Raw genomic sequence first — 57,671 nt, forward strand, 5'->3', positions numbered from 1 at the left:
GTGGCGCGGTGAGGTGGGCGTCGATGATCAGGTCCCGGGTGCCGGGCGCATAGAGCTCGTAGTGGTCCAGGGCGCGCTCGAAGTAGTCCTTTTTCTCGTCGTCCCAGCTTCGCCCGTTGGACAGCTCGATCGGAGTGTTGAAGCAGTAGAACTTCAGTGTCTCGCCCGCACTGGAGGCCGGCACCAGGCTGCGGTCGTAGACCGAGGAACTCAGCGTGGCCATCGGGATCTCGTCGGTGAAGGTGCCGGCCATGCCGTCGACGGTCGACCGCCGCATGTAGTCCAGCGTCGGGCACAACATCAAGGTCGACGTGTATTCGTCGTCGTCGAATCCCGGGAATTTCGGCCGGCCCGACAATGCCATTTCGGCGTCGAAATAAAGCACGTTGTACCGGCCTACCTGTAGCGACCGAAGCTGGTCGAAGGTCGAGTCGGGCACGTCGGACGGGTCGAGCAGCTTGGTCAGCAAGGTGTAGGGATCCACGGCGCACACCACGTCGGACGCCAGGATCTGCTCGCCGTTGTCCAACTCGACCCCGCGTGCGAATCCGTTGTGGGTGAGCACCCGTTTGGCCCTGGCGCTGGTGCGAATATCGCCGCCGTGGTGGCGTACCGCGTTGGCGATCGCCTGGGTAAAGGCGCCGCTGCCACCGACCGGCCGTTTCACGCCCCATTGATGGATTCCACACAGGAACGCCAGGTGGAATCCGGTGCCGGTCTCGGTGATCGGCCCGAACGTGCCCGCCGAGTAGGCGGCGATCGGGGCCTTGATCTCTTCTCGCTCAAACCACTCTTCGAGCACGGCGTCGATCGAGCCGAGCATGACGCGGGCGCCCTTGGCCAGCTTGGTGCGACTCTTGGCCGCCTGCTTGAGGACGTCGAACACCGTGTGGGGCTTTATCCGCCAGGGGTGGCCGTGAAAGTACGGCATCAGCGTCAACAGCGTTTCGGTGATGATGTCGACGAGTTCCTCGTACCGTTGTGCGTCCCGGCGGGAGTACTTCGCGATTTCGGTTTTGGTGCGGGCAATGTCCTGGTAGAACGCGACGCTGGCGCCGTCGGGACCCAGCCAGGTCGTCAGGGCGGTCGGGTGCACCCACCGCAGTCCGTGCTTGTGTAGCTCCAGCTGGTCCACGATGGAGGGCTTGACGCCGGGCAGCACGAACTCGACGCTGCACGGGCTCACCTTGAAGCCGGGCGCGTTGGGCATCTCCATCGTCCAGACCAGGCCGCCGACGGTGTCGCGGGCCTCCAGCACCAAAACCCGCTTGCCCGCCTTGGCCAGAAACGCCGCGCAGGTGAGACCGTTGTGGCCCCCGCCGACGACCACCACGTCATATGTCTTCGGTTGCGCGCTTGTTCCCACGTCGGCAACGTATCGACGGCAATGGGGTGCAGTCGCCACCCACCCGGGGGAGGTTTTCGCGGCCCTGTGATGGGTTTTCGGTTAGTGCCATACTGCGCGAATAATGTCGAGACCCGTTCATCCGCTCGAGCGCGACCGCGAATTGGATGCGTTGCGCTCCGTGATCGCGCACGCGCGCAACGGCCGGGGGCAGGCTTGTGTCGTCGAGGGGCCCAGCGGTATCGGCAAGTCGTACCTCCTGGACCAGGCGGCCGCGCTCGCGGCCGAGGCCGGTTTCACGGTGCTGCGGGCGCGGGGCAGCGAACTCAGCCGGGAGCTCGCCTTCGGGATGGCCGTCGAATTGGTGGAAGCACGGTTGGTCCGCGCCACCGCCGACGAACGCGGCGAATTATTCAGTGGCCCAGCAGTTCTCGCCGAACCGATGGTGAGTCGTCGGGTCCAGCCGGCCGAATACACCGACACGACGGACGAGTTCACCGTTATCCACGGCCTGTACTGGCTCATGGTCAACCTCTCCGGGCACGGACCCTTCGCGCTGCTCGTCGACGACGCGCAGTGGGCGGATCCCGGCTCGCTCCGGTTTTTCGCCTATCTGGGCGAGCGGCTGGACGATCTCCCGATCGCGCTGCTGACCGCGGTGCGCACCGACGATCCCGAGACCCATTCGGATCTGGTCTCGTTGCTGTGGGAGAGCAGCGCCGCACCACCGATTCGGCCGTCCGAACTCAGTCGGCGGGCGGTCGGCGAGCTGCTCGCAACTGGCCTGGAGTCAACAGTCGATGAGGCCCTGATCGATACGGTGCACCACGAGACAGGCGGGAATCCCTTCCTGGTCAGCGAGGTCATCGCCGAGCTGCGCGACGAACCAGACATCGCCGCGGCCGGCACCGCTTCGTTGCGCACACCGCATTCGGTGCGACGCCAGATCGCCCGTAGGCTGACGCGGCTGGGACCGGATGCCCGGGAGCTGGCCAAGGCTGCCGCCGTGTTGGGCGACGGGATGTCTCTGGCCGTGGTCACCCGACTCGCAGCGCTGCGACCCGCCCCGGCGGTCACCGCGGCCGAGCAGCTCGTTGCCGCGCGGATCTTCGACACCGCCGACCCGGCCTCGTTCGCCCATCCCATGATCCGATCGGCGACGTATGCCTCCCTGTCGCCGGGGGAGAAGCCCGAAGCGCACGCGCGCGCCGCAAAGCTGCTTGCGGCCATCGGAACCGACTCGGAGGTCGTCGCGGGCCATCTGCTGGAGGCCACGCCGAGTGAGGAGGCGTGGGTGGCTGGAATTTTGCATGCGGCCGCACGTGCGGCCGCTCGAAAAGGCTCTCCGGCGAATGCGATTCGTTATCTGCGCCGCGCATTGGACACGGCCCCGCCGGACTCGGTCTCGCCAGGCCTTCTGATTGACCTCGGTCTCACCGAAGCGGCCGCGGGACAGACGACGTCGTTGCAGCGCTTCGAGCAAGCGATGCTGCTGATCGACGAGCCCGCCGTGCGCGCCGATGCGCTCTATTCGCTGGGGCAAACGCTGTACCGCTACGGCAGGCACGAGGAAGCCGCTGCCGCGTTCCGACGCGGCGCTGAGCTATTCGAGGACGGCGATTTGCAGGTCTTTCGGCGATTCCAGGCATCGTCGATGTGCGCCGAATCCTATTTGGCCCCAATTCATCGCCGGGTCGATCTGCTCGATGCGGCCGAAGTATCACCGCCACAGGGCGCCGGTGACAGGGCAATGCTGGCCATCCGGGCGTTGAATCTCTCGTTGCAGGTGCCCCCGGCGTCGCGGGCAGCGGCGTTGGCGGGCATGGCCATTGCCGACGGCAGACTTTTGGTCGAACAGACATCGGAATCGCCGGTAGTCAATCTTGTTGTGTTGCCGTTGCTTTACGGCGGGGAACTGGATGCGGCGGAGCGTCATATCGATGCCGTGCTCGCCGACGCGCGCAGTCGCGGTGCGTCGCTGGCCTTCGCGGAGGCCGCGCTGATGCGGGCGTTGGTGTGCTATGCGGCGGGCCGCGTCAACGATGCGATGGTGGACGCGCAAACCGCGGTCGACGGGATGAAACGCGGCTGGCACGCGCTGGCTCCGACGGCGCTGGCGACGCTCGTGCATTGCATGATCGAGCGCGGCGAATTGGATCAAGCCGCTGACATGCTCAGCCGTGGCGAGCAAGAGCTGGCACCACCGGAAGCGTTGGGAATCAACGCCTGGTTCTACGTGGCCAGGGCGCGGCTTCGACTGTGGCGCAAGGAGCTTACGACAGCACAGGCCGACCTCGATGCGGCAGTGCAGGCGCTGCGCGACTACGGCATGATCAACCCGGCGGTGCTGCCATGGCGGCCGCTGGCGTGCATGGTTGCCGCGGCCGCGGGCGACACTGAGCGAGCCCGCGAACTCATCGAATCCGAGATCGAGCTGGCCCGGCGATTCGAAACGCCGATCGCGCTGGGCGCTGCGCTGCGCAGGTCCGCGCTCGTACACGACCCCTCGGAAGCGCTGGCTACCCTCACCGAGTCGGTGGCGGTCCTCGAGAAGACCGGCGCCCGGCTGGAACTCGCGCGGGCACTGACCGATCTCGGCGTCCATCTGCGTCGTGCCGGCTCGCGGGTGGCGGCGCGCGAGCCATTGACCAACGCCCTCGACCTGGCGCACCGTGGCGGCGCGACGGCGCTGGCCAACCGCGCCCATGAGGAGCTGATGGCGACCGGCGCACGCCCCCGTCGGCCGGCCCGGGTCGGCGCGGAATCGTTGACCCCGACCGAGCGTCGGCTCGCCCAGCTCGCCGCGTCGGGGCATGACAACCGCAGTATCGCGGAGCTGACGTTCGTCGCACGCAACACCGTTGCGTGGCATCTGCGCAATGTGTTCCGAAAGCTCGGGGTGGATTCCCGGGAGGCGCTCTCCGATGCCCTCGCGGACTACGCGCCGCCGCAGACGGACTGATAAACCTGCTGGTCGTAGGTTTATGGCGACTCTCACGTACCGCGTTGCTGCTTTTGAGCAGCGGATAGTCGATAATATGCCTATGCCTCGTCCCTCCAAGCCCCTAATCCGCCGCGACGCCGTGGTGGAGGCTTCGCTGCGCATCATCGATACGGAGGGTCTAGACGCGTTCAGCCTGCCCCGGCTGGCGCGCGAGCTCAACGTGCAGGCGCCGTCGCTGTATCACCACTTCACCGACAAGGCAGAGATTTTGAAGGCGGTGGCGCGGGCGATCGTGGTCGAGACACGTTTACCCGACCCCACTTCGGTGCCCAACTGGATGGAGTGGCTGGTGGCGCTGAGTCTGGCGTTCCGCGATTCGATGCTGCGCCACCACAATGCCGTGCCGCTGCTGCTGCAGTTCATGCCGCGCGATGTGCTCATCCGCAACTACAACGATTCCGCCATCTACCTCACCGAGATCGGTGTTCCGCTGGACCAGGTGGTGTTGATTCTGGACGGCCTGGACAAGTTGACTCTGGGCGCCGGCATTACCGAGGCGATGCACGGTGACGACGGGAGGGGGCGCCTGTTCGCGAACGCCGATCCGGCGACCGAACCCGTTCTGGTCGCGGCGGCAGCCGCCAATCAGCGATCCGCCACCGGGGCATTCGCCGAAGCGATCCGTAGTTTCCTGCGCGGCGCCGCACCGAATGTGCCGGACTCCGCGCCGCCACCGCAGCATTGGGGTGAGTTCGGCTCGGCCATAACGGAATTCAAGGAGCCGACGGCCTCTTAGTGCGGCGTCGGGCTCACCCCGCGGCTTGAGTGTCGTGGGTCAGCTCGGGGTGAGCGTCCCGGATGTGGCGCCGCGCAATCTTGCCGCTGGCATTCCGTGGCAGTGCCGTGTCTTGGACGATGACGTGACGCGGGACCTTGTAGCCGGCAAGATGCGCGCGGCAGTGCTCGATGACTGCCTCTGCGGTCAGGTTTTCTTCGGTGTAGATGATCGCTGCGGGCGCCTCACCGAATTTGGGATCGAACGCCGACACCACACATGCCTCGATCACGCCGGGCAGCCCGGCGACCACCGCCTCGATCTCGGAGGGAGCGACATTGAATCCGCCGGTGATGATGATGTCTTTGAGCCGGTCGATGACGCGGATCCCGTTGGCGTCCTTGATGCCAACGTCGCCGCTGTGAAACCAGCCGTTCCGCATAGCGGCGGCGTAGGCATGGTCGTTCCGCCAATACCCGGGGGAGATGCCGGGGCCGGACACGATGATTTCGCCGGGCTCGTCGGGGCCGCAGTCCGTTCCATCGGGCCGCACTACCCGCAGCCGCGTGAAAACCGTTCCCGTGCCGATCGACTCGGGGTGTGCGACGGCGTTCTCCTTCGGATTGATGGTGGAAAGCCCGCCCAGCTCCGTCATTCCGTACGCTTGCTGAACGGTCACGCCCTTGTCGAGCCACGCCCGCATCGTCGAAACGGGGGCCGCGGCACCCGCGATCGTCGCCAGTTCCAGCGCCGACAGATCGGCCGAGGCGAAATCCGGATGGGCCGCCATGCGCTCGTACAAAAGCGGTACCCCACTGTGGATTTGGATCCGCTCCGTGGCGAGTCGGTGCAGCGCGGCGCCGGCGTCGAAGCCGCGCTCGTAGAAGATCGTCATCCCTCTGGTCAACGGGTGCAGGATGTGCCAGAGCAATCCGGGGGCACCCGACATCGACAGCGTGTAGATGATCCGGGCGCCGGGCCGAAATGTCGGTTCGGTGATGGCGAGATCGGCGACAAGGTTGAATGTGCTGCGGTGGGTGAAGATGACACCCTTTGGGTGCGAAGTCGTTCCGCTGGTATAGACGATTTGGGTGACGTCGTCGGGGTGCGCGTCCGATCGGCGCGGAACCGTCCGATGTTGTTGGTGGCGCAACGCGGCGAAGTCTTCAAGACGCCACAGTGGAGTCGAGGTCCCTTGGATGGCCGCCGTGATCCGGTCATGGTGGGGGTCATCGGCGAGAATGAGGCTCGGCGTGGAGTCGTCGATCAGATAGCGCAACTCCTCGGCGGTGAAGCGGTTGTTGAACGGGACAACGACGAACCCAATCTTGAGGGCTCCGATCGCCGCAACGACCCACTCCAGGCTGTTGTCGCCGATGATGCCGATCCGGTCCCCGGGTTTGAGCGCCGCGGTTGCCAGATGCATTGCGGCACAGTCGGTCCAGCGGTCCAACGTCGGGTAGTCGATGGTGTCGGTGCCGTCGAAAACGATGGCCGCCCGTTCGGGGGACTGGCGCGCCCAGTAGCTCAAACCATCGGTTACCAGTTCGGTCATCGCGTGCGGTCTCCCTTGCCGATCAGGTCACGGCGCGGCGAGCAGCGGGCTGGAGCGCAAATGTGGCCACGCGAAGCAAACCTTATTTCAGTAGATAAGTGAGTGTCAACGATCACGGCAGCCCTCTGGACGGCCCGGTTTCGACCGGCTCGAAGACCGGTACCACGTCGCCTTCCTCTTCGCCGTCGCCGGACCGTAGGTAGCGCACTCGAACCGGGTCGCCCTCCCGCAACCGGGAGGCGTCGTCGACCAGCAGCCGCACCATCAGCCATGGGCCCTCGGCCAATTCGACGATGGCGCTGACATACGGCACACACGCGGCCAGCACGGGCAGCGGCGCGCGGTGCACGACCGTCCAGCTGATCAGAGTTCCCTCGCCGGACGCGACGCAGGTCTGCAAATCCGACGACCCGGTCGTCGGGTCGGTGCGCGCCTCGGGGGCCAGCACCGTCCCCGTGGGGCCGCGCTTGACCAGCAACTCCCCCCGGGCGGCGGCCTCGAAGAACGACGCGCTGGCGTCGTCACGCACGACCGCGGGAAGGACGCCGGTCATGCGGCCACCCCGCCGCGTCGATGCGGGCTGAGCACGAGCGTCGAGTGGTGCTCGAGAATTCCGCCGTTGCCGCTGACCAGCACGACGTCGTTGCGGGGCGCTTGGCGCGCACCGCCGTCCCCGCGGGCCTGGATGATCGCTTCCGACAACGGGGTCATGCCCCACATGTAGTAGGCCGACAGTTGCCCGCCGCCGGTGTTACACGCGAGCTTGCCGCCCGGTGCCAGTCGGCCGCCGGAGACGAATTCGCCGCCTTCGCCTTTGGCGCAAAACCCGTAGTCCTCGAGGGTGACCAGCACGGTATAGGTGTAGCAGTCGTACAGCTGCGCCACGTCCACATCGTCCACCCCGATGCCGGCCATCCGCATGGCTTGCGGCCCGGATCGCGCCGCCGGGGTGACCAGTCCCCACTGCGACCCGGCGTGCATGCGCCGCGCCGCGTGCGCCTGCCCGTAGCCCCGGACATAGACCGGTGGGTGGGCCAGATTCGTGGCTCGGTCCGCGGCGGTGACGATCACCGCGATGGCGCCATTGCTCACCAGGCAGCAATCCAGCAGATGTAGCGGCTCGGCGATCCACCGCGATTCCTGGTGTTCGGCGATGGTCAGTGGCTCACGCAGTTGCGCGACGGGATTGCCTGCGGCCCAAGCACGTTGGGCAACAGCGATTTCGCCGAGTTGTTCCGAGGTGGTCCCGTACGCCTGCATGTGCCGGCGCGCGCAGAGCGCATAGAGGATGTTGGGGTTGACCGCACCGGAGGCCACCGACCAACCGGCCAATCCCCGCGCCGCGCCCGCGCCGCCAGAACGATTGGGGGAGCGCCACGATGCGCCCGCGGATCGCTCGGGCTTCAACGGTGTGTCGGCGAAGACGCATGCCACCGTGGTGACGGCGCCGGCGGCGATGGCCTGCACGGCCTCGGCGACCATCACCCCGGCGGTGGCGCCGAACGCGTTGACCTGTGCCAGCAGATTCAACTCACCCAGGCCCAGGACGGCGGCCAAACCGACCCCGACGTCTTGCTTGATGCCGGCGCTGACCAGCAGCCCGTCCAGGTCGCTGAGCGCCAGGCCCGCGTCCGCGACGGCGCGTTGGACCGCTTCGGCGGCCAGCGCGGTCGACGAACGGCCATAGACCTTGCCGAGCTCTGTCATACCCAGCCCGGCCAGCGCTGCGGTCAACGGTCCGCCCTGACCGGTGGCCGGTACACCGACTTCAGCGCGAGGTAGGGCGCCAGGCCTTCCGGGCCCAGTTCGCGACCCAGGCCGCTGGCTTTGACACCGCCAAACGGCCCGACGACGTCGAGGGCGTAGTGGTTGATTCCCACCGATCCGGTGCGCATCCGTGAGGCCAGCGCCGCGCCCCGCTCGGGGTCGGCCGTCCAGACCGTGCCACCCAGGCCGTAGTCGGAGTCGTTGGCGATCGCGATGGCCTCGTCGTCGTCGGCGTAGGACAGCACGCACAGCACCGGCCCGAAGATCTCTTCCCGCGCGATCGTCATGGCGTTGTCGACGTCGGCGAACACGGTGGGTTCGATGAACCAGCCCAGCGAGTGATCCGCGGGCACGCCGCCGCCGGTGGTCAGCCGCGCGCCGCCGCTCTTGCCGGTTTCGATGTAGCCGAGCACGCGGGACCGCTGGGCGGCGCTGACCAGCGGACCGATCTGGGTGGTCTTCTCCAGCGGGTCGCCGACCTGCAGGCCACGGACCGTATCGGTGACCGCGTCGACGATCTCGGCATACCGCGAGGCCGGCGCCAGGATGCGGGTCGTCGCGTGGCAGGTCTGGCCGTTGTTGGGCAGGCAGATGTCGGGCAACGCGGCCACGAACGCGTCCAGGTCGGCGTCGTCGGTGACGATCGCCGCGGACTTGCCGCCTAGCTCGAGCGTGACGGGCCGCAGCAGGCGCCCGCATATCTCGCCGATCGCGCGTCCGGCCGCCGTGGAGCCGGTGAAGGCAACCTTGTCGACGCCAGGATGGGCGACCAATGCGGCACCCGCGTCGCGCCCGCCGGGGATCACATTGAGCACGCCGGCCGGCAACCCGGCCTGCAACGCGGCGTCGGCCCAGGCGTAGGCGTCCAGTGCGGTTTCCGGCGGTGGTTTGAGCACCACGCTGCAGCCGGCGGCCAGCGCCGGCGCGATCTTCATCGCCGCGAGGCCCATCGGATAGTTCCAGGGGACCACCGCGGCGACCACTCCGATGGGTTCGCGGCGGACGCTGACGTGTGACAGTGCGCCGGGCCGCAGGTCTTCGTCGTCGAGGTGTTCGGCCAAGCCGGCGTAGTAGTTCAGGGCGATCGACGGGAAGAAGCCGTTGGCGCCCAGGGAAAGTCGGCGAGGCATACCGTTTTCGCGGCTGACCAGTGCGGCGATTTCCTTGCCGCCGGCCTGCAACGACGTGGCCATCGCGCGCATCGCCCCGGCGCGTTCGGCCCCCGAGCTGGCTCCCCACGGCCCGCCCAGCGCCTCGCGTGCCGCGCTCACCGCGGCGTCGACTTCGGCGCTGCCGGCTAGTGCCGCGCTGCCCAGCACCTTGCCGGTTGCCGCTTCGAGCACCTCGGTGGTGTTCGACGCGGCGGACGCGGGCAACCAGGTGCCGCCGACGAAGAACGTGTCCCTGTCCCGGCTGATGTCCACGTGTTCGGTCCTTTCACTGTTGGCCCGCGATGGGCGCGTGCGTCGGTGCGGTGGCGGGATCCTCGGGCGGCGGCTGCAGTACCCCGGCGGTGACGAGGCCGTCGATCTCGTCGGGTTTCATGCGTAGCAGCGAGGCGCAGATCTCTCGGGTGTGCTGCCCGGGCGTGGGCGCGGGTCGCAGTGCGGGATCGGGAATGGTCGAGAAGGCAGCGATGCGCGCGGCGGTCGGGATCGGCCGGGACAGCAGGGGGTGCGCCAAGGTGTGGAACGAGTCGCGCGCGAGCAATTGCGGATGAGTGAGTTCTTCGGGCAGACGCACCATCGCCGCGGCCGGAACCCCGACGGCCTGCAGCGTCTCTTCGATGTGCGCGGCCTCGTGGCCGGCGGTCCAAGCGGCGAGCCGTTCCTCGATTTCTGCGCGGCGGGCGCTGCGCTCCGCGGCGTCGCGCAGCTCTGGGTCATCGGGCAACCCGGTGACTGCGGCCAGGGCCTGCCAATCGTCGTCGTCGCGCACGGAGATCACGCACCACTCGTCGTCACCGGCGCAGGGGAACACGCCGGCGGGCGCGACGCCGGTGCGTCGGTTGCCCTCGGCATCGATGCGTCCCGCGCCGGGGGCTCGGCTGGAGTGGGAGGCCAGGGTGGGACCAAGCGCATACACCGCCACGTCGGCCTGGGGGACTTCGATCGCGTGGCCGGCTCCGGTAGCGCCCCGGCCGATGACGGCGGCCAGCGCCGCGACCGCTGCGGCATGACCGGCGATGTGGTCGGGATAGACCGTCGAGCCGTCGCAGAACGCGCTGGGCTGGTGGGGATCGGCGTCGATGTCACGCCACAGCGACGACAGGCCGCACGATGCGCGGACCAGCGGGCCGTAGCCCATCCGGCTTCGCCACGGGCCGCGGCTGCCGAAGGCGCTGCTGTCCGTGACGACGATGCGGGGGTTGATGCGGGCAAGCTCGGCGTGGCTGAATCCCAGCGATTCGAGGGTGCCGGGCTTGAAGTTCGCGGACACGATGTCGCTGTCGGCGACCAGCTCGCGGAACAGGCGTGCTCCGTCGGCACTGCGTAAGTCGAGACCAAGGCCGCGCTTGTTGCGATGGCCCCACGCGAACGAGGCGTTCATTCCGCCGCCCTTACGGGTCTGACGCAGGCCGTCGGGGAACGCGGAGTTCTCGACCTTGATGACGTCGGCGCCGTAATCGGCGAACAGCCGGCCGAGTTCGGCGCCGAACACGATCACGCCAAGGTCAAGCATTCGCAGACCACTCAGCGGCGGCGCCCCGCTCGGCAACGCCGCCAGCCCGAGATCGTGATCGGGTCGAGTCGAGCGGGCGGTGGTCAGCAAGTGGTTGTGCTCGCCGGGCTCAGGCGCGCGCCGACGCAGTCCGGCCCGCACACCGTCGACGAACGTGTAACCGGACGGCACGGTTGCGCGCAGCTCCTCGGCGATCTCGGCCGCCACCAGGGTGCCCGTGCCGGTGAAGTGATCGCTGGCAAGCACCTCGTCGACACTGAGCACCCCGGCGATCGGGATTCCTCGCGCGGTGCCCTCGGCGATCAACTCGTCGCGGGCACGGTCGGCGAAGAGGGCGGCGATCAGCGGGTTCAGCCGGTCGGAAGCCGCAAAGCGGGCCGGGATCGCGTCATAGCGCGGATCGGCGAACTCGGGCGGCTCGCCCAGCCAGGAGAACATGGCGCGCCATTGCCGGGTGGCCAGCAGACAGACCCGGACGTGGCCGTCGGCGCAGGGATAGATCGGATAGAAATTGGCGGCGTCGGGCCGCCCGCGCGGAAAGTCTTCGGAACGTCCGGCGGCCGCCGAACCCTGCGACCCGAAGCCCGGATCGAACCCGTGGACCACGGCTTCCAGCGCCGAGACGTCGACATGTTCGCCCGCGCCGGTGCGTGTCCGCTTCACGTACGCCACGAGGGCGGCCCACGCGGCGTGCACACCGACGGTCAGCGACACCACCCCGCGGGGCGGCAGCAGCGGGGTGCCGCCGGGCAGCCCCGATCGCGACAGCACACCGCCGGCGGCAGCGAGAACATCCTCGGTGGCCACCCGGTCGCGGTGCGGACCGGTACGCCCGAAATCGGTGATCGACACGACCACCAGGGCGGGATTTGCCGACGAAAGCGCCGCCGGTGTCAACGCACGGGCCTGGGCCTGCGCGTGGGTGAAGGACTCCAGCAGGATGTCGGCATCGGCCGCGAGGTCCAGCAACGCCGACCGGCCGGCGGGATCATCGAGGTCGACGGCCACCCCGGCCTTGTTTGCGTTGCGCAACGCAAAGCCCACCTGGTCCCGGCGCCCGGGAGAGCCGCCGGGCGGCTCGATGCGGATGACTTCGGCCCCGAGGTCGGCCAGGATGCGGCCACACCATTCCGCGGCACCCTCGGTGAGGTCGAGGACGCGCAGCGCGCTCAACGGCAACCGCGACGTCGCGGACGTGGAGGTCAACACGGTGCCTTTCTGTTGTGTTGAGCCCCGGACTGCAGAACAGCTCCAGGGCTAAGCATGCGGCTGCGAGGACGCGCCGGCCCAAGAATTTGCCTAATGCTAATAGGTTTAGGTTCTTGAGGCAATTACGGTCCGTCTCGTCGAAAACCGGGTCAAAGGGCGTCGGCGCCGCCCGGTTACCAGCATCCCGCAATACCCGCGGCGGCAGTGCGCCGGCCACATCCGTCGGGTGTCGTCCCCGCAACCGGGAAGTTCAAAAGCGCTTTCTTCCAACGCTTCCCAATAGCGGGGAATTGCGCGGCCCGGTCAGTTGAAAAGGGCCGCGGTCGGTGCGTCGAGGTTGATCGTCTTCAACTCGTAATAGGCCTGCACGGCTTCGGGTCCGGTGTCCCGTCCGATGCCGGAGTTCTTTACTCCGCCAAAGGGCGCTTCGGCGTTGTACACGAACGCGTTGACGCTGAAGGTGCCGGTGTGCACCCGGCGTGCGGCCTCGACGGCCCGTTGTGGGTCCGTGGTGAACACCGCGCCATGCAGCCCGTAGTCGGAGTCGTTGGCGATCGCGATGGCTTCATCGAGAGTTTCGTAGCGCAGCACCGAGGCCACCGGTCCGAAGATTTCCTCACGGCAGATTCGCATCGAGTTCTGCGCTCCGGTGAACACGGTGGGTTGGACGTAGAACCCCTTGTCCAGGCCCGCGGGACTGCCACCGCCGGTAGCGATGACGGCACCCTCGTCCTTGCCGGTATCGATGTAGGACAGCACCCGATCGCGCTGACGCGCCGAAACCAGTGGGCCCATGGTGGTCGCGGGGTCGAACGGATCGCCCACCACGAACGATTCGGCGGTGGCCACCAGGGCGGCGGTGAATTCGTCGTAGCGACTAGCCGGTAGCAGTACGCGACTGTAGGCCGCACACACCTGACCGGTATTGAAAAAGCAGCCCATCGCCAGCCCCGCCATGGTGGTCGCGATGTCGGCGTCCTCGAGAACGATTGCCGCTGACTTGCCGCCCAGTTCGAGCTGCAGGCGCTTGAAGCTGCCGCCGCACTGGCGGCCGATTTCGCGGCCGGCGGCGGTGGACCCGGTGAAGCTGACCTTGTCGATCCCGGGGTGATCCACCAGTGCCGCACCGGTTTCCCGGTCGCCGGTGATCAGGTTGAACACCCCCGCGGGCAGGCCCGCCCCGGTGAGCGCCTCGGCGATAAAGAAGGCGTCGAGCGGGGTCTCCGGGGCCGGTTTGTAGACGACGCTGCAGCCGGTCACCAGTGCCGGGATGATCTTGGAGATCGCCATGTTGAAGGGGCCGTTCCACGGCGCGATCGACGCGACCACACCGACCGGTTCCTTGACCACCGCCGCGGCGCACATCTGTGTCTGTCTGACTTCGCTGACCGAATCATCCTGTGCGACACGGAGAAAGAAACGTCCGGTCTCCAGCGCGCTGGGGATCTGAATGCCGGCAATGCTGGTCGGCAGACCCATCTGTGCGGTCACCAGGGTGCCGATCTCGTCGATCCGTGACCCGAGCAGCTGCAGAGCGCGCTCGAGCACCTCGACCCGTTCGGACACGTTCATGGCCCGCCAGGCTCCCTGATCGAACGCGCTGCGGGCGGCACGCACCGCCACGTCGACGTCCTCGGCGCCGGCGTCGGGCACCTGTCCGATGGTCTCCTCGGTGGACGGGCAGACCACGCTGATCCGTGCCTTCGACGCGGGTTTGCGCCACTCGCCGCCTACGAGCAATTCCTCATGCACGTTCACGTCGTCGCCTTTCGCCGCTCTCTACGATTTTTCTTCAGGCCGAAGTCTTGCGACCCGCACGCGTAACCGGCTCGAATTCCCTGTAGCAGAAAGGAATTGGATCGAACGAGCCGATTACGCTGCAGGCCCCTCAGGGGTGAAGCGGATGTGCAACTCCAGTACGCCACGCACCTGCGCGGTGTTCGATACCGACGGCCGGTCGGGATCGGGCTCGATGTCGGGGAGCCGACGGAACAGCTCCTCGAAGGCGATGCGCAGCATCACGCGTGCCAGATGAGAGCCAAGGCATCGGTGTGGGCCCGCGCCAAACGACATGTGCCGGTTGGGCGAGCGGGTCACTTGCAAGTCGTCCGGATGGTCGAACTCCCGCTCGTCGCGGTTGGCGCCGGCGAGCACGACCAGCAGCTGATCGCCCGCCCGTAGGTGCACGCCGCCCAGTTCGGTGTCGTGGACCACGCTGCGTCCCGCGGACACCGCGGCCTCCATGCGTAGTACTTCCTCCACTGCCGCGGGGATCAGGCTGGGGTCACCGACTAGCGCATCCCGCTGCTCGCGGTGGGCCCCGAGGTGCATGAGGCCCCAGGCCAACGATCCTTGAGTGGTATGCAAACCGGCGATGAGTAGCAGCATGAAAATGTTGCACAACTCGTCGTCGGTGAGTGGCCGCGGCTGACCGTCAATCACGATGTCGCTGTTGATGATCGATGCCGTCACATCCGAGGCGTCCGCAGAGCCGTTGCGCCGATCGGCGACTATTGCCGCGAAGTAGGCCATCATCCTGCCCGCCGCTTCGGCCCGGGCGGCGATGGACTCTTCCTCGCTGGCGCCAGGGATGCCGTGCAGTGTGGTGTCGGTGGCTTCGGTGAACATCGGCGCGTCCGCCAGTGGCCAGCCCATCAATGCGAGGAACACGCGCGCAGGCAACTCATGGGCGAATTCGGAGATGAACTCCGCCGACCCGCGGGCGGCGAACCCGTCGATCAACTCGGTCACGATGGCGCGCACTTGCGGTTCCATCGCGTTCATCCGGTGCGGATTGAAAAGCGGTTGCAGCGCCCGCCGGTACACGGTGTGGGTGGGCGGGTCGTACTCGAGAGGAATGAACTTGCCAAACCCGTGCGGTATCAAGTTGTTCGGGTAGCTGGAGAATCGGGCGGGGTCGCGGAGCACCTCGGTGATCTCCTGGTACCGCGTGACGATCCAGTGCCCACCGTACAAAGGGGAGTAGACCAACGGGCCGACGCCGGCCACCTCCACAATTCGCTGGTTGAACACGTCTACGGGCGCGGCCAGGGCGGGGTCGTACACGTCGAAATCGACAACCAGATCCGCGGGGACTGCTTCGGTGGTGGTCATAAACCCAACTCGCTCCTGCCGTTCCGATTGTTGTGCTGACCATCGGGCTGTCCTGCTGAGCGGCACGATCGTTCACACTCTTCGAGCGCGGCCGAGCGCCGCCCGGAGGCGGGTCAATGCAATTAACTTATGGACCTAGGTAAACTGTGTCAAGCATCACGATTGGGGCCACGATGGGTTCATGCCACTTTGTGTTGGTCACCATCAGTGCGGCTCTGGCTTACACCGCGCGCGGTGCGCGATGGGCGCGGAGTTCCTTCCGTCGCCCTCGTGAATGGTGTAAACCTATTGATAGTAGGTATTGGATGGAATACGCGTTGACGCGACGGATCGCGAGGAGGACGCGGCAATGGCACGGGCTTTGACGGCGCAAGAAGGACGCATCGCAAAGGTGCTCGACCACCTGAAAAACGGCACCACCGATGAATACGACCAGGTGGTGACGGTGCAGCCCGGTGAGTTCACCGACCCGGCGATCGCCGCGCGGGAACGGGAGCTGATATTCGGCAGGGTGCCGTCCATTGTGTGCCACGGCGACGAGATAGCGCGCCCGGGCGACTTTCTTACCGTGCAGATGCCGCGCAACAAGGTCATCGTGGTGCGTCAGCGAGACGGCAGCGTGAAGTCGTTTGTGAACCACTGCCGGCACCGCGGTGCGCTACTGGAGGACCGGGAGCGCGGTAGTTGTCGGCTGTTCTCCTGCGGATATCATCGCTGGTCTTACAATCCGGACGGTTCGCTGCGCGCGGTGACGCGCGGTAACACGTTCGGCGACGTGGATCGGGCCGCACACGGGCTCATCGAGTTGCCCACCGAGGAGCGCCACGGATTCGTGTGGATGGTCGACGAGGCTACTGCTTCCATCGACGTCGCCGACTGGCTGGGCGAAGCGGTCGACGAGATGCTGGCCGGCTACCGGATCGATCGGCTGGTCACTTTCCGCAGCGCCGGTTACGACGAGCCGGTCAACTGGAAGATCATGCAGGACGCGTTCATCGACAACTACCACATCCAGTACGCGCACCCGAATTCTGCGGGAAAGCATGTGTACACCAACGTGCAGAGTGTCGAGGACTATGGCCGCCACGTCCGGATGACAACGCCGCGCAAATCGATCGACCGCGTGGTGGCCGACGAGCCGCCCTACGAGGGGTTGGCCAAGCACATCATCGAGGGACATTTCCTGTTGCCGAACAGCACCTTGCTGCGCCAAACCACGCACTTCGAGTTGTTGACGTTTCGGCCTCATCCCAGTGAGCCGGGCCGGTGCCGGATGGAGATGCGACTCCTGGTGCCCACCGTCGAGGACACCGGAATGGATGAGGCGAAGTGGCAACGGCTTTGGGAGAAGAACTGGGACATCCTGCAGGCAGTGCTCTACGACGAAGACTTTCCGCTGCTGCGCGGTTCGCAGGCAGCCATGGAAAGCGCAAACGCGGGTCCGATGCTGTTGGGGCGAAATGAGTTGGTGAACCATATATTCCGCCGAGAGTTGCACAAGCTGACCTCGTGACTGCCGATCAGCCGCGGGGCCGCAACGGTTCACCGGGCACCTACGATCTGACGGGCACGACTGTGGTAGTCACCGGTGGCAATACCGGGATCGGCGCCGCGCTGGCTCGCGGTGTCGGGCGAGCCGGTGCCGCGGTCGCGATCTGGGCGCGAAACGACGACCGCAATCAGGCCACCGTGGCAGCGTTGCGCGCCGAGGGGATCGAGGCATGGTCGGTGGTCTGCGATGTCGCTGTCGAACCCGATGTCGAACAGGCAATGGCCGCAACCCTGCAACGATTCGGTCGCGTCGACAGCCTGTTCGCCAATGCCGGCATCGCGGCCGCGACCCCGTACGTCGAAACGACGTTGGCCGATTGGCAGCGGGTCATGCAAACCAACCTGGACGGCAGCTTCCTCACCACCCGCGCCGCGGCCCGGCACATGATCGACCGGGGCAGCGGATCCATCGTGGTGGTGTCGTCGATGGTCTCGCGCTACGGTGCTGCTCGCCAGGCGGCGTATGCCGTCACCAAGAGCGGCTTGGTCGGTCTGGGCCGCACCCTCGCGGTGGAACTGGCCCGCCACGGCATCCGGGTGAACATCCTGGTCCCGGGATGGACGATCACCGCGATGAACGAATTCCTGCGTGCCGACCCAAAGTTCATGAAAGCCGCGACTGCGCGAATTCCGGTGCGCCGCTGGGCGACCGATGAGGATTACCTCGACATCGCGCCGTTTCTCGCCCACAGCGGACTGACCTACCACACCGGCAATGAAGTGGTAGTCGACGGCGGCTATAGCGTGTTCTGAGCGCTGGCGACCAGTGGAAGGTGGAATGTAGCGGTGTCGACGACCGACGGTGTGCTCGACCTGTTCAGCATCACGGGGCGGGTGGCAATCGTGACCGGGGCGGGCAGCGGTCTGGGTGCCGGCTTCGCCCGCGCACTGGCCGAGGCCGGTGCCGATGTGGTGATTGCCGGTCGCCGGCAGGGCCACTTGGAAGCCGCCGCGCACAGCGTTCGCGCCGTGGGGCGCGAATGCCTGGCGGTAACCACCGACGTCACACGTCCGCAGGATTGTGCGGCTCTGGTCGAGGCGGCAGTCAACCAGTTCGGCCGCGTCGACGTGCTGGTGAACAACGCCGGGATTTCCCACGTGACGCCCGCGTCGCGCGAACGACCCGAGGATTTCGCGTCGGTGGTCGAGGTGAACCTGTTCGGCGCCTATTGGGTGGCGCAGGCCTGTGCCGGTGTGATGGGCAGCGGCTCGAGCATCATCAATGTCTCCAGCATGCTCGGATTGGTCAAATCTCAACTGCCGCAAGCGGCTTATGCCGCGAGTAAGGCCGGACTGATCGGTCTGACCAGAGACTTGTCCAACCAGTGGGCCGCCCGCAAAGGCATTCGTGTCAATGCGATCGCGCCGGGATTCGTCGAGACCGACATGATCAGCGAGATGTCGGAGGAAACGCTGGGCCGTTTCCTGGCGGGATGTTCGCTGGGGCGGGTCGCCACTCAGCGCGAGATCGACGCTGTGGTGGTGTTTTTGGCCAGTCCGGCGTCCAGCTACATCACCGGCTCAACGATCGCCGTCGATGGAGGCACTTCGGGTCACTGACCACGCGGCCCAGTTCAGTGCGCGACCGGTTCCAAAGTCTGCGACGCAGCCGCGATCTCGCGGGAAAGCTTCTGATGGATGGTGATGGTCATCGACATGATCCAGGTGACGAATGCCACGAGAGGGATGTACAAGCCGACCACTCCGTTCCACGCGAACGGCCCGTGCTTGAAGAACAACACACACCCGGCCGGGATGATCAGCATCGCTACCCACAGGTTGAGGTATCCGAGCCATCGCGGTAGCACCGGCTCGCTACGGCGATCGATCAGGATCGCTACGGCTATCGCGAGTAATTGCACCCAGAGTGACCAGATGACGGTCACAAAAAGGATCCAGCCAAGGTCGTGCATCGCACGGGTCACGTCGGGCGCGCGGTCGTCGTACCGGAAGGCTACCGCCATCCAGACGCCGATCGGGGTGATGAACTCGAGAGACAGCAGCGCGCACGAAACCATCTGCACATCGGCCAGCGCCTTCGCACCTTCGATGCGTCTGATTTGGCCCGAGATCGCGATGGCCCACGGCACCAGCAGCGCCGAGCCTGCCATGGAAATAATCATCCCGAGCTTGATCGCGATCGAGTGATCCGCGTAGAGGCGCACGATATCGGCCGCGCTGGCGCTGGGACGCGAGGGCGGTATGAACCCCGCGATGAACAGGAACGCGCCCAGCCACAACGCGATCATGGCCGGGCCCGTCCAAATGAGGACCCGCTGAACTCTCGCTTCCATTGCTACCTCCTGGCAAAACTGTTGTCGGGCGCCGTGGCTACGTCAAGTGTTTAGGCGAAAATAAAAACCCCCAGGAGCAGCGCGCACACTACGACGCAGTACGTTTCGAACAATCCGCGCAGGACATTTGGTGCCTCCCGCAGCTCCATGAAGTACAGGCCGACCAAACGGACCTTGATGAAGGCGATCAGCAAGATGATCACGCTGGCCAGCTGGTGATTGGCCATGCCGTGCTGAGTTCCCAGCGCCCAGGACACACCGGTGGCGGCTATCAGTACCAGCCACACCGCTGTGGCGGGCGTGCGGATCAGGGCTGTCGTCATCGGTCTCACCTGACCAGGAAAATCAGCGGGAAAAGGACAAGCCACAGCAGATCGACCATGTGCCAGAAGCAGGCGCCGCCCTCGAAGAACGCCCACTGATGTTGGGATAGGTCGGGTTTGCGGGCCAAGAAGACCAGTGCGGTGAGCACCCCTAATCCGAGTATCAGGTGAAAAAGGTGCAAGCCGGTCAGCACGAAATACAGCAGGTAGAAATTGTTGGTCGTCGGGATCTGGTGTGCTGCAATCCGTTCGGAGTATTCGAAAACCTTGACGACGATGAACGCCACGCCGCACAGAAATGCGCCGGAGATCAGGCGTTGTGCCAGAAGCCGTTCCGTGGACCTCATAGCCCGGACCGCCAACACCACGAATAGAGAACTGATCAGTAGGAAAACGGTGTTGACCGCGCCGAAATTCTTGTTCAGGGTGGACTGCGACAGATCGAAGAGATCGGTGTGCTTGCTGCGCTGGACCAGATAGTAGGTAAAGAAGACGGCGAACACGCAGATGTCACCGAGGATGAAGATCCAGACGCCCGCTTCGCCGGGAATTCTCTTCGACGTCTTCGCCGCGAGCGGTTGAGAAGGCTCAGTGACTATGGGCTGCAAGCGATCTGCCCCCCATCCAAATGTTGTAGTCCCACGGCTCAGACGGTGGCCAGTTCCGGCCGATTCTCGACAGGTCGTGTCTTCTGCCTGTTGATGGCCTGCAGAGTCAACACCGACATGGCGATCATCCAGCCGAAGAAGATCGCGAAGGGGATCCAGAAGGCGCCGACCCCGTTGTAGGCGAACAGCCCGTCGTGGAAGAACACGATCAGCCCGGCGGGGAAGATCAGGATGGCGCACCAGAAGTTCAGGTAGGCGACCCAACGGGGATACAGCGTGGGCACATTGTGATCCTTGATGATCGCCAGGCCGATGACGGCCATCCACAACGCGAATGGTGGCCAGGTGAACAGGAAGTCGAACCACACCCAGTCGTTCATGATCTGCATCACCGAAGGGTCGAGCGACTCCGGACGGAACGCGATGACGCCCCATGTCATCGGGATCAGGATGAAGAAGACATAGCCGCCGCCCTGTAGCGCGATCGAGGAGTAGGTCAGTATCGGCCAACCACGCTCCATCTTGCGGATGAAGATGGTGATCGCCATGCACCACGTTGCCCAGAACGACCAGAAGATGCACTGGATCAAACAACCCAATCGGATCTCGTTACGTCGGTCGATGAACCTTTGGGCCAGTTCCTTTGCCGACAGGGCCGGGGATGGTGGCGGGATGAAATGCATCATGAACCCTTGAGCCACGATCATCGCCACGATCAGCGCGATGCCCGACCAGACGGCGGCCTTCGCCAGGCCCGAGTCCAGTTCGACCTTCTTCATGATGCGTCCTCACTCCCTAACGTCCTCTGATAAGTGACACTATCTTAGATCGTAAGTGTTACTTACGATAGGGGTAATAATTGGCATGGCTGCCAGACAACGATCCCGATCCGTGGTCGACTCGGGTTAAAGTCAGGGGCATTGTCGTTGAGCAGGGAGGACCGGGATGTCACGTTCGGTGTTGACGGCGGGATCTCACCGCTAGCCATGTCGGTGACCAGCCCTCGCAACGGACGCCGCGGCGCCGAGGAGATCAGACGCCTCGTCCTACAGGCCGCGCATCGCCTCTTTTCCGAACAGGGTTATCACGGCACCACGACCCGTCAGATCGCTGACGAGGCCGGCGTCGGGGAGTCGGTTTTGTTCCGCAACTTCGGCAGCAAGGCCCAGCTGTTCGAGACGACGGTCGTCGCGCCGTTCTCCGATTTCGTGAACCACTGGGCCACGACGTGGAACGTGCGCATGACGTCGGAGACCGACCCCGCGGAGATAGCGCGTTCGTTCGTCAAGGGCTTTTACGGCCTGGCCGATGAGCACAAGGAGCTATTTCGGACGCTCATGGCGGCGCGGGTAAAGGGCGGTGAGCCGGTACTCGCCGAGGTGGCCGCGCGGGTGAGCGCGAAGCTCGCGGACAATCTGCGCACGGTGCGGCTCGTGCTGACCGAACATGGTGCGGCGCGGCACTTCCGTGAGCTCGATGCCCCGGTGACCGTCGCGCTGTCGGTCGGGTCGGTGCTGTCGTTGGTGCTGCTCGACGACTGGCTTTTTCCGTCGGATCAACGACGTCCGGGCCGTAGCCGACAGATCGAAGAAGCGGTGCAGATGCTGCTCTACGGAGTGACCGGCCGCTGAAACGCGGGCAGTACAAACGTTTTCAGCAACAGGCGGGTACCCGGGTCGTCGGTTCCGATCACATCGTGGCGCCCGACGAGGACGAACTGCACCAATGCCAGCCACTGGCCGACGGCCAACAGATCGAGGTCCGAACGGATATCGCCGCGGTGGATCGCCAGCCTCAACACCGGCTCCCACATCTCGGCGGTGAGTTCGGCGAGCAGTACGGATCCGTTGAGGATCGGGGTGGTCACACCCAGATATTCGGGGCCGACCAGAATCCGCACGATCGGATCCCTTCGACCGTGGTCGATGAGGTACAGCAGGCCCTCGACGAGTTGGTCGTCGAACGACTCAAATCCGAAGATGTAATTGCGGGCCCGGTCGAACAACATCCGGGCGCGCCGTTCGATCAACGCCCCCAGCAGATTGTCGCGGTCCCCGAAATAGCGGTACACGGTAGGACGGGAGACTCCGGCCTGCCTTCCGATGTCATCCATCGTGGTCTTCGAGACGCCGTAGCGCGCAATGACATTCTCGGCCGCGGTGAGGATTTGTTCGCGTGCCTCGGTGGCGTTGCCGCTCAGAACGCTGCTGTTGGTGCGTCGTTTGGTCCTGCCATGGCCGGCGAGGCGCAGTGACGTTCCCGGCGCGAGCAGCATCCCCGCGTCGGGCCCGGCGTCATCGCGCGCGGGAAAATCGTCGGCCGATGTCATGATATTCCTCTCGGACGGCCTGTTTGGCGATCTTGCCGCTGGGCAACCGGGGCAGCGGTTCGGATCGCAGCACCACATACCGCGGCACCTTGTAGTCGGACAGCAGTTGCTCGCAGTGCCCGATTACCGCTGCCTCATCGAGGCCTTCGGCTCCGGGTGCCACCGTGATGATCGCGGCGGGTGTCTCACCGAAACGTGGGTCGGAGGCGGCGATGACGGCGACCTCGGCGACGCCGTCAAGACTCGCGATGGCCGCTTCCAGCTCCACCGGTGAGATGTTGATCCCGCCGGAAATGATCAAGTCTTTGATGCGATCGACGAAGGTGATACGCCCTTGTGCGTCAGCTTTTCCCAGATCGCCACTGTGCAGCCAGCCGTCACGGATCGCCACCGAGGTGGTTTGCGGATCGTCCCAATATCCCGGGGTGACGCCGGGACCGCGGACCACGATCTCGCCGTGCTGGCCGGGTTCGGCCGGCGAGCCGTCGTCGGCCATCACCGCCACCTCGGTGAAGATCGAGCCCATGCCGCACGAGTCGGGATGGTCCAGCGCGTCGGCCAACTGCGTCGCCGTCGCCACGCCGCCGGCCTCGGTCATCCCGTAGATCTGGCGCAGCAACACCCCTTTGTCCGCCCAGCGTTTCAACAGGTCGGTCGGCACCGCCGCGCCGCCGACGATCGCGGTTTGCAGGGAGCTCAGGTCGGCATTGTCGAATTCTTCTGCCCGAGAAAGAGACTCGAAGATCAGCGGAACGCCGAAGATGGCGCGTACCGAGTGTTGTTCGATCAGATTCACCGCGCGGGACGGATTGAGTTCCGGTTCGACCACCAGGGTTCCACCCAATACGGTGGTGATCAGCAGTCCGTACACCAGCCCCGGGGTGAAGGCCAACGGCAGCACCAGCAGTGTCACCGTGCCCGGCCGGAAACCCTCTTCGGTCAGCGTGTTCTCCAGCACGATGGATAGCAAGGTGTTGCTGGTCAGGATCACACCCTTGGACAGGCCCGTGGAGCCGCTGGTGAAAATCACCGCGATCGGCTCCCCGCCCGCTGGATCGACGCGGAAATCGTCGGGCGCACCGGTGCGTTCCGCGTCGACGCTGTCAAAAGCCAGTACTCCGAATTCGCGGCCTGCCTGGCGTGCCTCGTGGGCGACGGCAGTATGGGAGGTCGCGGTGATCAGCAGGCTGAGCCCGGCGTCGTCGGCGATCTTGCGGACCTCCGCGGGCTTGAGGCGCGCGTTGAACGGCACCAGCACCGCTCCGGCCTTCATGATTGCCAGCGCCGCCACCGGCCATTGCAGCGCGTTGGGGGCCAGCAATCCGACGCGGTCGCCGGGCTTGACACCGTCGTCGGCCAAGCGCCGCGCCAACCGCCCGGACCAGTCGTGCAGTTGTCGATAGCTGAGTTGCTCCTCGCCCAGGATGACCGCGGGCTGGTCGCCCTTGGTTCTTGCCCACCAGTGCAGTGCGGAGCCGACTGTCGCGGCCATGTTCCTCCTCGATTCCCCGACGGGTCAGATCGTGGCCGCCGACCCGAACACGGTCGAGCTGACCAGTGGCGCCATCGGGCCGCCGATGAGTAGTGAAACATCAGCATCGGCAACAGGGTTGGGTGAACCCCCGCGGATCTGCCGCACCGCCTCGGCCACCAGCCCGATCCCGTGCACGAAACCCTCGGCGATGTTTCCGCCGGCGGTGTTGATCGGCAGGCGGCCGCGCTGGACAGTCAGGTTGTCGACCGTGAGGAACTCGCCGGCCGCCGGCCCCGGCGGGCACAGCCCGTGGTCGATCATCGACGCTACCGCGGGACCGGTGAAGTTCTCATACACCTGTGCCACGTCGACATCGGCCGCGCTGATTTGCGCCCCTTCCCACAGTCGGTTCACCAGTGCGGGATGGAATCCTGCACTGGTGTAGGGGTTTTCGTTCTCAACCGATTCCGTCCAGCCGGCGGTGGCGCCCTGCACGCCGGACAGTATGTAGGCCGGCGTCCCCCGGTAGTCACCGACGCGTTCGGCATTGACCACTAAAACAGCTGTGGCACCGTCATTTTCACGAGAGCAGTCGAAAAGTCGGAGCGGCTCGGAAATGAGCCGGGAGCCCTGGTAGCGGTTGTGATCGAGCGGCTGACCGTAGGCGACCGCCTTCGGATTGTTTTGCGCATGGTGATAACCGGCGAGTGCGACCGCCTCCAGGGTCGACGGCGGCACCCCATCGACCTCGAGCATCCGCTGGGTGCGCATCGCGCATACCTGGGCGGGGGCGATCATGCCATGGGCGGCATAGAGGTGCCCCATGTGTCCCTTGTTGTAGGCGCCGCGCCCGTCGGTGGCCTCCGATAGGCCGCGGTAGACCGCCACGCAGTTGGCCTGCCCGCTGTGTACCGCAGCGGCGGCGCAGTTGACCGCGGCCGCCACCGCACCGCCACCACCGCCCCACACCTGCGTCGACCAGCGCACCTCATGGACGCCGAGCGCTGCGCCGATGGCCAGCCCCTCACTGGAATCCCCTGCGTAGGAGACGAACCCGTCGACGGTGCGCGGGTCGGCGCCCGCGTCGTCGCACGCCCGCAGTATCGCCTGCAGCACCAGCTGCGCTGACGACAGTGGGCTGGTGCCGCGTTTGTAGTAATCGGTGGCTCCGACTCCCACCACCGCGGTCGAGGCGCGAAACGCGCTCATCGTGCCTCCACGTCCGAATCGGGGTCCAGGTGCCAGCGCACCAGGGGCCAGTACCGGTCGTCGGACGGTTGGTCGATGACGCCACGCACCGTCGCGCCGATGCGAGGCGTGCGCCCGTCGGCGTGGGCGAGCACGCCCAGGACCCGGCGGCCGCCGGCCGCGGGAAGTTCCACGAGCACCACGACATAGGGCAGATGGCCGGTGGCATCCTCGGTGAACGGCTGCCAGGTTCGCGTCCACGAGTAGATGGTCCCGACCGGCTCGACCGCCTCGAAGGCGGTATCGAAGCTGTGACATGCCGGGCAGATGGGGCGCGGCGACCAGATCCACGTCGAACACTGGGAACACCGCTGCAGCAACAGTTTTCCGGCACGCAGCCCCTCCCAGTGGGCCGTGTCGAGGCCGTCGTCGGACGGGCCGGTCACACCGACCCACGGCGGCGTATCGGGGATGTTGCGCACGCTGGCCACCCGCCAGCTGCCGTCGGTGAAATGCACCCAGCGGCTGCGCAGTTCGAACCATTGGTCGTCGAGCTTGGTGTAGCGGATGATGACGTCGTAGCTTCCAGACCCGGCTTCGCTGATCGAGCGCACCTGCGCTCCCTTGAGCCGGGTGGGCACATCGGCCGAGCTGATCAGTTGCCCGATGCGGTCGGGCAGAAAATCCGCCAATACTGTCTTATTGTCGCCCGCGGCAACGGCTTTGCCATGGGCCTCGGCGGCGCTTTCCAGGTCGGCCGGGATCGTGGCGCTCATGGCCGGCCACCGATTTGATAGCGAACGTCGGTGCGGTCGTGTTGAAACCCGGCCAGGCGGCAGGCATTGACGATCGTGGTGTCATCGGAGTCGACGTAGATGATCACGCCGGCCAGGTCGGCCTCGTGGACTATGGCCGCCGCGCCGTCGAGCAACCGGCGGCGTTGGGCAGCATCGGCGGCCGGCGGAGCGAACGCCGACGCTATGGTGGCGCAACGCCCGAATTCCTCGGACACCACGGCGCGCATGTCCAGCGCTGCCACCCCGACGATGCGCCCCGACTCGCGCAGCGCGTAGGCGTGGTCGCCGCCCGGGTTCGACGACGCCCAGCTCAGGTCGGCGAGCGCCCGGTCGTCGATGGGTTCGAGAACCGGTGCAGCGGTGGCATCCTCGATCGCATCGGCCGAGCGGATGAGCTTCCACACCCGCCGGGTGCGGGGAATCAAGAATCGGTCCGAAAGCCGGCCGGCCGCGGGATGATTGCCCTGTGCCCACGCGGTTACCGTGTGAGCACCGGTATCCAGCCAGCCGCCGGGACGTGTCGTGTCCAATCCGACCCTTTCCACCAGTAGTGTCATGATTCCGATCGAACGCAGGCTCGGCTCGACCACCGCGCTGGCATGCGCCGATCCGTCCGGAAAGCACTTCAGGCGAAGCAGCCCGGCGATTCGTTCGGGTTGGTCGGGCTCACCCATCGCGGTCGCATGCGGCAGCATCCAGATCAGGAGATGGCGCTGCGACGAATCGGATTGCGACATCGCACGATCGACGTCGGCAAAATCGATCCGGTTGTATTCGGGTTCGGCGTCGTAGTCGGCGGCACGCCCGAGGAGGTCCGATAGTTCGGCCGACTCCTCTGGGCTGAGACTATTTCGCCACTCGTACTTGATCATCGCGAGGTCACTGTGGAGTGTCGCCTTGGGCCAGCAGCTTTTTGGTCTCGCGACGGAATACCTGGTTGGCGGTCTCGTTGCGGCCCAACAGCATATCGCCGGCATCCGCGCTGGCCATGCCGCGCTGCGAATTGCGCAGCAACGGGAAATCCTCGTTGTGCAACACGGCCAACAGAATCTCCCAGTTCTTGTCCCACAGCCGGTTCCAATGTGCCTCGTCCATGCCCGAGTCTTCCTGCCTCGGAACCATCAGCCGTTGCTCCATGCGGGACTTGGCCGGATCACTCCGGTGGGGCCGGAAGGTCAGCAGCTGGAAGTGATCTGGTTGGCGCAACAGTGTGCTGTTGGGCAGCAGGAAGTGCGTCTCGGTGACATAGCGGTCCAGTTCGCGGTCGCCCGGGTCTTCTTCCAGCCAGCGGTCGATCGACTTACGCGGCGCGATGAATCGGCAGTGCCGGCCGAAATCCTCGAATGCCATCACGTTGGTGTGGATGATCTTGCCCGCCGTGTTGGGGTGCGCGTACTGAATGTGGTAGCCGTCGAGGAACGCGTCCTGCATGATCTTCCAGTTGGTCGGTTCGTCAAACCCCGCCGACCGGACGCACTGCAGCTTGTCCAGGTGGTACCCGGCCAAGATCGCATCCATTTCGGGGCCCAGCCAGGCCTCGACATCGATCTCGGCGTGCGCGTTGTCGACCACCCAGATGAAGCCGTGCCGCTCCTCGCACGGAATTTCCACCAAACCCTGCTTCTTGCGGTCGATCTCACCGAACGTGGCGTCTCGCGTGACCATCCGCAGCGAGCCATCGGGGTCGTAGGACCATCGATGGTAGGGGCAGGAGAAAAATCGGCAGCGGCCCTTCTCACTGTCCTCCAGCAGGGCACCCCGATGCCGGCACAAATTCACAAACGTCTTGACGCTGCCATCTTTCTGCCGCACCACGATGACGTTGTTGCGCGGCATTTGGACGGTCATGAAGTCGAACGGGCGCGCGATCTCGGACCCGTGGGCAATGATCGACGGGACACGGCCGAAGATGAGATCGCGCTCCTGTTGCGCGAGTACCGGATCCGTGAACTCACCCGCTGCAAAGCCAACGACTTCGTCGAACTTGTCGGTCGTTTCGTTCCGCAACAGTTCGAGTGCCCGACGGATCCGGTCCTGGCGGGGAAGCGATGTGGTCATGATACTCAGTTCTCTGGTGTGAAGTTCTCTGGTGTGAACGTGATGGGCATGCGAAGGCAGCCACGCACCTGAGTCGAGTGGTAGACCGGTGGGTCCGATTCCACCAGTTGGTAATCCGGGATGCGACGGTGCAGTTCCTCCAGGGCGATGGTCAACTCGATGCGGCCGAGGTGTGAACCAAGGCAGCGGTGCACCCCCGCACCGAACGATAAGTGCCGATTGGGGGAGCGGGTGATGTCGAATTCACCCGGAGAGCTGAAGGTACCCGGGTCGCGGTTCGCCGAACACAGCATCAGCAGCAACTGGTCACCCTCGGCGATGTTGACCCCACCGAGTTCGACGTCGCGGATCGCGCGGCGGCCGGCGGCGACGGCCGCTTCGATGCGCAGAATCTCCTCGACCGCTTTGGGAATTGTGGTCGGGTCGGCGATGATCAGGTCGCGTTGCGCGGGGTTGTCGACCAGATGCGCGATTGCCCAGGCCAGCGATCCCTGCACGGTGTGTAGGCCACCCATCAACAGCAGGTAGAACATCAAGATCAGTTCTTGATCTTGGAGTTTGCGGGTGCCGTCGGGTAATTCGACCTCGGTATTGATCAGGACGGACGTCGCGTCGCCACGTGGGTTGTTCCGCCGATCCTCGATCACCTTCTGGAAGTAGCCGGCCACGCTCAGACCCGCTTCGATGCGGGCCTGGTCGGACTCCTCCTGGGTACCGCCCGGCTTGCCGAACAACACGACATCGGTGGCCTCGGTGAACAGCCCCGCGTCTTCCAGCGGCCAGTCCATCAACGCCAGAAAGATTCTGGCCGGCAGCTCGTGGGCGAACTCGGAGACGAATTCGGCGCTGCCACGCGGCGCGAAGCCGTCGATCAACTCGTTGACCACCGCACGGATGTCGTCCGAAAGCTTCTTCATGCGTTGGGGACTGAACAGCGGCTGCAGCACGTGGCGGTACGCGGTGTGCTCCGGCGGGTCGAGTTCGAGTGGGATGAACTTGCCGAAATCCATCGGGGTAACGAGGTTGTTCGGGTAGCTGGAAAACGATTCATGGTCAGTCAGGACCTGATGGACTTCCTTGTACCCGGTCACCACCCAGTGCCCGCCGTAAGCCGGCGAGTACACAACGGGACCCTTGGCGGCCAGATCGGCGACCCGCTGCTGGAACACGTCCACCGGGACGGCCAGGCTGGGTTCGTAAACGTCGAAGTCGGTCATGAGGTTCGGCGGCACGCGATCCATTGCTGTCGTCATTCGTCTACGCTCCAATCCTTCTTTGGTGCCAGCTCAATTCGCGTTGGGAACGGGTTCGGGGTTGAGGTCTTCGGGGAACCACATTCCGACGCGGGCCAGGGTGCCACCGTCGGTGGCGCCAAGGGTGGCCCCGGAGATGTAGGCCGAGTCGTCGGAAACCAGGAACAGTGCGACCTTGGCGTTGTCGAGCAGTGACGGGGGCCGGGGCACCTTGAGCGGTATGGGTGAAACGGTGGGATTCCACGGGCCCGCGACCTCTTCGTAGGATTGGCCGACCACCGGCGCACCCGGGGGCATCAGGAAGTTGGGCGACATGCCGTGGGTGGGCGCGATGGCGTTGACGCGGATGCCGTAGCGGCCCAGATCCAAGCTCAACGCGCGTACCAGGCCGTTGACGCCCGCCTTGGTCGCGCAGTACAGGGCGATCTTTGGATAGGCGACCAACGACGCCGCCGAGGACGTTGCCAAGATGGTGCCGCCGCCATTGGCTTTCAGATGGGGAACCGCGGCCTGTGCCGTGTAGACGACGCCACTGAGATTGACGCCCAACACGTGCTGCCAATCGGCCTCGGTCATGTCCTCGAACTCGATGGGTTCTTCGGTACCGAGAGCCGCGGCGCCCCCGCGCGACACAATTCCCGCATTCGCCCAGGCGATGTCGAGCTTGCCGTAGTGATCGACGGCGGTGGCGACCGCGTTGGCGATCTGGTCCTTCCGCGCGACATCGGCGGTGATCGCGATGGCGTCTCCGCCCTGTTGCTCGACCAGCTTTGACGCCTGCTCGGCCCGATCGGCGTCGATGTCGACGATCGCGACTCTGGCACCCTCGGCCGCGAACAGCTGTGCCGCTTGTCGGCCCAGGCCAGAGCCTGCTCCGGTGATCAAGGCGACCTTGCCTGCGAGTTTCATCGTCCTCCTTCGGTTGGCGCTGTGTCCCCGGTCCGAAAAGCCTTATGTCGAAGCCTTGATGCGGTTGACGAGCGAGATGTTGCACCCACGCTGCACGTGATGTGAGATCGGCTACAGCCTCACCGGCGTTAAACTTACGACACTAGGTATGAGACGTCAATCAAGAAATGTCAGCTGATGTGCGGCCGCCCAGTCGGCCCGCCTTGCCGGAGCCGGTGCGTTAACTGGAAAACATGTCTGTACAGAGGCTGAAGCGCCGAAAAGGACGCTCGTCGCACCCGGCCGCGCCCAAAAGGCGCGACCGCGACGCGCAACGCCCGGCCCTGCTACCCATTGGCGACCACGGGCCGTAATCTACGACAGCAAGGTTATTGGTTGCGGCGCGGAGGTGTGATGGACAGCGACCTGTTCGACGCGGACCACGAACGGTTCCGCGCGTCGGTACGCGGATTCGTGGACACGCATGTGGTTCCGAAGCTGCAGCAATGGGACACCGATCGCCTGATCGACCGCGAGACCTGGCGGATCGCGGGCAAGCTCGGCCTCCTCGGCCAGTCCGCGCCCAAAGAGTTCGGCGGCGCGGACGAGCAGGACTACCGCTATCGAGTGGTGATTCAGGAGGAGATCGCGCGGGTCGGCGCATCGGCCCTGCAGTCGGGCTTCTCCACCAATGACGACATCGTCTTGAACTATCTGCTTCGTCACGCCGGTGAAGGGCAGCGTCAACGGTGGCTGCCCGGATTCGTGACCGGCGAGACCATCGGGGCCATCGCGATGACCGAGCCCGCGGCGGGCAGCGACCTGCGCGCCATCGGGGCCACCGCCAAAAAAGACGCGCGCGGCTGGGTCCTGAACGGCTCCAAGACCTTCATCACCAGCGGCATCCTGTGTGATCTGGTGATCGTCTTTGCCAAGACGGATCCGGACGCGGGCTCGCGGGGCTTCAGCTTGTTCGTGGTCGAGGACGGCACGCCCGGCTTCTCCCGAGGCCGCAAGCTGGACAAGGTGGGGCTGCATGCGCAGGACACCGCCGAGCTGATGTTCGACGATGTGCTCCTCGGACAAGACAACCTGCTCGGCGACGAGGGGGCGGGATTCGCCTACCTGATGCAGAGCCTGCCGCTGGAACGCCTCGGGATTGCAATTGCCGCACAGGTTTCCGCTGAGGCAGTGTTCGATTGGACGATGACCTACGTCGGTCGGCAGCGCGCGTCCGGCGAACGAGTAGGCGATTTTCAGTCACCGGGATTCGTTCTGGCCGAGATGAAGACGGCAATCGAGGTGTCTCGGGCGTACCTGGATCGCTGCGTGCGCGCCTACAATCGGCGGGCATTGAGCGCCGTCGATGCGGCCAAGGCCAAGTATTGGGCGACCGAATTGCAGGGTCGCGTGATCGACGCCGGCCTGAAGCTACACGGCGACTACGGATACATCCCCGAATACCGGTTCGCCAAGGCTCTTATCGACGCGCGTATTCAGCGAATCTACGGCGGCACAAACGAAATCATGAGAGAGATCATCCGGCGGGATCTGATGGCTTCGGTCTAGACGCAAACCGCTTGTCAGTCGTCCTCGATGATCAGCGCGACCTCGGGGCAGGCGTTCACACCTAACCGGGTGGCTTGCTCGTCGCCGGGGGCGACGGCGTGGTCCTGCAGGATGGAGTAACCGTCGTCGTCGATGGGGAACAAGTCCGGCTCGACCGCGAAACACTGCGCGTGTCCAGCGCACTTACCGCGTTCAAGGTGAACCTTCATTACCTACGCCTCCAGACAAACAGTTCGGCGCCAAAGGGGCTGTTTGGTCGTCTCTTTCACGCAAAACTATAGGCTTTAGTTGTTTTCGAGTCCAGAATGGAGTGGCTCCGCAATGTCTTGTTGAATGGCTGCAGGCACTGGACCAAGCAAGAACGCCCCACCGAGACCAAGGCGGCTCGGATCACACCGTTTGCGTTGGGCCAGAACGCTATACGACGCTCGCGACCGGCTGGCCGTTCAGCTCACGCAGGGCGTCGAAGGTCTCGGCCAGCCGGCGGGCGCCGCTGACTGCCGAGCCCATGTCGCCCGAGGTGACCAGGGCGCCGTAGTCACCGATCATGACGTGCGTGCATCCGGCCTCGATGAATGGCTGAATCATCTTCGCCACCTCTGTGGGCGTTCCGGAGAAGCGCATGTTGCGAACCATCTCCGGCGAGACCTTGTCGATCACCTTCAGCGCATCCTCCCGACTGACTTCCATCGGCAACAGGTCGCGGACATAGGCGAAGTCTTCCCCGAGCGGGTTGACCTGCCCGTGCCGCGCCCATGCCTGCGGACCCGGCACCAGGGCGGCCGAATCCCAACGGATCACGGGGTTGTTGACCAGCTCCTCCACGTGGGCGTCGTCATCGCCGAGCACGACCCCGAACAACATCAGCTTCGTCAATGTCGACGGGTCGCGGTCGACCTCCTCGGCCAGGCGGTTGAATTCGGCGATCTGTTCCACGTACTCCTGTGCGCTCGACCCGGGGAAGTATGAGCACCAACCATCGGCGAGCTGCGCCGCGTACCTCATTGCTTTCCCTGGCCCGCCCGCTACGAGCAGGTCCGGGCCGCCGGGTGTATATGCCGGAGTCGAGATACCACCATTGGCGACCCGCCAGAACTTTCCGTCGAAGTTAACCGGCTCGTCGGCCGAGAACCACAGTTTCAGCAGCTTGAGGGTCTCCTCGAGCCGTCCGAATGGGCGGTCCCGAGTGATGCCGTAGGGCGTGTTCTGCTTGTTTTCTCCCGCGCCCAGCGCGAGGAAGAAGCGACCCTCGCTGTAGTGATCCAGCGTCAGCGCCAATTGCGCCAGTACGTCCGGGCTGCGGCGCGATACGTCGCTTGCCGAGAGCCCCATGCGGATGTTCTCCGTGACGATGGCGGTCTCGGTGAGTTGAGGCCAGGGCTCGAGCCACGCGTCGATGTGGAACAACTCTGCCGCGGGCGCCAAATCCGGGGTCCAGATCGAGCGGGGGATCGTCAGGCAGTGCTGATCCCAATAGGTCAGGAAGTCGAGCCCGGCCTCGTCGTACGCCTGGACGGCCTGTCGGTGCCCCGCGACCGGGGGGAATTGGACCGGGGCCACACCGTATTTCACATCCCGCATGACTCTCCTCGCGAGGCGATGAGCTGATGGGCGAAACGTATGACAGATTTCAATTCTTGTCAATCGTCTAGATGATAATGTGGCGAGGTGCTCGACTTCGGCGAAAGCCGCACCAGCAACGAAGAGGCGCTCAACAAGGTTGTCTCCGCCGCCCGGGAAGTGTTCGCCCGCTACGGTATTCACCGCACCCGGATGGAGGACATCGCCGCCGCTGCCGGCATCCCGCGTCAATACCTCTACCGGTACGTTGCGAGCAAGGAGCAGCTGATCGAGTTAGCTCTCCTCGAGCGATGCCGAGAATTCTCCGACGAGATTCTCGAGCGAACCCGCGTCGGCACCAAGAGCCCCGAACGGGCGCTCGCGACCGCAATCGTCGCCTGTGTCGTCGCCGGTCGCGGTGACACTGAATTTGCTTACCTCGCCGAAGCTTTGTCGCGCACCCGGCTGAACCTCATCCTGTCGGGCTCGGGGTCGCCGATGCATACCTATGTCAAGCGCTGCCTGAGCCCGATCCTCGAGCGTGCGCGGTCTGCTGGACGTCTGCGCACCGACGCGACCGAGGATGCAATCATCGACTGGCTGCAAGGACAGATGACGTGGCTGACTCCACGCGACGACCTCGACGAACCCGCAATGATGAAGCTGCTGCTGACTTTCGTTGTGCCGGCGTTGTTTCAGCCCTGATCAGAAACTGGGCCCGGGCCAACGACTTCCCGGGTGTACGCGCCGAAATCAGCTGGAATGGCGAATTCAGTTCTGCCCGAACAGAAATGCCTCACGTGAGGTCTTCCTGCGGGTCCTTGGACCGCGCACCTTGCTCGAGGCGACCGGGATCGCGGAACGAAGGGTCCAGCCTGCGAACGGTGGAAATGAACGCGATGGCGATAAACAGCGCGATGATGCCGTACACCGCTGCCGGGATGGCCATTTCGGGGTTGTTGAGTAGCTGTGGACTCAGGGCTATGCCCATGGCCAACACGCCGTTGTGCATGCCGATCTCGAGGCTCATCGCGATCGCCTGCCGTGCGGCAAGACGCATCATGCGCGGTGCCAGATAGCCGATGGTCAGACTGGTGATGCAGAAGACCGCAACGGCGCCACTCAGTACGCCGAAGTAGCGCGCGAGCGTTCCCCAGGATTTGATGAGGGTCGCCGCGATGATGAGCACCAACAGCAGTGCCGCGGCGATTCGGATTGGTGTGTGAAGCCGCCGCGCAAGCCCGGGAAGACGGTGGCGGATCGCAACACCGATCGCCGTGGGCACCAGCACAAGCCCGAACACCCCGAGGAACTTGTCCCATTGCAGCGGGAGAAAGCGGCCATTCCCGAGGAACCACGTCATCGAAAACGCCAGTATCACCGGCACCGCGACGATCGACAGCACCGCGTTGATCGCGGTCAACGTGAGGTTCAGGGCAAGGTCGCCATTGAACAGGTGACTCAGGATGTTTGCGGTCGTCCCGCCCGGGGTGGCTGCCATCAGCATCAGACCGACCGCCAGGTTCGGTGGAAGGTCAAACGCTTCGGCGACCAGCCAGCATAGCGCCGGGAGTAGCAGGGCCTGGCAGATCAAGGCCACCGCCAGCGGTCGCCTCAGTGTCGCGGCGCGCCGGAAGTCGTCGATCGTGAGTGTCAGCCCCAGGGCCAGCATGACGACCCCGACGACCAACGGAAAATACCGGTTGTCCATGAAACCCCGCGTTGCCGGTGCGTTGAAGCCGTCAGTAGCGACCGGCCCGCAATCGAATGCGACTGCTAGTCCTCAGTTCCCGTTCCTAGCATCATCCGAGCGGTCTTGCAGCATAACGATCGTTCGCGGTTGTCGTAGCGCGATCAGCGTCGAGTCACAGCCTCCTGCAACGGCGCCCGCTCCCCGGTTGTCACCGGCTCCAGCCGCACCGGGATTCCATCCAGCAGAGTCATCCCGGCGATCTTTTCGACGTCGGCGATCTCGCTCGACGCGAGGACATTGATGTTCGGGCCGCCGGCTTCGTTGGCCAATCGCCATCCGGCCGCACGGTGTCCCCAGCCGTGCGGCACGGCGATGGTGCCCTCGATGATCTCGTCGGTCACCATCACCTCGGTCTCGATCTCTCCCGACGCCGACACGATGCGTACCCGATCACCGGTCATCACCCCGGCGTGTGCGGCATCCTTCGGGTGCACCCGGGCGGTGTGCTTGCGGCGTGCGGTCATCAGCGAGGGCAGGTTGTGCATCCACGAATTGTGGGAATGCAGCTCGCGCAACGTGATCAGCGACAACGGCAGGTCAGGGTCCGTGTCGTGCCGTTCACCGAGCCGGCGCGATTCGGCAAGTACCTGGGCGGCGTCCAGATGTACCAGACCGTCTTTGTGGCGGATCCTCTTGTGTTGTTCGCCGGTGGGTTGGTGCTCGCCCAGCACCATCCCGTTGTCCGCGGCCGCCAGCTTCTTCAGGCTCAACCCGCCGCGGCGCAGGCCGAAGAAGTCGCCGTAGGGTCCCAGCCGCACGGCCAAATCGACCAGGGTGCGCGGCGTTGGCCTGATCCCGACCCTGGCCGCCGCACGTAGCATCGGCACGCTGTATGGGGCGATGCCGATGCGTCGGCCGATTTCGTCGATGATCTGCCACTCGTCCTTGCATTCACCCCGCGGCGGGATGACCGCCTCGGTGGACTCCGCAAAGGGCAGCGTGTGGTTCTGCAGAAACTGCAGTGGTACATCGTGCTTTTCGAGGAACGTGGTGCCCGGCAAGATGTAGTCGGCCAGCAGTCCCGTCTCCGAGACGTACAGGTCGATCGAGACCATCAGGTCGAGGCGCTTGATGCCCCGGGTGAGTTCGTCGGGATTGGGGTTGGCCAGCACCGGGTTTCCACCGACGGTGAAGAAGGCCCGCAACTGTCCGTCGCCTTCGGTGAGCATTTCCTTGGCCATCATCACCGAGGGCAGCATGCCGAACGCGTCGGGGAAGCCGCCGACGCGGCCGAAGTGTTTGCCGAAGGTATCGGCGGCCTTGTTGAAGGTCGGCGGCGTCAAGGACTTGCCGAGCAAGGAGCCGCCCGGTCGGTCGAAATTGCCGGTGACGACGTTGAGCGCATCGAGCAGGAAGACGGTCAGGGTGCCGTGCCGGCCGCGGCAGGTGCCGATTCGCCCGTACACCGCCGCCGTGCGCGCGGTCGCGAGATCACGTGCGAGCTGGCGGATCTCGTCGGGGCCAAGTCCGGTGCGCCGCGCCGCCTCCTCGCAGGTATAGCTGTCACTGGCGACCATCTGGCGCAGCATCTCGATTCCGCGCGAGGTCTTCGCGATGGCCGTACGGTCCTCGAGCCCCTCGTCGAAGATCACCCGCAACATGGCACCGAGCAGCCACGCGTCCGAGTCGGGACGTACCTGCAGATGCTCGAAGACCCGCGCGGTCTCGGTCCGTCGCGGATCGACGACGACAACCCGGCCGCCGCGCTTGGGGATCGCGCGCAGTGTCTCTTTGATATGTGGCGCGGTCAGCAGGCTGCCATGCGACACAAAGGGATTGGCGCCCAGCATCAGCAGGAAATCGGTACGTTCCAGATCCGGAATCGGGAAGATCAGCGCAGAACCGTAGAGGAACGCGCTGGCCGCCGAGCGACTCGCCGTGTCTTGAGACCCGGGAGTGTAAAAGTGCGGCGAGTGCAGGGCATCGAGAAATCCCTTGACCCACATCGGCGGTGAATACGAAAAGTAGACCGGGTTGCCCAGGTAAGCGCCCACGGCGCCGCCGCCGTGCGTGCCGATCACGGCCCTGAGTTTCGACGCGATCTCGTCGAAGGCCTGCGCCCAGCTGATGCGCTCGAATTGCTCAAGGCCGCCATGCCCCCGCGGTACCCCGGCCTTGCGCCGCAACGGGTGCAGCACCCGGTCCGGGTCGTTGACCAATTCGGTCATTGCGACGCCCTTCGGGCAGCCGAACCCCCGCGAGATCGGATGATCCTTGTCGGGTCGCATTTGGATCAACACGCCGTCTTCCACGGTGGCGACGTACCCACAGAGCGCTTCGCAGATGCGGCAGTAGGTATGCGCATGGGTCACGGTCATGGCGCGCCTCCGAATCGTGAATTAATCAGCAAACTTGGTGTTGCTGGCTGCCGCTTGCGCCGTCGCCGGCGCGTGCGGCCAGGAAATTGAGCGCCAAATCGTTGAAGCGGTCGGGGAATTCGACCATCGGGCAATGTCCCGAGTCAGAGAAAACAGCGAGTTCGCAGTCGGGTAGCTTGTCGTGCATTTGGTAGGCAGACTTGGGAGACACAACGACGTCGTGCTCGCCCCAGACGAGTAGGACCGGGCAGGTGATCGATTCGGGCACCGTCGCGTGCACGGAGCGCGCGGCGGCGGGGATCGCGTCGACCGAACCCGGGCCCCCAAATGTCGGCATGGTCATGGCTGCCAGCTGCGCCGACATCACCCGGGGATCGCGAAGGGCCGCGCGCAGTGCTATCCGCCGAACCCACATCCTGGTCGCGAGTGCGTGCCGGACGAAGCGTCGTCGCAAGATAGCCGAGCACAGCCGCAGCACCACAAGAATGACTGCCAGACGCCGCTCCGACATCGGCACACCGCCGGAGTCGACCAGAATGAGGCGCGATGTGCGTCGCGGGTCGGCTTTGAACATTTCTATCGCGACTAGACCACCCATGGAATGTCCTGTGACCGTTGCTGATTCGATGCCGAGCTCAGTGAGCAGGTCGAGCACGGTGCGCGCGTGGGTGGCCATTTCGGCCGGCGCGGGCAACGGATCGGATTGGCCGAAGCCGGGCAGGTCGACTGCGATGACGCGGTGCTGCTGTGCCAGTGCAGGAATATTCTCAAGCCACCATTGCCAACTCGAGGCCATGCCGTGCAACAGAACTACAGCCGGTCCCATGCCGTAGTCGAGGTACTGCACCCGCAGGCCGTTGATCACGCGATAGGCGATCGACGGAGCCCAGTCGATGTCAGTCCAGTGCGGGACAGCCGTCGCGCCACCGGGGGGTGACGACGTCACCACCGCTGCCTTCGTCGGAGGCGCGCGCTAAACCTCATGACGGTAGGTTAAAGCATGGGGGCGCTTCCAGGCCAGATTCAGTGTCAATCGGTGGCGGGATGGCGGCGACGAACGACCTGGATGCCCACCATCGTCATCACCAGGTCGCCGTTTTGATCGACCATCTCGTACTGGCAGTGCACGTCGGCATTTCGGGGACCCATTTTGACGTCGAGCACCTCCAGCGATCCGGTCAGCACCGAGCCGGGGCGGACCGGATGGGGCAACCGCATCCGGTCGAATCCCTTGCCCGCGACCAACGCGAGCCGGGCCATGAATTTGGGCGACGAGATGCTCGCGAACAGCGAGAGGGTGTGCATGCCGCTGGCGATCACATCCCCGAACGGTGATTCGGTTCCGTCGAGGTGGATCGGAAGCGGGTCGAATTGACTGGCAAATTGGATGATTTCGTCGCGACTCACTTCGACGTGGCCGAGGTCCATCCAGTCTCCGACCGCGAGATCCTCCGCGTACAGCGTCTGGTGGGACGTCACGGACGCAAGATCGCGGCCCTCGTGGCGCGGCAGGCTCATCCGGACAGGCTAGAGGGCCGTTGATTGCACTGTTCGGGCGGCCGGGGCGCTGTGGCTCGGCCGGTGGATCGGAGGTGCTCCCCAAACCGCCTCCTTTTTGGTACCAAACATTGTTAGGATATCGCCACCGCAGTCCACCGAAAGGACCGTCGATGACGACGCAGACCGATTTGGGTGTGAGCGACTCGTTACGCGAGCCCGGATTCATCGAAGTCCGCTGCCCAGCCGATGGGCGGGTGGTCGGCAGCGTGCCGGACATGACGTCGGGGCGGGTGCACGAAATCGCGCAGCAGCTGCGGGCGGCGCAACCGGCGTGGGAGGATTTAGGACCTCAGGGCCGGGCCAAACATGTTCTGCGGCTTCTGGACTGGGTGCTTGACAACGAGAAGCGGTTGCTCGGCCTGATGCAGGAGGAGACGGGCAAGTCGTGGGGTGACGCCCAGGTCGAGACCGCCGTCGTGGTCGACGCGGTCAACTACTTCACCAAGCATGCGGTGGAATTCCTCGCAGACCGCACCGTCGAGCGTTCGGGCGCGATGGCGTTGACCAAGAACCTGCGCGTCTTCCATCGCCCACACCAGCTGGTGGGGGTGATCACCCCGTGGAACGGCCCGCTGGCTACCCCAACGATCGATGGCATCCCGGCGCTGATGGCCGGGGCGGCCGTCCTTTTCAAGCCGTCCGAGGTGACGCCGCTGACCTGGGCCGAGGTGACCCGCGGCTGGCTGGAAGAGGTCAAGGGACCGCCGGTGCTGGCGTGCGTGACGGGCGGTGGCGCCACCGGGGCCGCGGTGGTCGACGAGGTGGACATGATCCAGTTCACCGGATCAACGGCCACCGGCCGAAAGATCGCCGCTCGAGCGGGGGAGAGGCTGATCCCGTGCGGTTTAGAGCTCGGCGGTAAGGACGCGATGATCGTGCTCGACGACGCCGACATCGACCGGGCGACAAGCGGCGCCGTGTGGGGCGGTCTGTGGAACTCCGGTCAGATCTGCGTGTCGGTCGAACGAATCTATGTGCAGGACAAGGTCTACGACGAATTCGTGAACAAACTGACCGACAAGGTCACCGCGCTGCGTCAGGGCATGGACCGCGACGGCAGCTTCGAGACCGACATCGGGGCAATGGCGACCGAGAACCAGGTACGCATCGTCGAGCGTCATGTCGCCGATGCGCTGCAGGCCGGCGCGCGCGCCGTGACCGGCGGTAAGCGGGGCAACGGCGGGACGTTCTTCCAGCCCACGGTGCTGACGGGCGTCGACCATTCGATGGCGTGCATGCGCGAGGAAACGTTCGGGCCGACGCTGCCGGTGATGCGAGTCCGGGACGAGGACGAGGCGATCCGGTTGGCCAACGACTCGCCTTACGGCTTGGCCGCGAGCGTGTTCAGCGGGAACAAGGAACGGGCCGACCGAGTCGCCCGCCGGCTGGAAACCGGCGCGGTCAACATCAACAGCGTGCTGACCGCCACGATGCTGCTCACCCTGCCGATGGGCGGGTGGAAGTCGTCCGGGGTGGGCGGTCGCAACGGCGGTGCGGCGGGACTCCTCAAATTCTGCCGGCAGCAAGCTGTGGTGACCGAGCGTTTCAATCTGAGATCCGAACCGCACTGGTACCCGTATCTGCCCCGGATGAGCCGACTTCAGGCGCGGTTGGTCCGGATTACCGGGGCGCACGACTGGCGGCGCCGGCTGGGCCGCAAGGGCAAGAACCGCAAGGGGTGAGTGACGTTGTCTCGGGTGACCATCGACCCGGCGAAATGCCAGGGCCACGGCCGGTGCGTGCTCATCGCGCCGACCTACTTCGACATGGACGACGCCGGTTTCGGGACGGTAGTGCGTGACGACGTCGAGGAGGCCGACAAGGCCGACATCGACGAGGCGGTGTTGAGCTGCCCGGAGCACGCCATCACCTTCGAGTGAAGCGGTGTCTAACCGGAGGCCGCGACGGTCCCATCGGCGATCAAAGAACTGACCTCCTCGTCGCTGAAACCCGACTCCCGCAGCACATCTCGGGTATCCGCACCGGTTGCCCGCGGCGCCGGACCGGGGCGTCCCGGGGTGCGGGATAGTCGCGGCGCGGGCCCGGCGGTCACCGAACCGTCCGGTGCGGTGGTGATCGTGGCGCGTGCTCGCAAGTGCGGATCGTCCGCGAGTTCGTCGAGTTCGAGAACCGGTGCCCCGCAACCGTCGACATCGGCGAACACTGCGCTCCAGTGGGCGCGTGGCTTGGTCGCGAAAACCGCTGCGATTCGTTCGCGCAATTCGGGCCAGCGCGCCTGGTCGAGCTGAGCGGACATATCGACGTTGTCAATCCCAAGGGCGCCAAGGAAATTGGCGTAGAACTTCGGTTCGATTGCGCCAACCGCGAAGAACCGACCATCGGCGCAGGCGTAGGGGCCGTAGAACGGCGCGGAGCCGGACAGGATATGGCGGCCGCGGCCGGCCCAGATGCCCGCGTTGAACTCGGCAAGGTTGGTCAGGTTCAGTAGTGCCGAACCATCGGCGATCGAGGCGTCGATCACTTGGCCCCGGCCGGTGACGGTGCGCTCGTAGATCGCCATCACGATTCCCAGCGCGGCGAACAGCGAGCCACCGGCCAGGTCGCCCAGCATGGCCAACGGTGGTACCGGTCGTTCGTCGCCGATCACCCCGAGCGTGCCCGCGATCGCCGCGTAGTTGATGTCGTGTCCGGCTCGGTCGCGGTAGGGACCGTCTTGGCCCCACCCGGTCAACCGCGTGTAGATGAGTCTCGGATTGCGTTCGCACAGTATGTCCGGGCCCAGCCCACGGCGTTCCATCGTGCCGGGACGGTTGCTCTCCAGCAGGACATCGGCGGCGTCGGCAAGGCGCGCAATGACCTCGGCTCCGCCCGGCGCGCGCAGATCCACCACGACCGACCGTTTACCTCGCGACAGCGACTTGGCCGGATCGAAGGGGTGCGGCGTGGCCGGCCGTTCCACCGCAACCACGTCGGCCCCGAAGTCGGCCAGCAGCATCGAACAGAAGGGCCCGGGACCCAACGCGCTGAGGTCCAGCACCCGCACGCCGGTCAACGGTGGCACACCGGTTTTCGTGACGCTCGACGGTGGAGGCTGGACCACCCGGTCAAGATACCAAACTTAGTTTGTTTGTGGTGTGGTTTCCCGGGTGCGAACGCGTTCAAGGGCTGGCCGCGGTAGGCCGATAAGTGGTTCCAAGCGCGTTTTTGCCCACGTCCTCATCGCTCATGGCCATAACCAAATGATGATCGTCAAATGCTAGATGATGTCCTATGCTGAGGCCATGACCATGCGCACCTTGATCCAGCTCAGCAAGGGCAAGACGAGCAGGCAGGCCCACCGAAATCTGCCCGGCGCGGGCACCAACGGCGAATTGCTGAAAGACGATGAACTCACCAGGCGGGGCTTCGACGGCCGTGAGGCCGTGCTGTACCGCTCCAATGACCCGACGGTTTTTCGCACCGAGGGCCGGTTCAAGTCGACCAGCGCCATGCTTGGCGACATCAAGCCGGAGGACCTCACCGATCCGCGGGGTAACCCGCAACGGCTCTACTACAACGCCGATGCCACCATCTGGCTGTCACGGCGTGCCGAGCCGATGCCGTTCTACCGGCGCAACGTGGACGGCGACGAATGCTGGTTCGTTCATCGGGGATCGGGAACGGTCGAAACGGAATTCGGCCCAATCAGTTACGGCCAAGGCGATTACGTCGTCATTCCCAAGGCAATCACGCACCGATTCGTGGTCGACGCCGGCGAGACCATGTTGTTCGGCATCGAGACGGTGGGTGAACTGCGGGCCCCCACCTATGTGGGGCTTGGCAGGCACGCCCCGTTCGACCCTGACGTGATCCGGGTGCCCGAACCCGCCGCCATCGTCTCGGATCGGGACGAATACGAGATCAGGGTCAAATACGACCACGAGTACTCGTCGATCTTCGTCGACCATCACCCCTGCGACGTGCAGGGCTGGAAGGGTGACTACTTCCCGTTCGCGTTCAATATCGCCGACTGGAACGTGATCATGTCCGACAGCCTGCACCTGCCGCCGTCGATGCATTGCTTTCTGGTCGCCGACGGCATCAACATCATCAATTTGCTGCCGCGCCCGTTCGAGACCGTTGCCGGAGTCGAGCGCATCCCGTGGTTCCACCGCAATGCCGACTACGACGAGATCGCCTTGATCCATGGCGGCAAATCGCTCGGACGTCCACTCAAATCCGGTCTGGTGAGCCACGATCCGCAGGGAATCCACCACGGCTTCCCCGATCGCGCCCGCATCAAGTCTCGCCGCGAATGGGACGAACACTCGAGGATCGAGTGGGAGATCATCATGGTCGAGGCCGCGCGTCCGCTGAAGTTGGACCCCGCCGTACAGGGCTGAGGTCGGCGTCGCGCGCCGGCGCTGTGCAGGTCACATCGGGTGTTGGACGTGATCCACTTCATATGGCATGCTGGCCAATTAAATACCAAACACTGTTTGAGAACTTGTTGACCGAGATTCTGGAGCCGTCTCGATGACCTCTTCCGCCGTTGATCGCAACCTCGCCGCTTTGCTCCCCACTTTCGACCTGTTCGACCCCGAACACGAGAACTGGAAGTACGACGCTTTCGCGTACGCCCGCGAACACTGCCCGGTTGTGCGCACCGAGACCGAACTGACCGGTCCGATGTGGATGGTTACCCGTTACGCCGATGTTCGCCACGTCCTCGAGGACCCGGAAACGTTCTCCTCGCAGGGAGGTTCACCCGCGCCCACCCCGATCGGCCTGGGCCCGCTGGACTCGGATCCGCCGCTGCACACCGGGTTTCGCAAGCTGCTCAACCCCTACTTGTCCCGCAAGTACGCGCTGACGTTCGAGGCCGAGATGCGCTCCATCGCCCGCGAGCTCATCGACGGGTTCGTCGACAAGGGAGAGGTGGAACTCCTCGGTGAGTTCGCCGGACCGTTCGTGTCCCGGGTGCTGGCGTCGGTGGTGTTCAAGGAAACCGACATGGCGAAAATGGAGCGGGCCAAAGAGGTCGTGTTCGCCGTGACCGAGGACGGCACCGAACAAGACTTCATGAATCTCGGCATGCTGGCCGCCGAGTATCTGAGCGCGGCTACCGAGAATCCACCCGAGGAAGAGGGCATCCTGCGGTCGCTGGTCACCGGCACGGTTGACGGCAAGCCGTTGGAGTCGCACGAGGCGCTCGGCGCCATCTGCGTGCTGTTCCTGGGCGGGCTCGACACAACGCGCTCGGCGATCGGCACCATCGCCATGCATATCGCTCTGCAGCCGGAACTCGAAGCCCGCGTGCGGGATCCGCGCTGGGTGCGCAACGACATGGACGAATTCATCCGCCATGCCTCGCCGGTGGCCACCTTTGGTCGCACGGTCACCCGCGACACCGAGGTCGGTGGCTGCCCGATGCGCAAGGGCGACCGGGTGCTGGTGCGATTCGACTCGGCCAACCGCGATGAAGAGAAGTTTCCCGCGGCCGACAAGCTGCAGTTCGACCCGCCGCGCGGTGGCAACGCCGGCTTTGGTCTGGGCATCCACCGATGTGTGGGCATGCACCTGGCCCGCGTCGAGATCGCGATCGCGTTCGAAGAGCTGCTGGCGCGGATCACCAACCTGAAGTTCGACGCAGATCCGGCCGACCTCAAGTGGGCTCCCGGCATCGCCAACTGCCCTGACCGCGTCCCGCTGACCTTCGAAAAAGTCTGAGCAGAAGCTAATTTCGTCCACTCTCGATTGGAGAAATAGATGACCGGACGGGTAGCCGGCAAGGTCGCGCTGATCACCGGAGCGGCGCGCGGGCAGGGGCGCAGCCACGCGCTGCGGCTTGCCGCGGAGGGTGCCGACATCATCGCGCTCGATATCTGCCGTCAGATCGAGTCGGTGCCTTATTCGCTGGCGACGCCCGAGGATCTTGAGGAGACCGGCCGCCAGGTCAAGGAACTCGGCCAGAACGTGGTGACCCGCGAGGTCGACGTCCGAGACGGTGAGGCGCTGATCGCGGCGGTGAACGACGGTGTGAGCCAACTCGGGCGACTCGACATCGTGGTGGCCAACGCCGGCATCATGTCAATCGGTCCGTCGTTCGAACTGTCCGAGCAGACCTGGTCGCAGGTGGTCGACATCAATCTGTCCGGAGTGTGGCGAACGACGAAAGCCGCGGTGCCGCACCTGATTGCCGGAGGCAATGGTGGCTCGATCGTGCTGACCAGCAGCATCGCCGGGCTCATCGGTCAGCCCGGACTCGCGCATTACGTCGCGGCCAAGCACGGGGTGGTCGGGTTGATGAAGACGCTGGCACTCGAGCTGGCCCCGTTGAGCATCCGGGTCAACACCGTCAATCCGACGTGTGTCGATACCGACATGATCATGAACGAAGCGACTTACCGGATCTTCCTACCCGACGATCCGCATCCGACGCGTGACAAGTTCGCCGTTCCGGCCGGGGAGATGAACGCGTTGCCGGTGCCGTGGATCGAAAGCGGCGACGTGAGCAACGCGGTGTTGTTCCTGGCCAGCGACGAAGCCCGCTACATCACCGGCATCTCGCTGCCCGTCGATGCGGGCGCCGTGGCCAAGTGATACTCGATGGCACTCGATGCGACCGCAAAGAGGTTGAGGGACAGCGTGTCTGAAAGCGTTGACGAAGTCTTTGACGTATTGGTGATCGGTGCGGGCGCTGGCGGAATGGCGGCCGCGGCGCGCCTGAACCGCCTTGGATATCGAACCCTGCTGGCGGAGAGCAGGGATCGAGTCGGGGGCCGCGCGTCGACGGTCGAGATCGACGGATTCCGGGTCAACACCGGTGCGTTGATCATCGAGACCGGTGGCGAGAACGGGAAGTTGTTCGAAGACCTGGGGCTATCGATGGGGACCAGGTTGCCGACTCAGCCGCTGGTGTTGCGGTTGGGCAAACGCGACGTCCCGGTGATGAACGGAATGCCCGGCGCGGTATTGCACGGGTCGATATCGCTGTTGGGCATCGCCGCCCGCCGATTTCCTCGGCTGCGACCTGCGCCGGGGCGCACCCTCGCGGACGTGACGGCCCGTCGCGGCCCGTTCTTGCGTGGCCTGCTGCGCAATCTGACCAGCGCCCTGTTCGCGGCCGAGCCCGCCGACGTGGAAGCCGCATTGCTGTTCGACTACCTCACCAAACCGAAGGCCTTGGACACCTACGCGATGCACCCCGAAGGCAGCATCGGCCCGTGGCGCGTGTTGGCCGACGACTTCGAGCGCACCGGCGGGGTGCTGTGGCTGAATAGCGAGGTCAGAAAGCTGACATTCGACGACGCCGGTCGTGTCGACGGCGCGGTCGTGCATCGCGACAAGGCCGACGTGTCCGTCGCGGTGCGCGCCGTGGTCAGCAATGCCGGCCCGGTGGCGACCGTGCGCATGTGCGGCGAGGACAATCTGCCCCCCGGCTATGGGGAACGGATCCGGACGCAGTCGGCCCCGAGCACCCTGATCACGGTGAACTTCGCCAGCAGGCGACCACTCACCACGGTGCCGGGAGTGGTGTTCTTCGGTCCGACCCGGCGCCTGGCCTACGCGGCGAATCTGACCGAGACGTGTCCCGAGATGGCGCCACCGGGATGGCATCTGTACGCCGGCGCCAGCACGCCGCATCCGGCTACCGGCCCCTTCGACGAAGCCGCCGAGGTCGAGATGTTGAAAGCCGATCTCGCCGAACACTTTCCGGGCTTCGAAACGGCGAAGATCTTGTCGATACAAATCTGTGCGGGGGAGGACTGGCCGGCCCAGCGGGCCATCGCCGGTCGTGACCTTCCGCAGACGACCCCGATTTCCAACCTGTTCAACGTCGGCGACGGGGTGCGGGAATGGGCAACGGCGGGCCAGAGTGGTTGCGTGCACTCGGCTCGGTTGGTCGTCGAACGTGTTGCGTCGCAGGTTCCGGTGCTGGCTAAGCGGGTCGACGGTGTGGTTTGATGACAAGAACCAATTACCGTTTGGTTAATCGACCGCGAGTGGTGAGGCGATGAAGACGCTTGTCATCGGTGGCAGCGGATCCACGGGTGTGCCGGTGCTGGAGGGTCTGCTGCGTCGGGGACACGACGTGACGATGCTGCATCGCGGCGTGCACGAACCCGTCGGGTTGCCCGATGTCCCGCACATCCACGCGGACCCGCACTTCCCCGAATCCCTGACCGAGGCAATCGGTGACGCGCGCTACGACCTGGTGCTGGCGATGTACGGTCGGGTCGCGACCATCGCCGAGGTGTTCGCCAGCCGGTGCGGCCACCTGATCAGCATCGGTGGCGTGCCGGCCTATCGTGGCTGCTTGCAGGCTGCGCAGGTGCACCCCTACGGCATGGTGCTCAACGCCCGCGAGGACGGGCCGCTGTCCGACAGCACTGAGCCGGTGCCGAAGTTCGCCAAGCTGATTCGAGCCGCCGAACGCGCCGTGCTCGACCGGGCCGAAGCCGGGGCGTACCGGGGCACGGTGATCCGCTACCCGGCGATCTATGGTCCCCGCAACCTGGTGCCCTGGGAGTGGTCGGTGATGCGCCGGGTGCGTGACGGCAGGCGCCGGATGATCTTGCCGGACAACGGATTATGGATCATCTCGCGGTGCGCGGGCCGCAATGCGGCCGAAGTGGTGCTCAGCGCGGTGGACCATCCCGACACGGCGAACGGGCAGGCCTACAACGCCGCCGATGACGACCAGTTCACCGTGCGGCAGTGGGCCGAGACCGTCGCCGACATAATGGGTGCCGACATCGAATTCGTCGGGGTCCCGCGCGAGATGGCGCCGTCGGCGCTCATTGAGCTGTTGCCGCCGAGTGGCGATCCGCACATTCTGCTGGACAACAACAAGGCCAAGCGGGAGCTCGGCTATACCCAGGTGGTACCCGCCCGGGTGGCCATGGTGGAGGCGGTCGAGTGGCTGAGCGCCAACCCGGTGACGCCGGCGGATTATCCGTTGTATCCGGCGCGCTTCGACTACGACGCCGAAGACCGGCTCATCGATGCCTATCTGCAGGCGGTGCAGTGGGTGCGGGACCAGGCTCCCGACGACGCGCCCGATGTGCGCCACCCGATGCCGCATCCCAAGACCGTGTCCGTCGGCCGCGACGAAGGCGGCCGGTGAAGCTATGACCAGGAGGCCGTGGTGAGCCGTATGTGGCGCCGATTCCAAGATCTCGTCGGTGTCGAGTATCCGGTGATGCAGGACGGCATGGGCCCCTCGCCCACGACGTACCTGGCGGCCGCCGTTTCGGCGGCCGGCGGGCTGGGCACGGTGAGCTGCCCGAGTATCGTCAACACCTCGGAAGAATTCCTGCGCAAGGGGTTTCGCGGTGCCATCGAGCACGTCGCCGCACACACCGATCGGCCGTTTGCGGTCAACGTGCCAGTAGGCCGCACTCCTGACGGAGAGCTGTTGCTGGTCAGCCGGACCTGTATAGACGAGGCGATATCGGCCAAGCGGGACGGCGGTCGGGTGGGCGCACAGTTGCGCGCGATCGTGACATCGGCGGGTTTCGCCGGCGAGTTCGGATCCGCCATCCGCGAATCCGGCCTGGTGCACATGGCCAAGGTGGGTTCGGTGCGACATGCGCTGAAGGCCGCCGAGTACGGCGCGAACGTCATCATCGCTTCCGGCTACGAAATGGGTGGGCATACCCACGCCAAGGGTGTGCACACAATGGTGTTGGCGCCGCAGGTGATTGGTGCCCTTGATGTCCCGGTCGTGGTCTCCGGCGGCATCTGCGACGGGCGCGGGCTGGCCGCGGTGCTGGCGATGGGCGGAGCCGCGGCGGCGATGGGGACCCGCTTCATCGCCACCCAGGAGCACCAATGGCATCAGGCCTACAAGCAGCGCATCGTCGACTCCCAAGAGTGGGACGACGTTGTCTACGGCGGCATCTACGCGCCGATCCGCGGGTTGCGCAACGACGCGATCGCCGCGCTAGACAAAGCGCGAGAGACCTTGGCGCCAGAGGCGTTTCAGGCTTGGGAAGAAGAACAGATACGGGTGGCCCAGCGCGACGGCGACGTCGAGCGCGGCCTGCTGGTTGCCGGGCAGGTATCCGCGGCGATCCACGACATTCCTACCGTCGCGGAGCTGGTCACGCGCATCGTCGCCCAAGCACGTGAGCTGCTGGCCGCCTCGGCGTCGGTGCTGAAAGAGCCGGCGTGTCCATAACCGAGACGGTTGATGCCGACGGGGTCGCCGAGCTGGTGGTGCACCACCCGCCCGCCAATGCCTACACCATCGGCGATCTGGCCCGGCTCACCGAATTACTGCGCAGCTATGAGCACCGCGAAGAGGTGCGGGTTGCCGTGTTGCGCGCCGACGGCAACGGGTTCTGCGCTGGCGGTGACCTCAAGGAGGTCCAGTCCCTGCCAGGGTTTGACGGAATCCTCGGACAGGCCAGGGGCTCACAGGATTCCAGCTTGGCCATCGCCGAGTGCCCGGTACCGGTGATCGGTTGCATCCACGGTTACTGCGTCGGGGTGGGGGTGCTGCTGGCCGGCACCTGCGACGTGCTCATAGGCTGTGCCGCAACAAAGTTCGTGCTCGCCGAGGTCGACAACGGAGCCACCACCGGTGGCGTGCAGGCGCTCGGCCTGCTCCCCGAGAAGCGGATTCGCGCCGCGATGTTCACCTGTGAACCGATCGACATCTCCGAGCTGTACGCCTACGGCAGCGTCTACCACGTGGAACCGACCGTGGCGGCCACGGTGGACAGGGCCAGGGAGATCGCCGCGACCATTGCGAAAAAGACGCCCCGGGTGGTGCGCGCGCTGAAACAGTCGCTGAACAACACCGCCGCTCGCGACCTACGCACGCTGTATCGACAGGAGCTCAGCTACACCTTCGAGCTCAACATGCTTGGCGACGCCTCGGCTGCCCGGCAGACCTTCCTGGATCGCACCCGCGCGGGCTATCTGGACGGCGCCTGATCGGCTCAGGCCGTCGTCGCCGGTTCCAGCCGCACCGGTAGCGCGGCGGCGAAACCGGTGAGCACGCGTGGACCCGGAGTGAACGTGGCGGGCATCGCAAGATAGCCGTTGACCAGAGGGATTGTCGGGTACTGACGTACCTGCTCGTGGTCGACAACGTAGTCGGGCATCCGATGAAGGACCTCGCCGAGCAGCACGGTCAGCTCCATCGGCGCCAAGAACGATCCGAGGCAGCGGTGCACGCCGAACCCGAACGACAAGTGCTTGCCGCTGTTCTCGCGGTCCAGAAGCACCTCGTCGGGGTGCACAAAGATGTCTGGATCGAGGTTGGCCCCACCGATCGCGCAGTACACGCGATCGCCCGGAATGAATCGGTGGCCTTGGATCTCAACGGGTTTGGCGACGGTGCGAGCTACCCCGGTACCCGGAGGAAAGTAGCGCAGCATCTCGTCGATGGCCGACGGAATCCGGTCCGGGTCGGCGATCAACGTCTCGCGGTCGCCGGGATGCGCGCCCAGATAGCCGAACATGTGCGCGATCAGCGCGGTCGAGGTGTCAATGCCGCCGTTGAGCAACATGAACAACAACTCGGTGACCATCTCGTCGTCGAGCGGTTCGCCATTGACCTCACCGGTCAGCAACGCGTCGACCAGATCGCCGCGTTCGCCGGCGGTCGCTCGCCGCTCGACGACGGTAGCTCGCACGTCCTCGACGAGCGCCACGAGATCGCGCGCCGAACCCTTTTCCCGGTACACGGCCTTGTGCAACGTCGTGGCGTACTGCTCCCACTTGTCCAGTGAGAGGCCAAAGTAGTCGAGGGACACCATCGCGGGCAGCGGATTCGCGATCTGATCCACGAAATCGACACTGCCGGAGTCGATGACGCGGTCGATCGTCCAGGACACGATCTCTTGCATCCTTGGCCGGTAAGCGTCGATCGCCTTGCGCGACAACAGCGGTGCCAGCAACTTGCGGTAGGCCTGGGATACCGGCGGGTCCATCTCCATCATGCCCATGCGAACGGGGTTGGTAGGCACCGTCGCACCGCCCCGCACGACGTCGTCACCGAACGACAGATCACGGCCGCTGACGAATGTCTCGGGGTCGGCCAGCACCTTTTTGATGTCGTCGTAGCGGGTCAGTACCGAGAAACCGTCGTGTCGATCGCTATGAGCCACAGGACAGCGCTGCCGCATGTCGGCATACAGGCCGCGCCAATGCTGGGCGAAGTCTTGCGAGTGATGGTCGAACTGATCCACTGGGCCTCTCCCGGGCTCTCCCGATCCGGATGGCAACGTTGGCCACGGTACCAAACGGCGTTTGGTATAGCAAGGTTGCCTGCCAGCCGTTGGCGACCTTCGCATGCCGTTCTTGTTCCGCTGTACCGATATTGCGCGGCATGTTCAACCAAACGTCATATGGTTATGATGAGCGCACCCCGCTGTGCCGCATGAAACGTTGAAGGGGATGGGCGATGGGCATCGAGCACCATGCGACCGATGTTGTGCATTATCACGCGCGTCGCCGGCCGGATCGGCCCGCGATCGAGGATGTCCGTTCCGGGGCGGTGCACACGTGGCGGGAACTCGAGGACCGGGTCGCCGGTTTGGCCGGGGCGCTCGCCGACGACCTGGGCGTCGGTCGCGGCGACCGGGTCGCGGTGCTGGCCGCCAATCACCCCTGGGTATTGATCTTGCAGTTCGCGTGCATGCGGATCGGGGCGATGTTGGTTCCGCTGAATTTTCGCCTGGCGCAGCCCGAGCTCGAATTCTGCTGCGCGGACTCCGAACCCGCCGTGCTCGTCCACGACGCGGCCTGGGCGGACACGGCCGCGCGAGTAGGCGCCGCCGCGCGGGTTCCCCGGCTGGCATCGTTCGGTGTCGAGGACGCTGGGTACGACATCGTCGCGGGCGCGGAACACTCGGCGCCCCGCCGCGCGGCGCCGGTCGTGGCGGTCACCGATCCGGTCCAGTTGATCTACACCTCGGGAACCACGGGACGCCCGAAGGCGGCGATCTGTACGCACCGGATGCTGCACTACCAGATGCTGAATTCGCTCGACCCATATGAATTGACTTCCGACAGCCGCTATCTGGCAGTCCTTCCGTTCTTCCACGCTGCGGGCCTGAACAGCATGACGAACCCCATCTTGGCCCTGGGTGGCACGGTGTCGGTGCTGCCGGCCTTCGACCCGGCCGAGGTAGTGGGCTTGCTCAGTGACGCGGCGAAGGGATTCACACACTTCTCCGGAGCGCCCGTGATGTATCAGGTCATGGCGGGGGTTCCCGGGTTCGCCGAGGCGGACTTCGGTCACATGCGACACGGTCAGGTCGGCGGCGGGTTCTTGAATTACGACGTCACCAAGGCTTTTTACGAGCGCGGTTGGCCGCTGAGTCCCGGATACGGTGCGACGGAAATGGGGCCCATCGTCAGTGTGATACGGCCTTCGGACACGCTCCGGAAATTCGGTTCGTGCGGTGATCCAGTGCAGTACACCAACATTCGCATTGTCGGGAGCGACGGCCGGGACGTCGCAGTGGGCGAGGCTGGGGAGCTGTGGGCCAACGGACCGGCAGTGACGGCGGGCTATTGGCGCCGGGACTCCGATGATGACGCGGCCTTTCACGGTGATTGGTTTCGGACAGGTGATGCGGTCAAGCGCGACGAAGATGGTTTCTTGACGATGGTCGACCGCTTCAAGGACATGTACAAGTCGGGCGGGGAAAACGTCTATCCGGCGGAGGTGGAGCGCGTGCTCCAGGAGCACGCCGACATCGCCGACGCCGCCGTTATCCCGATCGCAGACGAGCGCTGGGGTGAGGTCGGACGGGCGTTGATCGTGCTGAATCCCGGCGCTGACCTGGACCGCGACGCGTTCGCCGAGTACTGCCGCAGTCGGTTGGCGCGGTACAAGGTGCCGGCGGAGTTCGTGGCGGTGGAGCCTTTTGAGCGCAATGTGACCGGCAAGCTGCCCAAGGCCGATTTGAAGAAGCGGTACGGGTCGCCCGCGTCGAGTGTCCCGGCGCAATGAGTGTCGGCGACCCGGGCGTGCGGTGTTTGGTTAATCTGAAACCACACATTCCCGGAAGGCGAACGGCATGGTAAGGCCCAAGGTCGCGTTGATTTCGCGGCGCAAGGTTCTCGAGGCGGCGCTGACCATCATCGACGAGGACGGTCTGGCGGGCCTGAGTATCCGCCGGCTGGCCGATGTGCTCGGCGTCAACGGCGCGTCGCTCTACCATCACTTCGAGAACAAAGACGAAATTCTGGTTGGTGCAACGGAATTAGCGCTCAGCAAGGTTCGCACGCCCGAGAAGTCGGACGACAACTGGCGGCACTGGCTGTCTCAGAACGCGCGCAATCTCCGAAATGCGTTGCTCGAACACCCCGGACTGGTGCCCCTGGTCGTGTCCAAACGGTCGCTCGGGATGGGCTTTCGGATGCTGGACACATCGGCCGAGCGGTTGATGGCCGAGGGCGTGCCGAGCGCGGCGGTGATGCCCCTGCTCGACGCGCTCGAATTGTTCGCCATCGGCAGCGCCCTGCATGACACGCAAGGCTATTCGCCCGAGGATCAGCACGATATCGACTCCGAGAAGTACCCGGCGCTGGCCAAGGCGATGTCGGAGAGCGGCCTGTCCTCCGAAGAGATCTTCGATCTCGTGACGTCGAGCATCCTGGACGCCATCGACGCGGCGATAAAGGTGCGCCAAGCCAGGTGGCTGCCGGCTGCCCCGGCCGACGGCGAAACTAACGGCCGCGGAAAGCGGGCTTAGCGCCGCCGCGCGAAACCTACCCGGGACTCGACCAGCTTGGTGCGCCGGCGCCGTCGCTAGTCCGCATTTTTCATCGCTTCCGGCGATATTGGTTGATTATTAACGGTTTTCGAGTGCCACGACTCAATGCTGTTTGCGTTACCCCCTGATCCGAAGACGTCTTCGCCGACGCCGTGTGTCTGAAAAATGTGTGACTTGACCCACTGGTGTGCACTATGTATGAATAGTGTGTACATCAACGCCGGGTCGGCTCGCACAGTTCAGGAGCGGGAATGAAAAGAAGCGTTAGCGGTCACGAGCGTGCCGACGTGGTTGTAGTGGGTGCCGGCCACAATGGCCTTACGGCGGCTTGCTATCTCGCAAAGGCCGGGTATGACGTGCTGGTCGTGGAGGCTTCACCGGCGATCGGCGGTATGACCTCCACCTACGCAACAATTCCGGGCGCACCCGATCACCTGGTCAACGAGGGAGCGGTCCAGGCGTCGTTGTTCCGAGCCACCACCATCGAGGCAGACTTGGACCTTGCGCGGTACGGCTTTCGGCAAATCGTCGCCGACCCGCAACACCTGCATCTGGGACCTGACGGCGAGTCACTCGCCATCTGGCGCGATCCGGTCCGCACCGCTGACGAGCTCCGTCGATTCTCGAAAAAGGATGCTCAGGCGTGGCTGGACATGTCCGAAACACTCGACGTGATGATGGACGCGATGCTGGCGTACATGGCCTCGCATCCCACGCGTCCAAGCGTGAAGGAGATGTTGAAGGGTGCGCGAAACATGGCCCGCCACCCGAAAACCAGCATCGCGCTGAGCCGGTATTTTTCGGTATCGCATGCCCAGATCATCGACGAAGCGTTCGAAACGCCGCTCGTGCGAGGCAGTCTCGCGCAGATGCCGACCTTCGACTGGATGCGACGCGATGGAACCGCGTGGGGAATGATCTATGTAGCGCTTGTCCATCGGACGAACTCTTCGCGTTTTGTCGGTGGGACGGGTGCTCTACCAAGCGCTCTCGAAGCGTGCCTGGTCGCCCACGGGGGTCGGGTGCGGACTTCAGCGCCGGTGGAAGAGATCGTTTGCCGAAACGATCGTGTCGTCGGCGTCAAGCTTTGCAGCGGTGAACAGATCCAGGCGAATGCGGTGCTCGCTGCCTGCGACCCGAAGCAGGCGCTCGACCGCCTGTTGCCCAAAGGGACGTTGCCGGCCAAATTGGAGACTGCCGCGGCTCATATCCCGACAACCACAACCGGTGCCGGTCATATGAAGGTTAACGTGGCGCTTCGCGGTCAGCTTCAGCTATCGCGGCATACCGCTTGGCGCAGAGACGGATTGGACCTGCGCAAGCCGGTGACGTGTTGGCACACGTTCGAGGAGCATGTAGCCGGATGGGATCGGGCAGTGCGAGGCGATTGGCCTGAGCGTCAGCCATTTCTCTCGGTGATCCCAACGGCGATCGATCCCACACAAGCGCCCGCGGGCCAGGACACGCTGTGGATTTGGAGCGGCGTCGTACCCAACCAATCCCGTGAACCGTGGGAGAGCGTGCGCGACCGAGTGGGAGACGCAATTCTCGCGGACTGCGCCGATTATTACGACGGGATCGAAGAACTCATCATCGACCACACCGTGCTCACCCCGGGCGACGTCGCAACGCGATTCAACGTCAGCGACGGCAATGTGTACCACGTCGATCCGTCGTTGATGCGCTTTGGCCCGCTTCGGCCTGCACCAGGCTTGGCGGACTACGCGTCTCCAGTCCATGGGCTCTTTCTGGGAGGCGGAGGAATGCACCCGAGCGCAGGCATCTGCGGGCTCCCCGGCCAGCTCGCGGCTCGCACCATGATCGGCAAGCTGCGGAAGGATCGCCTACGCCGATTGCTGCCTGCTCGATCGGCACCGCGATCCGGGTCATCCACCGCGGTAAGCACGCCGAACGTGACCGTCGGCTAGAAAGGGAGTTTCTCGAATGTCGACCATCATCTGGTTCCACGACTCCGGCGCCACCGACAGCGAACGCGTCGGGGGTAAGGGGCTCAACTTGGCCCGACTCTCCGCAGCCGGGTTCAGGGTTCCCCCCGGGTTCACGGTGAGCACCCAGGCGTACACGTCGTTCGCGGTCAGCGTGCAGAGCGAGATCGACGAAATCCTCGACAAGATTGATTTCGCCGATCCGGAGGCCGTCGAAGCCGGGACAAGCCGTATCCGCGCACGTATCCACGCTGCCGATCTGCCTGCCGGATTGGCGTCGGAGCTGGAAAGTGCGTACGCCACGCTTGGCGCGGACACATTCGTGGCCGTGCGTTCGTCGGGAACAGCGGAGGACCTCGCGGACGCGTCGTTCGCCGGCCTGCACGACACCTATCTGAGCATCCGCGGGATAGATGAAGTGATCGCCGCGGTCAAACGCTGCTGGGCCTCAATGTGGAACGCGCGCGCGACCGCTTACCGCAACGACAAGGGCATCGCGCATTCCGAGGCGCGCATTGCGGTTGTCGTGCAGGCTATGGTCGAATCTGAGGTCGCCGGTGTGCTGTTCACCGGTAACCCGCTGACCGCCGCCACCGATGAATTCGTCATCAACGCGAGTTGGGGGCTCGGCGAAGCGGTGGTAGGCGGGCAGGTGAATCCCGATGAATTCACGGTCGATGAACGCGATTTGACGGTGATCAGCAGACAGCTGGGATCCAAGGAACGCAAGTTCGTCCGCGATCACAGCAAGCATTCCGGTGCGGTGGAAGAAACAGTCAACTTCGTCGACCGCGAACGGTTTTGCCTCGAGGACGGGCAGGTTCGCGATCTCGCGCGCCTGGGGCAGCGCGTCCTTGCCTACTACGACGGCATCCCTCAGGACATCGAATGGGCTTATGCCGCAGGGACTTTCTATCTGCTGCAGTCACGGCCGATTACCGGTGTCGACTTCTCCTGGGACGCAGACGTCGACCAGTGGCAGTGGCTGGAATTCGACCGTGAGACCACGTGGACCAGGGCCTGGGCCGATTCGAACTGGACCGGCGCCAAAACGCCGATGTTCTATTCGCTGCGGGCCTACTCGATGACCCGGGGGGAGGAGTTCACCAATCGCCGACGCGGCCTGGAGGACGCCGCCCAAAAGCCGTACCTGCGCTACTACCAAGCCGAGGTCTACTACAACTGCGACCTGGACCGCGAGGTTGTCACGGGCACCACCCCGAAAGCATTCCGGCCCCTGCTGCCGGACTTGAATTTCATCCCGCCGGCGTGGCAGCAAGACGTTCTCAACGCCGACTTCAATATCGTGCAGTGGTTGCAGTTGCAGGCGCGCATCGCATTCCTCGGCGGACAGCACGCCCCCCACAATTGTCAGGTCAAGTGCCGCGAATATATCGCCAGCAGCAGTTGGCACCCGTCGAATCTGCCTGTGCTGACCGAACTGTCGGACGAGGAGTTGAAGGGATACATTCACCGGTTCAACGAGGCCGAGGCGACGTATTGCGAGGACGTCTGGTTTCTGTTTCTGCAGCACGCCCGTGATGCGTTGTGCTTGCTGCCGATTTTGCTGCAAAAGTGGTATGCGGGTGACCCTTTGATTGCGCACGACCTGCTAGCGGGAACCACCCGGCCTTCGCGCACCCTGATCGACAATGCCGCTCTGTGGCGGTTGGCGGAACGAATCCGCACGACGCCCGTACTGCGCAACGCCTTCGACGAGCATGAAGGCCCGGCGTTCTTCGAACACCTCGCCCAACTGCCGGAGGGCAAGGAGTTCCTCGCCAGCTACTCGAAGTTCCTCGAGGACAGCGGATTCCGCGGCCACGCTGATCGGGACCTGATCTTCCCGCGACGGATAGAAGACCCGTGGATCGACTACCGCAATTTCCAGACACTTCTATCGGTCGATGACCCGGTCGATCCGGAGGTCCGCGAGGAAGCGGTGAATGCGCGACGCGAGGCAGCCATCTCGACGGTTGTCGCGGCATTGCGGGAGCAGCCATTCGGCACCCTCAAAGCCGATGCTTTCAAAGCTCTTGTCGCCTACATCCACGATTTCATCGTGTTGCGTGACGACCAGCGTTGGAGCCTCGATCGCCTCACTCTGTCGACGAAGCTGGTGCTGGG

Annotated in this window: 49 protein-coding genes (2 of these 49 cut by a window edge); 21 read left to right on the plus strand and 28 right to left on the minus strand. The window is 65.0% G+C overall.

From position 1 onward, the window contains the following. Positions 1–1,405 carry the 5' portion of a phytoene desaturase family protein gene (locus G6N55_RS28085; protein ID WP_085221535.1) on the minus strand. 293 nt of this gene lie to the left of the window's left edge, so 1,405 of the gene's 1,698 nt are visible here — the first part of the coding sequence; it begins with the start codon at positions 1,403–1,405; its stop codon lies off the left edge, out of view. A gap of 64 nt (positions 1,406–1,469) precedes the next feature. Here G6N55_RS28085 and G6N55_RS28090 point away from each other — a divergent pair, with 64 nt between their 5' ends. Both G6N55_RS28090 and G6N55_RS28095 read left to right on the plus strand, forming a co-directional pair. Further along, positions 1,470–4,307, plus strand: coding sequence for an ATP-binding protein (locus G6N55_RS28090; protein WP_085221536.1), 2,838 nt, complete (start codon positions 1,470–1,472; stop codon positions 4,305–4,307). Between the two features lie 22 nt (positions 4,308–4,329). Then, positions 4,330–5,085 carry a TetR/AcrR family transcriptional regulator gene (locus G6N55_RS28095; protein ID WP_232078851.1) on the plus strand — a complete coding sequence of 252 codons (756 nt, stop codon included), beginning with the start codon at positions 4,330–4,332 and terminating at the stop codon, positions 5,083–5,085. Positions 5,086–5,098: 13 nt separating this feature from the next. Here the strand turns inward: G6N55_RS28095 and G6N55_RS28100 are convergent, their stop codons facing one another. The 7 genes from G6N55_RS28100 to G6N55_RS28130 form a co-directional block, all read right to left on the minus strand. Then, positions 5,099–6,619: a class I adenylate-forming enzyme family protein gene (locus G6N55_RS28100; protein WP_085221538.1), complete on the minus strand. Its 1,521-nt coding sequence runs from the start codon at positions 6,617–6,619 to the stop codon at positions 5,099–5,101. Between the two features lie 112 nt (positions 6,620–6,731). Next, positions 6,732–7,172 (minus strand): Zn-ribbon domain-containing OB-fold protein, encoded by a 441-nt coding sequence (locus tag G6N55_RS28105; RefSeq protein ID WP_085221539.1) that lies wholly within the window; start codon positions 7,170–7,172, stop codon positions 6,732–6,734. Further along, the gene (locus tag G6N55_RS28110; RefSeq protein WP_232078852.1) at positions 7,169–8,353 is read right to left on the minus strand and encodes a thiolase family protein; all 1,185 of its coding nucleotides are present in this window, start codon (positions 8,351–8,353) and stop codon (positions 7,169–7,171) included. The genes G6N55_RS28105 and G6N55_RS28110 overlap by 4 nt, the downstream gene beginning before the upstream one ends. Then, on the minus strand, positions 8,350–9,810 hold the full coding sequence (locus G6N55_RS28115) for an aldehyde dehydrogenase (protein ID WP_085221541.1): 1,461 nt from the start codon (positions 9,808–9,810) through the stop codon (positions 8,350–8,352). Before G6N55_RS28115 ends, G6N55_RS28110 begins: the two co-directional genes overlap by 4 nt. Before the next feature lie 13 nt (positions 9,811–9,823). Next, the gene (locus G6N55_RS28120) at positions 9,824–12,274 is read right to left on the minus strand and encodes a CaiB/BaiF CoA transferase family protein (RefSeq protein ID WP_085221719.1); all 2,451 of its coding nucleotides are present in this window, start codon (positions 12,272–12,274) and stop codon (positions 9,824–9,826) included. Between the two features lie 306 nt (positions 12,275–12,580). Next, positions 12,581–14,035, minus strand: coding sequence for an aldehyde dehydrogenase (locus G6N55_RS28125; protein ID WP_085221542.1), 1,455 nt, complete (start codon positions 14,033–14,035; stop codon positions 12,581–12,583). Positions 14,036–14,149: 114 nt separating this feature from the next. Further along, entirely contained in the window at positions 14,150–15,391 is a 1,242-nt protein-coding gene (locus tag G6N55_RS28130) for a cytochrome P450 (RefSeq protein WP_085221543.1), read from the minus strand. Positions 15,392–15,740: 349 nt separating this feature from the next. Here G6N55_RS28130 and G6N55_RS28135 point away from each other — a divergent pair, with 349 nt between their 5' ends. From G6N55_RS28135 to G6N55_RS28145, 3 genes are read left to right on the plus strand one after another with little or no spacing between them, the layout of a single operon-like run. Next, the gene (locus G6N55_RS28135; RefSeq protein ID WP_085221544.1) at positions 15,741–16,904 is read left to right on the plus strand and encodes an aromatic ring-hydroxylating oxygenase subunit alpha; all 1,164 of its coding nucleotides are present in this window, start codon (positions 15,741–15,743) and stop codon (positions 16,902–16,904) included. Beyond that, the gene (locus tag G6N55_RS28140) at positions 16,901–17,695 is read left to right on the plus strand and encodes an SDR family NAD(P)-dependent oxidoreductase (protein WP_197747373.1); all 795 of its coding nucleotides are present in this window, start codon (positions 16,901–16,903) and stop codon (positions 17,693–17,695) included. The genes G6N55_RS28135 and G6N55_RS28140 overlap by 4 nt, the downstream gene beginning before the upstream one ends. A gap of 33 nt (positions 17,696–17,728) precedes the next feature. Next, positions 17,729–18,502 (plus strand): SDR family NAD(P)-dependent oxidoreductase, encoded by a 774-nt coding sequence (locus G6N55_RS28145; protein WP_085221545.1) that lies wholly within the window; start codon positions 17,729–17,731, stop codon positions 18,500–18,502. Between the two features lie 14 nt (positions 18,503–18,516). Here G6N55_RS28145 and G6N55_RS28150 read toward each other — a convergent pair whose 3' ends face one another. Genes G6N55_RS28150 through G6N55_RS28165 form a run of 4 tightly spaced genes read right to left on the minus strand, consistent with a single transcriptional unit; the run spans position 18,517 to position 20,946 of the window. Further along, positions 18,517–19,236 (minus strand): hypothetical protein, encoded by a 720-nt coding sequence (locus G6N55_RS28150; protein ID WP_085221546.1) that lies wholly within the window; start codon positions 19,234–19,236, stop codon positions 18,517–18,519. A gap of 50 nt (positions 19,237–19,286) precedes the next feature. After that, positions 19,287–19,559: a cytochrome C oxidase subunit IV family protein gene (locus tag G6N55_RS28155; RefSeq protein ID WP_085221547.1), complete on the minus strand. Its 273-nt coding sequence runs from the start codon at positions 19,557–19,559 to the stop codon at positions 19,287–19,289. 5 nt (positions 19,560–19,564) lie between these two features. Then, the gene (locus G6N55_RS28160) at positions 19,565–20,167 is read right to left on the minus strand and encodes a cytochrome c oxidase subunit 3 (RefSeq protein ID WP_232078853.1); all 603 of its coding nucleotides are present in this window, start codon (positions 20,165–20,167) and stop codon (positions 19,565–19,567) included. A gap of 38 nt (positions 20,168–20,205) precedes the next feature. Continuing rightward, entirely contained in the window at positions 20,206–20,946 is a 741-nt protein-coding gene (locus tag G6N55_RS28165) for a hypothetical protein (protein WP_085221548.1), read from the minus strand. Between the two features lie 141 nt (positions 20,947–21,087). Between G6N55_RS28165 and G6N55_RS28170 the strand changes: the two genes are divergently transcribed. Then, the gene (locus G6N55_RS28170) at positions 21,088–21,798 is read left to right on the plus strand and encodes a TetR/AcrR family transcriptional regulator (RefSeq protein WP_139826774.1); all 711 of its coding nucleotides are present in this window, start codon (positions 21,088–21,090) and stop codon (positions 21,796–21,798) included. On the opposite strand, the gene G6N55_RS28175 is transcribed toward G6N55_RS28170, so the two are convergent. Genes G6N55_RS28175 through G6N55_RS28210 form a run of 8 tightly spaced genes read right to left on the minus strand, consistent with a single transcriptional unit; the run spans position 21,777 to position 30,175 of the window. Continuing rightward, the gene (locus G6N55_RS28175) at positions 21,777–22,496 is read right to left on the minus strand and encodes a TetR/AcrR family transcriptional regulator (protein ID WP_232078854.1); all 720 of its coding nucleotides are present in this window, start codon (positions 22,494–22,496) and stop codon (positions 21,777–21,779) included. The two genes, G6N55_RS28170 and G6N55_RS28175, sit on opposite strands and share 22 nt — an antisense overlap. Further along, positions 22,462–23,988 carry a class I adenylate-forming enzyme family protein gene (locus tag G6N55_RS28180; protein ID WP_085221550.1) on the minus strand — a complete coding sequence of 509 codons (1,527 nt, stop codon included), beginning with the start codon at positions 23,986–23,988 and terminating at the stop codon, positions 22,462–22,464. Before G6N55_RS28180 ends, G6N55_RS28175 begins: the two co-directional genes overlap by 35 nt. 24 nt (positions 23,989–24,012) lie before the next feature. Beyond that, positions 24,013–25,179, minus strand: coding sequence for a thiolase C-terminal domain-containing protein (locus G6N55_RS28185; RefSeq protein WP_085221551.1), 1,167 nt, complete (start codon positions 25,177–25,179; stop codon positions 24,013–24,015). Then, positions 25,176–25,934 (minus strand): Zn-ribbon domain-containing OB-fold protein, encoded by a 759-nt coding sequence (locus G6N55_RS30260; protein WP_085221552.1) that lies wholly within the window; start codon positions 25,932–25,934, stop codon positions 25,176–25,178. The genes G6N55_RS28185 and G6N55_RS30260 overlap by 4 nt, the downstream gene beginning before the upstream one ends. Continuing rightward, positions 25,931–26,827: a hypothetical protein gene (locus G6N55_RS28195; protein ID WP_085221553.1), complete on the minus strand. Its 897-nt coding sequence runs from the start codon at positions 26,825–26,827 to the stop codon at positions 25,931–25,933. The genes G6N55_RS30260 and G6N55_RS28195 overlap by 4 nt, the downstream gene beginning before the upstream one ends. A 7-nt stretch (positions 26,828–26,834) precedes the next feature. Further along, complete coding sequence (locus G6N55_RS28200; protein ID WP_085221554.1) at positions 26,835–28,013, minus strand: aromatic ring-hydroxylating oxygenase subunit alpha; 1,179 nt, start codon at positions 28,011–28,013, stop codon at positions 26,835–26,837. Between the two features lie 5 nt (positions 28,014–28,018). After that, entirely contained in the window at positions 28,019–29,266 is a 1,248-nt protein-coding gene (locus G6N55_RS28205) for a cytochrome P450 (RefSeq protein ID WP_085221555.1), read from the minus strand. A gap of 33 nt (positions 29,267–29,299) precedes the next feature. Then, a complete protein-coding gene (locus G6N55_RS28210) occupies positions 29,300–30,175 on the minus strand; it encodes an SDR family NAD(P)-dependent oxidoreductase (protein ID WP_085221556.1) in 876 nt (291 codons plus the stop codon). Positions 30,176–30,568: 393 nt separating this feature from the next. Between G6N55_RS28210 and G6N55_RS28215 the strand changes: the two genes are divergently transcribed. After that, entirely contained in the window at positions 30,569–31,723 is a 1,155-nt protein-coding gene (locus G6N55_RS28215; protein ID WP_085221557.1) for an acyl-CoA dehydrogenase family protein, read from the plus strand. Between the two features lie 14 nt (positions 31,724–31,737). Here the strand turns inward: G6N55_RS28215 and G6N55_RS28220 are convergent, their stop codons facing one another. Both G6N55_RS28220 and G6N55_RS28225 read right to left on the minus strand, forming a co-directional pair. Continuing rightward, on the minus strand, positions 31,738–31,932 hold the full coding sequence (locus G6N55_RS28220) for a ferredoxin (protein ID WP_085221558.1): 195 nt from the start codon (positions 31,930–31,932) through the stop codon (positions 31,738–31,740). Positions 31,933–32,140: 208 nt separating this feature from the next. Next, complete coding sequence (locus G6N55_RS28225; RefSeq protein ID WP_085221559.1) at positions 32,141–33,304, minus strand: LLM class flavin-dependent oxidoreductase; 1,164 nt, start codon at positions 33,302–33,304, stop codon at positions 32,141–32,143. 87 nt (positions 33,305–33,391) lie between these two features. Here G6N55_RS28225 and G6N55_RS28230 point away from each other — a divergent pair, with 87 nt between their 5' ends. Next, the gene (locus G6N55_RS28230) at positions 33,392–33,988 is read left to right on the plus strand and encodes a TetR/AcrR family transcriptional regulator (protein ID WP_085221560.1); all 597 of its coding nucleotides are present in this window, start codon (positions 33,392–33,394) and stop codon (positions 33,986–33,988) included. Positions 33,989–34,079: 91 nt separating this feature from the next. On the opposite strand, the gene G6N55_RS28235 is transcribed toward G6N55_RS28230, so the two are convergent. The 4 genes from G6N55_RS28235 to G6N55_RS28250 form a co-directional block, all read right to left on the minus strand. Then, the gene (locus tag G6N55_RS28235) at positions 34,080–34,994 is read right to left on the minus strand and encodes a bile acid:sodium symporter family protein (protein ID WP_085221561.1); all 915 of its coding nucleotides are present in this window, start codon (positions 34,992–34,994) and stop codon (positions 34,080–34,082) included. Between the two features lie 143 nt (positions 34,995–35,137). After that, positions 35,138–37,354, minus strand: coding sequence for a molybdopterin-containing oxidoreductase family protein (locus G6N55_RS28240; protein ID WP_085221562.1), 2,217 nt, complete (start codon positions 37,352–37,354; stop codon positions 35,138–35,140). A 25-nt stretch (positions 37,355–37,379) separates the two neighbouring features. Continuing rightward, complete coding sequence (locus tag G6N55_RS28245; RefSeq protein WP_139826775.1) at positions 37,380–38,300, minus strand: alpha/beta fold hydrolase; 921 nt, start codon at positions 38,298–38,300, stop codon at positions 37,380–37,382. A gap of 83 nt (positions 38,301–38,383) precedes the next feature. Beyond that, positions 38,384–38,872 carry a MaoC/PaaZ C-terminal domain-containing protein gene (locus tag G6N55_RS28250; protein WP_085221564.1) on the minus strand — a complete coding sequence of 163 codons (489 nt, stop codon included), beginning with the start codon at positions 38,870–38,872 and terminating at the stop codon, positions 38,384–38,386. Between the two features lie 152 nt (positions 38,873–39,024). Here G6N55_RS28250 and G6N55_RS28255 point away from each other — a divergent pair, with 152 nt between their 5' ends. Next, complete coding sequence (locus tag G6N55_RS28255) at positions 39,025–40,596, plus strand: aldehyde dehydrogenase family protein (RefSeq protein ID WP_085221565.1); 1,572 nt, start codon at positions 39,025–39,027, stop codon at positions 40,594–40,596. 15 nt (positions 40,597–40,611) lie between these two features. Then, positions 40,612–40,794, plus strand: a complete 183-nt coding sequence (locus G6N55_RS28260; RefSeq protein WP_197747374.1) for a ferredoxin — start codon at positions 40,612–40,614, stop codon at positions 40,792–40,794. An 8-nt stretch (positions 40,795–40,802) separates the two neighbouring features. On the opposite strand, the gene G6N55_RS28265 is transcribed toward G6N55_RS28260, so the two are convergent. Further along, complete coding sequence (locus tag G6N55_RS28265; protein WP_085221724.1) at positions 40,803–41,918, minus strand: CaiB/BaiF CoA transferase family protein; 1,116 nt, start codon at positions 41,916–41,918, stop codon at positions 40,803–40,805. Positions 41,919–42,162: 244 nt separating this feature from the next. Here G6N55_RS28265 and G6N55_RS28270 point away from each other — a divergent pair, with 244 nt between their 5' ends. From G6N55_RS28270 to G6N55_RS28300, 7 genes are all read left to right on the plus strand, one after another. Next, positions 42,163–43,257 (plus strand): homogentisate 1,2-dioxygenase, encoded by a 1,095-nt coding sequence (locus G6N55_RS28270; RefSeq protein ID WP_085221725.1) that lies wholly within the window; start codon positions 42,163–42,165, stop codon positions 43,255–43,257. A gap of 133 nt (positions 43,258–43,390) precedes the next feature. After that, a complete protein-coding gene (locus G6N55_RS28275) occupies positions 43,391–44,584 on the plus strand; it encodes a cytochrome P450 (protein WP_085221566.1) in 1,194 nt (397 codons plus the stop codon). Between the two features lie 39 nt (positions 44,585–44,623). Next, entirely contained in the window at positions 44,624–45,457 is an 834-nt protein-coding gene (locus G6N55_RS28280) for a mycofactocin-coupled SDR family oxidoreductase (RefSeq protein WP_085221567.1), read from the plus strand. Positions 45,458–45,502: 45 nt separating this feature from the next. After that, positions 45,503–46,822, plus strand: a complete 1,320-nt coding sequence (locus G6N55_RS28285) for an NAD(P)-binding protein (RefSeq protein WP_232078856.1) — start codon at positions 45,503–45,505, stop codon at positions 46,820–46,822. Between the two features lie 49 nt (positions 46,823–46,871). Then, positions 46,872–47,984, plus strand: a complete 1,113-nt coding sequence (locus G6N55_RS28290) for an NAD-dependent epimerase/dehydratase family protein (RefSeq protein WP_085221569.1) — start codon at positions 46,872–46,874, stop codon at positions 47,982–47,984. A 30-nt stretch (positions 47,985–48,014) separates the two neighbouring features. After that, positions 48,015–49,040: an NAD(P)H-dependent flavin oxidoreductase gene (locus G6N55_RS28295; RefSeq protein WP_232079112.1), complete on the plus strand. Its 1,026-nt coding sequence runs from the start codon at positions 48,015–48,017 to the stop codon at positions 49,038–49,040. Then, on the plus strand, positions 49,031–49,801 hold the full coding sequence (locus G6N55_RS28300; RefSeq protein ID WP_085221570.1) for an enoyl-CoA hydratase-related protein: 771 nt from the start codon (positions 49,031–49,033) through the stop codon (positions 49,799–49,801). Before G6N55_RS28295 ends, G6N55_RS28300 begins: the two co-directional genes overlap by 10 nt. 5 nt (positions 49,802–49,806) lie before the next feature. On the opposite strand, the gene G6N55_RS28305 is transcribed toward G6N55_RS28300, so the two are convergent. Beyond that, a complete protein-coding gene (locus G6N55_RS28305) occupies positions 49,807–51,060 on the minus strand; it encodes a cytochrome P450 (RefSeq protein ID WP_085221571.1) in 1,254 nt (417 codons plus the stop codon). A gap of 215 nt (positions 51,061–51,275) precedes the next feature. On the opposite strand from G6N55_RS28305, the gene G6N55_RS28310 reads away from it, so the two are divergent. The 4 genes from G6N55_RS28310 to G6N55_RS28325 all read left to right on the plus strand — a co-directional run. After that, complete coding sequence (locus tag G6N55_RS28310; RefSeq protein WP_085221572.1) at positions 51,276–52,832, plus strand: AMP-binding protein; 1,557 nt, start codon at positions 51,276–51,278, stop codon at positions 52,830–52,832. Between the two features lie 67 nt (positions 52,833–52,899). Beyond that, positions 52,900–53,577: a TetR/AcrR family transcriptional regulator gene (locus G6N55_RS28315; protein ID WP_085221573.1), complete on the plus strand. Its 678-nt coding sequence runs from the start codon at positions 52,900–52,902 to the stop codon at positions 53,575–53,577. 272 nt (positions 53,578–53,849) lie between these two features. Then, positions 53,850–55,526 carry a phytoene desaturase family protein gene (locus tag G6N55_RS28320; RefSeq protein ID WP_085221574.1) on the plus strand — a complete coding sequence of 559 codons (1,677 nt, stop codon included), beginning with the start codon at positions 53,850–53,852 and terminating at the stop codon, positions 55,524–55,526. A gap of 16 nt (positions 55,527–55,542) precedes the next feature. After that, positions 55,543–57,671, plus strand: partial view of a PEP/pyruvate-binding domain-containing protein gene (locus G6N55_RS28325; RefSeq protein ID WP_085221575.1) — the 5' portion only. It continues 634 nt past the right edge of the window; 2,129 of the gene's 2,763 nt are visible here — the first part of the coding sequence; its start codon is at positions 55,543–55,545; its stop codon lies off the right edge, out of view.

This window comes from Mycobacterium florentinum (genome assembly GCF_010730355.1).
In the GTDB taxonomy this organism is placed as follows: Bacteria; Actinomycetota; Actinomycetes; order Mycobacteriales; family Mycobacteriaceae; genus Mycobacterium; species Mycobacterium florentinum.

Bases quoted from the DNA above. Each gene is read 5' to 3' on its own strand.
- G6N55_RS28090 (WP_085221536.1), top strand. From the start codon at position 1,470: ATGTCGAGACCCGTTCATCCGCTCGAGCGCGACCGCGAATTGGATGCG.
- G6N55_RS28095 (WP_232078851.1), top strand. From the start codon at position 4,330: ATGGCGACTCTCACGTACCGCGTTGCTGCTTTTGAGCAGCGGATAGTC.
- G6N55_RS28100 (WP_085221538.1), bottom strand. From the start codon at position 6,619: ATGACCGAACTGGTAACCGATGGTTTGAGCTACTGGGCGCGCCAGTCC.
- G6N55_RS28105 (WP_085221539.1), bottom strand. From the start codon at position 7,172: ATGACCGGCGTCCTTCCCGCGGTCGTGCGTGACGACGCCAGCGCGTCG.
- G6N55_RS28130 (WP_085221543.1), bottom strand. From the start codon at position 15,391: ATGACCACCACCGAAGCAGTCCCCGCGGATCTGGTTGTCGATTTCGAC.
- G6N55_RS28135 (WP_085221544.1), top strand. From the start codon at position 15,741: ATGGCACGGGCTTTGACGGCGCAAGAAGGACGCATCGCAAAGGTGCTC.
- G6N55_RS28150 (WP_085221546.1), bottom strand. From the start codon at position 19,236: ATGGAAGCGAGAGTTCAGCGGGTCCTCATTTGGACGGGCCCGGCCATG.
- G6N55_RS28155 (WP_085221547.1), bottom strand. From the start codon at position 19,559: ATGACGACAGCCCTGATCCGCACGCCCGCCACAGCGGTGTGGCTGGTA.
- G6N55_RS28165 (WP_085221548.1), bottom strand. From the start codon at position 20,946: ATGAAGAAGGTCGAACTGGACTCGGGCCTGGCGAAGGCCGCCGTCTGG.
- G6N55_RS28175 (WP_232078854.1), bottom strand. From the start codon at position 22,496: ATGACATCGGCCGACGATTTTCCCGCGCGCGATGACGCCGGGCCCGAC.
- G6N55_RS28180 (WP_085221550.1), bottom strand. From the start codon at position 23,988: ATGGCCGCGACAGTCGGCTCCGCACTGCACTGGTGGGCAAGAACCAAG.
- G6N55_RS28185 (WP_085221551.1), bottom strand. From the start codon at position 25,179: ATGAGCGCGTTTCGCGCCTCGACCGCGGTGGTGGGAGTCGGAGCCACC.
- G6N55_RS30260 (WP_085221552.1), bottom strand. From the start codon at position 25,934: ATGAGCGCCACGATCCCGGCCGACCTGGAAAGCGCCGCCGAGGCCCAT.
- G6N55_RS28195 (WP_085221553.1), bottom strand. From the start codon at position 26,827: ATGATCAAGTACGAGTGGCGAAATAGTCTCAGCCCAGAGGAGTCGGCC.
- G6N55_RS28200 (WP_085221554.1), bottom strand. From the start codon at position 28,013: ATGACCACATCGCTTCCCCGCCAGGACCGGATCCGTCGGGCACTCGAA.
- G6N55_RS28205 (WP_085221555.1), bottom strand. From the start codon at position 29,266: ATGACGACAGCAATGGATCGCGTGCCGCCGAACCTCATGACCGACTTC.
- G6N55_RS28210 (WP_085221556.1), bottom strand. From the start codon at position 30,175: ATGAAACTCGCAGGCAAGGTCGCCTTGATCACCGGAGCAGGCTCTGGC.
- G6N55_RS28215 (WP_085221557.1), top strand. From the start codon at position 30,569: ATGGACAGCGACCTGTTCGACGCGGACCACGAACGGTTCCGCGCGTCG.
- G6N55_RS28220 (WP_085221558.1), bottom strand. From the start codon at position 31,932: ATGAAGGTTCACCTTGAACGCGGTAAGTGCGCTGGACACGCGCAGTGT.
- G6N55_RS28225 (WP_085221559.1), bottom strand. From the start codon at position 33,304: ATGCGGGATGTGAAATACGGTGTGGCCCCGGTCCAATTCCCCCCGGTC.
- G6N55_RS28235 (WP_085221561.1), bottom strand. From the start codon at position 34,994: ATGGACAACCGGTATTTTCCGTTGGTCGTCGGGGTCGTCATGCTGGCC.
- G6N55_RS28240 (WP_085221562.1), bottom strand. From the start codon at position 37,354: ATGACCGTGACCCATGCGCATACCTACTGCCGCATCTGCGAAGCGCTC.
- G6N55_RS28250 (WP_085221564.1), bottom strand. From the start codon at position 38,872: ATGAGCCTGCCGCGCCACGAGGGCCGCGATCTTGCGTCCGTGACGTCC.
- G6N55_RS28255 (WP_085221565.1), top strand. From the start codon at position 39,025: ATGACGACGCAGACCGATTTGGGTGTGAGCGACTCGTTACGCGAGCCC.
- G6N55_RS28270 (WP_085221725.1), top strand. From the start codon at position 42,163: ATGCGCACCTTGATCCAGCTCAGCAAGGGCAAGACGAGCAGGCAGGCC.
- G6N55_RS28275 (WP_085221566.1), top strand. From the start codon at position 43,391: ATGACCTCTTCCGCCGTTGATCGCAACCTCGCCGCTTTGCTCCCCACT.
- G6N55_RS28280 (WP_085221567.1), top strand. From the start codon at position 44,624: ATGACCGGACGGGTAGCCGGCAAGGTCGCGCTGATCACCGGAGCGGCG.
- G6N55_RS28290 (WP_085221569.1), top strand. From the start codon at position 46,872: ATGAAGACGCTTGTCATCGGTGGCAGCGGATCCACGGGTGTGCCGGTG.
- G6N55_RS28295 (WP_232079112.1), top strand. From the start codon at position 48,015: ATGTGGCGCCGATTCCAAGATCTCGTCGGTGTCGAGTATCCGGTGATG.
- G6N55_RS28310 (WP_085221572.1), top strand. From the start codon at position 51,276: ATGGGCATCGAGCACCATGCGACCGATGTTGTGCATTATCACGCGCGT.
- G6N55_RS28315 (WP_085221573.1), top strand. From the start codon at position 52,900: ATGGTAAGGCCCAAGGTCGCGTTGATTTCGCGGCGCAAGGTTCTCGAG.
- G6N55_RS28320 (WP_085221574.1), top strand. From the start codon at position 53,850: ATGAAAAGAAGCGTTAGCGGTCACGAGCGTGCCGACGTGGTTGTAGTG.